Origin of the sequence: Colwellia sp. MB3u-4 (assembly GCF_014077065.1) — a bacterium.
Lineage (GTDB): Bacteria > Pseudomonadota > Gammaproteobacteria > Enterobacterales > Alteromonadaceae > Cognaticolwellia.
This window is the reverse complement of the sequence record NZ_JACGVE010000078.1, coordinates 1-57,671: the sequence shown is the minus strand read 5'-3', so window position 1 is coordinate 57,671 and position 57,671 is coordinate 1. Positions and strand designations below refer to the sequence as shown.

Sequence of the window (57,671 nt, the reverse complement as noted above, 5' to 3'; positions counted from 1 at the left end):
CTTGGTATTTAGCGGGTCTTGTTTTTGACTGGTTATTAGCTAAAGGCGGCGTTAGTGCCATTGCTGAAATTAATCACCATAAAGCGCAGTTACTTTATCAATATATTGATCAAAGTACTTTTTACAAAAACTCAATAGTGCCAGAAAATAGAAGTTTGATGAATATACCTTTTTGGTTAACGGATGACAGCTTATCTGCTGAATTTGTAAAACAAGCTGAAGCTCAGGGTTTAACTGCCCTGAAAGGCCACCGCATGGTTGGTGGAATGCGAGCGAGTATATATAACGCTATGCCAATAGAAGGCGTGCAAGCATTGATTAATTTTATGGACAGCTTTGCTCAACAGCATTAAGTGTCAACATTCAATAATATAATGAATATAGCAGCCTAGTGAAGCAATGGCCTAGGTTAAGCGGGAAGTTTCCGTAAAGGAAAGATTTAACTGGAATCATAATGTCAAACCTAGAAATTAAAAAAAATAGTACCTTAACAATAACGGCTAAACCTGGCCATAAAGTCAGCGGAGATATTTTAGTACCGGGTGATAAGTCCTGTTCTCATCGCTCTATAATGTTTGGCGCGCTTGCTGAAGGTACCACGCATATTAGTGGTTTTTTACCGGGTCAAGATTGCTTGGCAACGATGAATACATTTAAAGCTATGGGCATTGAAATTGAAGGCCCAGATAGCGAACACAATGTTACCGTTCAGGGTAAAGGTTTACATGGTTTAACCAAACCAGATGGACTATTAGATATTGGTAACTCAGGCACATCCATTAGACTACTTTCAGGTATTTTAGCAGGCCAACGGTTTGAAACTCGTATGGCTGGCGATAATTCTTTAAACAAACGTCCAATGGGGCGAGTGATCACACCCTTACAACTTATGGGGGCTAATATTACCGCCGCTAGTGACGGCACGCCCCCAGTTGTGTGTAGTGGTTTAGCCGCAGATGAAAAACTTAATGCGATTGACTATTTATTACCCATGGCCAGTGCACAAGTAAAATCTTGTGTGTTATTGGCTGGTATGTACGCAGATGGCACAACATCTGTGACTGAGCCTGGCATTACGCGCGATCATACAGAACGCATGTTAACGGCATTTGGTTATCCGGTTAAGTCGATAGAAACTGAACAAGGTAAGAAAATATCCATTGAAGGTGGTCACAAGTTAACCGCCTGTGATATTCAAGTGCCGGGCGACATATCTTCCGCTACTTTCTTTATGGTCGCGGGCTTAATTGCCAAAGAAGGACAAATAACTATTCGTAATGTTGGGATGAATCCCACACGCATAGGTGCCATTAATATTTTACAGCAAATGAATGGAGAAATACTTGTTACAAATGAACGGTTAGCGGGAGGTGAACCTGTTGCCGATCTTGTGGTATCATCTTCGCCGCTTAAAGGTATCGATATTGATGAACGTGATGTTCCACTTGCTATAGATGAATTTCCAGCAATATTTATTGCTGCGGCATGTGCAACGGGTATGACACGATTAAGAGGTGCTGAAGAATTACGTGTTAAAGAAAGTGACCGTATTCAAGCAATGGCAGATGGCTTAGTTGAGCTAGGTATTGATTGTACCGTTTACCCTGATGGTATCGATATTACTGGTGGCCAGCTAACTTCAGGTACGGTTGAAAGTCATGACGATCATCGTATCGCTATGTCATTTGCTATTAGCTCTCTAAGAGCTACAGGTGAAATAACAATTTTAGAGTGTGACAATGTGGCGACCTCGTTTCCAAATTTTGTTGCATTAGCAAACCAAGTAGGATTGACGTTAATCCCAAGTAACTAACACCTTATTGTGTTAGAAAAAAGTCAGCTAGGAAGAATTGAATGAACCAACAAATCCCTGTAATTACAATTGATGGACCAAGTGGTGCGGGTAAAGGTACCGTTGCGCGTATTCTCGCTGAGCAACTAGGTTGGCACTTATTAGATAGTGGCGCCATTTATCGTGTATTGGCCGTAGCAGCTCAGCACCATAATATTAGCGTAGAAGACGAGCAGTCCTTATTACCTGTAGCAGCGAATCTTGATGTACAGTTTCAAACCTGTAATGAAGGTGAAGGTAAAGTCATTTTGGAAGGCGAAGATGTATCTAACGCCATTCGTACCGAAGAAATAGGCGCTCTAGCATCGAAAGTTGCTGCGTTTCCTCGCGTACGTGAAGCTTTACTGCGACGCCAGCGTGCTTTTAAAGTTGGACCTGGTTTAGTTGCTGATGGTCGTGACATGGGCACTATAGTGTTTGTTGATGCGCCAGTTAAAGTTTTTTTGACTGCCAGCGCTGAAGAAAGGGCGCAAAGAAGATTTAATCAGTTGAAAGAAAAGGGCTTTGATGTTAAAATAACGCGCCTTTTGGATGACATACGTCTGAGAGACGAGCGAGATCAAAACCGCAAGGTGGCGCCGCTTGTTGCTGCAGAAGGTGCGTTAATTATTGATTCTACTGAACTTTCTATTGAAGAGGTGGTTAGTAAAATCCTCTCATTTAGCAATGAAAGATTAATGCAAACTGAACATTAACCTATCGCCTACTGTAAGGATGCACTGGGCAACTATTTAATTACCCCATGAAACAATGACGTTGACTGGATTAATAACTGAGTTTATATACAAGTTATGACTGAAAATTTTGCACAACTATTTGAAGAAAGCTTAAAAACGATCGAAACACGTCCTGGTTCTATTATCAAAGGGACTGTAGTCGCCATCACAAAAGACAACGTTTTAGTTGACGCTGGCTTAAAATCTGAATCTGTTATTTCAATCGACCAATTCAAAAGCCTTACAGGCGAAGTAGAAGTCTCTGTTGGTGATGAAGTTGATGTATCGCTTAAAGCTACAGATGATGGTTTCGGTGAGACTATTCTTTCTCGTGATGACGCTAAACGTCATGAAGCATGGCAAGTGCTTGAAAAAGCATATGAAGAAAAAGAAACTATTATCGGTGTTATCAACGGTAAAGTTAAAGGTGGCTTCACAGTTGAAGTTAGCAATATCCGTGCTTTCTTACCTGGTTCACTAGTAGACGTACGTCCTATTCGTGACACTACTCATCTTGAAGGTAAAGATTTAGAATTTAAAGTTATTAAGCTTGATCAAAAGCGTAATAACGTAGTTGTATCTCGTCGTGCTGTTATCGAATCAGAAAGCAGTGTTGAACGTGATGAACTATTAGCTTCTCTTGCTGAAGGCATTGAAGTTAAAGGTATTGTTAAGAATCTTACTGACTACGGCGCATTCGTAGACCTAGGCGGCATTGACGGCCTACTTCACATCACAGATATGGCTTGGAAACGTGTTAAGCACCCAAGTGAAATCGTAAATGTTGGTGATGAAATTCAAGTTAAAGTATTGAAATTCGATCGTGAGCGTACTCGTGTATCTCTAGGTATGAAGCAGTTAGGCGAAGATCCATGGGTTGCTATCGCTAAGCGTTACCCTGAAGGCGCTAAGCTTACAGGTCGCGTAACTAACTTAACTGACTACGGTTGTTTTGTTGAGATTCAAGAAGGCGTTGAAGGTCTAGTTCACGTTTCTGAAATGGATTGGACTAACAAAAATATCCACCCATCTAAAGTTGTTAACTTAGGTGATACAGTTGAAGTTATGGTGCTTGAAATTGACGAAGAACGTCGTCGTATTTCTCTTGGCCTTAAACAATGTATCCCGAACCCTTGGGAAGAGTTTGCTAAGAACTTCAACAAAGGCGACAAAGTATCAGGTAAGATCAAGTCAATTACTGACTTTGGTATCTTTATTGGTCTTGACGGCGGCATTGATGGTCTTGTTCACTTATCTGATATTTCATGGGCTGGCGGTGAAGAAGCTGTTCGTGAATACAAGAAAGGTGATGAGATTTCAGCGGTAGTATTACAGGTTGATCCAGAACGTGAACGCATCTCTTTAGGTGTTAAACAAACTGAAGATGACCCGTTTAATCAATATCTTGCAGATAACAAAAAAGGTGCTATTGTTACAGGTAAGGTTATTGAAGTAGACGCTAAAGGCGCTAAAATTGAATTAGCCGAAGGCGTTGAAGGTTACCTTCGTGTTGCTGATATTTCACGTGAACGTATCGAAGATGCGACTACTGAATTATCTGTAGATGACAGCGTTGAAACTAAGTTTGTTGGTGTTGATCGTAAGAACCGCACTATCAGCTTATCAATCAAAGCTAAAGATCAAGCAGACGAGCGTGAAGCTATGGATACATTGAACCAAGCACCAGAAGAAGAATCTGGTCTTAGTGCAATGGCTGAAGCGTTTAAAAACGCTAAGATATAATTCCTAGCTATACCAAGAGAAGAAGAACTACATTAAAGTAGTTCTTCTTTATTGTTTAAATCCGATGGCGCGAAGCTATAGTGAACACTGGAGGTCACATGACCAAGTCAGAACTCATTGAAAGATTAGCAGATAAATTAAATCATTTAGCTGCGAAAGATGTAGAACAAGCTATTAAAGAAATTCTTGAAATGATGGCGCACACTTTGTCAAAAGGTGAGCGTATTGAAATTAGAGGTTTTGGCAGCTTTTCGTTGCATTATCGCGCTCCTCGTGTGGGACGGAACCCAAAAACTGGCGAGTCTGTCGAGCTTGACGGAAAATATGTTCCACATTTTAAACCTGGTAAAGAATTACGTGAAAGAGTAAATCTTTCAATCGCGTAATTGCAGAATTTATGACTAAACGGCATGCTATCAGCATGCCTTTTTTTTGTGTTGTTTTGGACGAACTATTATGCGCCTTTATATTACTGTTATTCTTTTTCTTATCTTACTTGCCATTGCATTTGTTTTTGGTAGTCAAAATGATCAAGTACTGACCTTAAATTATTTGATTGCAAAAACTAATCTTTCAGTTGCTGCAGCCGTCAGTTTATTTACCTCAATAGGTTTTGTGTTAGGATTGTTATTTGCTTTGTTTTGGAAGCTGCTTGGCATGATAAAGAGCAGCAAAAATAATCAACTGAATACGGAGAAGAAGTCTTAGTATGCTAGGATTATTATTCTTATTGTTACCAGTTGCTATGGGCTATGGTTGGTTTATGGGACGCAATAGCGTTAAACAAAACGACCATTCAGCTACACAAGAACTTTCAATTAAATATTCTACTGGATTAAATTATTTATTTTCGAATCAACAAGATAAAGCGATTGATTATCTACTTGAAGCGTTAAAAGTTGAAGATGATACCGTAGAAGCTCACTTTGCCATGGCAAATTTATTTAGACGTCGCGGTGAGCTTGATAGAGCACTGAAAGTGCATGAGCATTTAGTGCGCCAAAAACACTTACCTAATAGTGCTAAACAGCAAGCGGTATTTGAATTAGCAAAAGACTTTCTTAGCGCCGGATTATATGATCGCGCTGAAGCGATGTTTCATAAATTACTAAAATCAAAAATTTATGGTTTGAAATCGCTAAGCTCCTTAATGAAGATTTATCAATCAACAAAAGATTGGCAACAAGGTATTGCGCTTAAAAAAGCCATCGCAAAAACTCGTGACACAAAACTCTTACATACCTTAGCTAATTTCTATTGTGAACTTGCTACTTTGGCATTAGAAAAAGATGAATTTATTGAAGTCATTGAGCTATTAGATAATGCATTAAGTCATGATCCTAATTCATCTCGAGCAAATTGGTTGATGGCACAAATATATGAAAATCATCAGCAATATAATGAAGCCTGCCAATGTTATAAGGCTATTTATGAGCAAGATAAAGAATTTTTTCCCGATGTAATAGATAAAATGTTTATTTGTTATCAAGCACTTGATGCTGAAGAAGAGTTTTTCCAATTTATCAGAAAGGTTTATGAAGAAACGGGTGCCACATCAGCGCTTATCAAATATTTATCACATATAGAGCAAGTTAAGGGTGTTAATCAGGCGAAAAAATTTATCTTAACAGCATTAAATCGCCGACCCACTATCCGTGGTTTCAAGTATTTTGTGAAAATGCAAATGAATGATGGCGAGTCTGAAAATACCTCTGAAAATCTTGAAGTGATCCGTGAGCTTGTTTCAGCCTATCTAAATGTTAAGCACCGCTATAGTTGTAGAAGTTGTGGTTTTAATTCTAGCACCCATTATTGGTCATGTCCTTCATGCCATGATTGGGAGCAACTTAAACCTATACGGGGTTTAGATGGCGAGTAATGCCACACTCTAGTACTCCAATTTTACAGTGTTAGCAGATCAAGCCTAAAATTTTTGACTTGCTGATGCAAATGACAAAACATAATAATTAACAATATTTACTTAGTAAGGAAAACAGCATGAGAAATGCAAAAGTCGTTGTGGCGTTAGATTTTGATAACAAAGATGAGGCATTATCTTTTGTAGATAAAATTCAGCCGAGTGATTGTCGATTAAAAGTAGGCAAAGAAATGTTTACTCATTTTGGCCCTGATTTTGTTAAAGAACTTGTTCAGCGCGATTTTGACGTGTTTCTTGATTTAAAATTTCATGATATCCCTAATACTGTTGCGAAAGCAGTTGTAGCCGCTGCTGATTTAGGGGTTTGGATGGTTAATGTACACGCTTCTGGTGGTCTTAAAATGATGGAAAAAGCCAAAGCGGCTTTATTGCCCTATGGAGATAAGGCACCTTTATTGATTGCGGTTACGGTTTTAACCAGTATGGGGCCAGAAGATCTTGCTGGAATAGGTATTACTAAGTCACCGGCTGAACATGTACTGGATCTAGCGTCGTTAACTAAAAAAGCCGGTTTAGACGGTGTTGTTTGTTCAGCAATGGAAGCCGAATCACTAAAGCAATTATTAGGTAAAGACTTTAAACTAGTCACACCAGGTATACGCCCAGCAGGGAGCAATGCCGATGATCAAAAACGTATTATGACACCTCAACAAGCAATAGATGTTGGCGTAGACTATTTAGTGATTGGTCGACCGATCACTCAAGCTGAAAATCCACAGGCTGTATTACAAGAAATTAACCAATCAATTAGTTAGTTTTAACTATTAACTTGTATTTATCACCCTATCTATTTGACAAATAACGATAAGACTTCTAAACCTAATAAGGTGAATTATTATTTATGATAATTCATTTATATGGAAATTCATTTTATTAGAAGGAAGGTCTTATGAAAAAGCATATCTGTTATTCTCTTGTTATCTTATTTACGGTAATGTCATTGTCACTTCAAGCGGAAGGCTTCAACGAAACGCCAGCCGTTATTTCATCTCAAGAAATACAAGTTATTGATATTAATAAAGCGGATATTGAAACTTTAGCGTTATTAAAAGGTGTGGGAGAAAAACGAGCAAAAGCAATCATCGCTTATCGAGAGTTAAAGGGTGAATTTAAATCTCTTGGTGATTTAAGCCATGTTAAAGGTATAGGTCAGCACACATTAGAGCTTAATAAAGGCAGGATTAAGTTGTAATGATTGATAATTATGCACGAGCAGTGGAATAATTAAGATTAGATAATATAGTGCTAAAGGTGACAGTAAAAAGCCAGTCTATTGACTGGCTTTTTACTGTCTAGCTTAATCTTTACAACAAGCTATCTAGGGTCAATTCCATCATATCTTTGAAAGTTGTTTCACGTTCATCAGCTGTGGTTTGCTCACCAGTTTTAATATGATCGCTCACGGTTAATACCGTCAGTGCTTTTTTACCATACTCAGCAGCAACACCGTATAAACCTGCAGCTTCCATCTCAACAGCTAAAATACCGTACTTTTCCATTAAGGCAAACATTTCTGGGTTCGGTGTGTAAAATAAATCAGAGGTAAAAATATTACCTACACGAATTTTTTTACCAGTTTTTTCCGCTGTTTTTACCACGTTATGTAATAACTCAAAGTCAGCGGTAACGGCGAAATCACAGCCATTTAAACGTGAACGATTAACATTTGAGTCTGTGCTTGCGGCCATACCAACAATGATGTCGCGTAGTTTTATATCATCACGAACTGCGCCACAAGAGCCAATGCGAATAATACTTTCAACGCCATAGTCTTTATACAATTCTGTCGCGTAGATTGAAATAGATGGTATACCCATTCCTGAGCCCATCACTGAAACGGGTTTGCCTTTATAAGTACCCGTGTAGCCAAACATGTTGCGTACACGGGTGACACATTTTGCATCATCAAGAAAATTTTCTGCTATATATTTTGCGCGTAGTGGGTCGCCTGGCATAAGTACCGTTTTAGCGAAATCACCTGCGTTTGCTTCTATATGTGCTGTTGCCATGAGAGTTAACCTTTGTTAGTGGTGTTTCAATCACAGTAAGTTTTTAGCCATTGCTGATATATGGTATCAATTCAGCCGCTATCAAGGATGTTTTACTGATATGTCTTTTAAATATTTAAAGTGGAATTCTAACTGAAAAAGCGTTCGATGATCCAGTGATAACCGATGCCGCCTAAATAAATGCCAAAAATTCCGGCAATACCCGATAAAACAGGGGGTGCAGGTATGGGTAATTTCAGTAATGAAAATATCAAGCCCACAACAATACCTGTTATTGTCGCGATAATAACTTCGTACACGTGTTCTCCTAGTTGATTGTTAATTAATTATTTTAACTTAAGATCAACAATTACAACAATGAATTTGAGTTATTATTCAACACTTTTTGCTTTAACGCTGATTTCTCACTGTCTGATAAAAAGCTCGCTTTCAGCGAGTTTTCTTGCAGCTGCTTGATATCGTTATCATCAAAACCTAGGGTATTACGAGCAAGTTCATATTCATTTTTTAGCTCAATACCTTGTACCGCAGGGTCGTCAGTATTTAAACAAACCAATAATCCACGGGCTAGAAAGTCTTTAATGGGATGTTGACTTAAATCTTTAATGGTACCGGTTTGATAGTTTGAAGTTAAACAAGACTCAATGGCAATATCATGTTTTACCATATAATCCATAAGCTTCTCGTCGCGATGACACGCAACACCATGACCAATGCGCTTAGCATGCAATTGGTTTATTGCTTGCCAAATACTCTCAGGCCCGGCTGCTTCACCCGCATGGATAGTGGCATTTAATTGTGCTTTTTGTACTTGATTAAAATGATCAACAAACATTTCACCTGGAAAGTTGTATTCATCTCCGGCTAAATCAACCGCAATTAAATGTTGCTTATGAGTAAGCAGGGCGTCTAACTCTGCTTGGCACTTTTCTACACCAAAGGTTCGACTTAAAATGCCAATAAGGTTAATTTTTACGTCGTATAACTTACATGCTGCGTTAACGCCATCAATAACCGCTGCAACAACATCAGCAACCACAAGATTATTATTCATGGCCATGTAATAGGGTGAAAAACGCAATTCTGCATAATGAATACCGGCGTTAAAGGCATCTTCAACGTTTTCAAACGCTATGCGCTTACAGCCATCTAAGGTTTTAAGGACAGCAACGCCCCAATCAAGTTTACTGAGAAAAGCTAATAAATCGTTTTCACTGCCTTGTACTTGCACATGTGGAATAAAGGCTTCAAAGTCAGTTTCAGGCAAAACGATGTGATGTTGTTGTGCTAATGCCCAAATAGTTTTAGGGCGAATATTACCGTCTAAATGTCGGTGTAAATCAATTAATGGTAGCTGAGAATGCGTCATAGTTATTGGCAACCTAGATGAATGTGTTTGATGAAAAATACGACCAGAGTTTTCTACAATAAGCGTATTTATCTTGCTCTGATGTAAGATGATTTTATTATACCGTCTTTTTCGTATTTTATGTTGCTATTAGCGTGATAACACTGATAAATTAGCCAAGAGGCTAATCATCTAGGTGTCTAGACGTAAATATTGAGTAGCAATTATTCGCAGTATAAAGAGAAAAAATATGTTTGAGCAAACCGACGACGTTCGTATTAAAAATATCAAAGAACTTTTACCCCCTATCGCATTACTTGAGCGATTTCCTTCATCAGAACAAGCAACAAAGTCGGTTTTTGCTGGCAGAAAAGCCATAAGTGACATTTTTAATAACCAAGATGATCGTTTACTTGTGGTTATCGGGCCATGTTCGATACATGATCCCAAAGCGGCCTTGGAATATGGTGAGCGCTTAGTTAAATTGCGTGAAAAATATCAAGACACGCTAGAAATTGTTATGCGCGTTTACTTTGAAAAGCCAAGAACTACTGTCGGCTGGAAAGGACTTATTAACGACCCTTATATGGACAATAGCTTCCAACTTAACGATGGTTTACGTATTGGCCGTAAGTTGCTACTTGATTTAAATAACTTGGGCTTACCTACCGCCGGTGAGTTTTTAGATATGATCACCCCACAATATATGGCTGATTTTATGTGTTGGGGTGCCATTGGCGCACGCACGACAGAAAGCCAAGTTCATCGTGAATTAGCTTCAGGTTTATCATGTCCAGTTGGCTTTAAAAATGGTACCGATGGTACGATTAAAGTTGCTATTGATGCTATTGGCGCTGCTAGCGCTTCACATCATTTCCTTTCGGTAACAAAATATGGCCATTCTGCCATTGTTGAAACGGCAGGTAATGAAGATTGTCATATCATTTTACGCGGTGGTAGAAGCACAAACTTTGATGCCGATAGTGTTAAGTCGGTTACCGAACAACTTGATAAGTCAGGTTTAAATACCAATATCATGATTGATTTTAGTCATGCTAACAGCAGTAAAAAGTTTGAAAATCAAATGTTAGTTTGTCGTGACGTTTGCCAACAAATGAGTGCGGGTAATAAACAAATTTTTGGTGTGATGGTAGAAAGTCACTTAGTTGAAGGTCGTCAAGACTTAGCGCTTGGTGAAACGGGCACGTATGGCCAAAGCATCACAGATGCATGTATCGGTTGGCAAGATACTGAAACTTTGCTCGCCGAACTTGATCAAGCCGTTATTCAGCGCCGCACACTTTAGTCATGTTAATCAGCAATAGATAACAGAAAAATATAAACATAGGCTATTAATCACGCCAGTCAGTTAATTCCTGACTGGCGTTTTTCATTATAGCCAATTGATGACGTTGATTGCCCATCAGTGATAGTGAATTAACTGAGTTAATTAAAGCCAAAGAATTTAACATGCTGGTGACATATAGCCTTGTCATCAGCATGTTTATCGTTAAACTATAAATGTTCAAGATCTAAAAATTCATAAGTATAAAGAGGGTAAACCATGGCTGATAACAACACAGCAGAAGAAACTATATTTTCAAAAATTATTCGCCAAGAAATTCCAGCACCGTTACTTTTTCAAGATGATCTTGTTTCGGCGTTTCGTGATATTACTCCGCAAGCTAAAAGTCATATTTTAATTGTGCCTAATAAGCTCATTCCAACGGTTAATGATATTGAAGCAGAAGACGAGCTAACTATTGGTCGTATGTTTACTGTTGCGAAGAAACTGGCACAAGCAGAGGGCATAGCAGAAGACGGTTATCGTTTGATCATGAATTGTAATCAACACGCTGGCCAAGAGGTTTATCACATTCATCTACATTTAGTGGGCGGAGAACCGCTAGGTAGAATGCTAAACCCTAAGTAAACTAATTGCTTAAATAAGTATGTTATTAGATAAGGTTGATTACTTATTGCCCATAGCTCAAGTTAAGATAAGGCAATATAAAGTTTTTTTATTTAGGTTTTACGCTGTACTTTTAAACAAATATTGTTAGTATGCATATCGAACCAAGGGGTGCCTGAAGATTGTTTACAATTTTAATGGCTGAGATGCGAAGCGAACCCTTAGAACCTGAACCGGATAGTACCGGCGTAGGAATGGTTAAGCTAATCGCATTACCGTTATGTAACTTTATATTTTTTAGGCATTACTCGCTTGCTAACTATAATGCTACAGATTAATACCGAGTAGCTACCTCACTTCCCCATGCCGGATCCCATAACGTATTCCTAATCGAATTTATGAGATCATAATGACATTTATAAAATCACCCATTACTTTAGCTATTTTAACCAGTATTGTTGCTTCTACAACTTTTGCCGCTGACACTCCTATTAACACTGCAGAGCAAACAATAGAAGTGATTACCATAGACGGTGACTTCCGCTCTATGTCACTACAAAAAACCGCCAGTTCTTTATCTGTTATCGCTAGCGATGAAATTAGCGCGCGTAATGCACAGAACTTAGAAGAAATAATTGCTCGTACACCCAATGTTAATTTCTCTAGTGGCACACAACGCGCTAGGTATTATCAAATTCGTGGTATTGGTGAGCGTAGCCAATTCAAAGAACCGATTAACCCCTCTGTGGGTTTAGTGATCGACGGTATAGACTTTTCCAGTATTGGCAGCATAGCGTCAACTTTCGATGTTGAACAAGTTGAAGTTTATCGTGGTCCTCAAGGTACACGCTTTGGTGCTAATGCTATGGCCGGCATGATCAATATCACTTCAAGTGCGCCTACCGATGTCTTTGAAGGTAAAGTAAGACTATCTGCTGGAAATTATGACAGTTATAGCGCCGGTTTGGTTTTATCCGGTCCAGCCACTGAAAAGGTGAATTATCGTTTAGCGGTTGAACAGTACCGTAGTGATGGTTTTATCGACAATGACTTTTTAAATCGTGATGACACTAACAACCGTGATGAATTAACCATGCGTGGTAAGTTAGCTATTGCGATAAGTAAAGATTTAACCCTTGATATCACTACATTTATTGCTGATTTTGACAATGGCTATGATGCCTTTTCACTGGATAATACACGTAATACCTTATCAGACCAACCCGGTTTTGATCACCAAGATACCAAAGCGTTAGCGACTAAATTTACCTATCAAGGCCTTAGCGATTTTACCCTCGAAACTATCATCAGCTATGCTGACTCAGCATTAGACTACGGCTATGATGAAGATTGGGCCTATGTGGGTATTCGTCCGGCTTGGGAATATAGCTCAGAAGATCATTATTTTCGTGATAAAACATCAGCAACATTTGAGCTAAGAGCGCTTTCAGAGCAAGGAAGTGAAATTTTTAATGGCAGTACCGCTTGGGTAACAGGCATATACTTCAAGCAAGAAAAAGAAGATTTATTACGTCAATATACCTATTTGTCTAGTGATTTTAGCTCGTCTTTTGATAGCGATAATATTGCGGCATTCATACAATTTGATAGCCAACTGACTCAACAGTTAAGTCTAACAACTGGTTTAAGGCTAGAGCGGAGAAACGCAGATTATACCGATTCAGAGCAACTTAGTTTTGATCCAAGCGATACCATGGTAGGTGGTAAAGTGGTGTTGTCGTATCAAGCGGATAAAAATAATTTATTCTATGGCTCAGTGAATCGTGGTTACAAGGCCGGAGGTGCCAACACTGAGGGCAGTTTGCCCACTGAACTTCGTGAGTTCACGGCTGAGTATTTGTGGAATTACGAATTAGGCTATAAAGTCAGTTTATTGGATAATCAAGCCTATGTTCGTAGCGCCGTATTTTACATGGACAGGGATGATATGCAGGTGCGCACGTCATTTTTACAAGAACGTGAAGACGGCAGTACCGACTTTGTTTCATATTTAGGTAATGCGGCAACCGGCACCAATTTAGGCCTTGAACTAGAGGCAGGGTGGCAGATCAGCCCAGAACTTGAAGTTTATGGCGCTGTTGGATTGTTAGATACCCAATACGATGGTTTTATTGATGCTGACGGCAATGATAAATCAGGTGACGAACAAGCACATGCCCCTAGCTACCAATTTAATCTTGGTTTGAATTATCAATTATCAGATCACTTACGGGTGAATATTTCTGTTGACGGTAAAGACGAATTTTTATTCTCTGATAGTCATAACGAAAAATCTGCAGCAATTGAAGTGGTTAATATGTCAATGAGTTATGCAAAAGATGACTGGCAAGTGAAGGTATGGGCGCGTAATTTGTTTGATGAAACTTATGCTACGCGTGGTTTCTATTTTGGCAATGACCCAAGAGACGGATATAGCGCAAAAGCCTATTATCAATTAGCTGAGCCGGCGGTATTTGGTGCAACATTTGATTATAATTTCTAAGGAAATATAGGTCAATACTTGTGCTTAGCAACTTGCCTCTATCCGTTAGGTCTTGGCAAATAGTTTACATATCAATGAATGTTGTAGCATATTAGATAAAGTGTTTAATAGGCTACAACGTGGTACTGGTCAAATAAGAAGAAAGTTATTTATGAAAATATCAATTGAAATTAGTTTATACCCGTTAGCGGAAGAAAAATTTAAAACAGAAATATGGGCGTTTATTAAACGTTTACGCTTAGTCCCAGGGCTCAAGGTAGTGACCAACGGTATGAGTACACAAGTATTTGGCGATTATGACTTAGCCACGGCGCATGTGATGGCAGAAATTAAACATGTACATCAAACGCTAAATGCTGCGGTATTTATTTGCAAGTTTATAGGTGGCGATCGCTCTGTTGTAGAAGCCGAAACATAATGGCGAATGCAATCAGTGCATCCAGTGAAATTGTTACTTACTTCACCACCTTACCCTTATTAGAGTTGATCGCGGTTGTAGCATCATTACTGTATGTGGTGTTAGCGGCAAAAGGTAGTATTTGGTGTTGGCCTGCCGCCATATTAAGTACTGTGTTATATACGGTTATTTTTTATGATGTTTATCTTTGGATGGACAGCGTGCTGCAGTTATATTATTTATTGATGGCTGTGTATGGTTGGTTTTGCTGGCATAAAAATAAGCCCTCAAACACCCAGACTGATTCGAATAGGCTTTTGTATAGCCAATGGACCTTACAACGCCATAGCCGTATTATTGTGCTTTTAACGCTTGTGTCGTTAGTTTTAGGTTGGGTAATGGCGACTTATACCCTAGCACATTTTCCATATCTTGATAGTGCCACCACGGTTTTTGCGGTGTTTGCTACTTATTTAATTACCCAAAAGGTACTAGAGAATTGGTTATATTTTATTGTGATTGATCTAGTATCGATTTATCTCTATGTTGAAAAGGGCTTGATCCCAACAGCAGCACTCTTTGGCAGCTTCGTGATTTTAGCGGCTTATGGTTATTGGCAATGGCGCAAACAATATAAACTGCAATTTACCCAAGAGCACAATAACCTGTGCATCAATAATTCTGTTGCAGGGTAACTTGTTAGATAAAAAGTCGGACACAGGGCTAAAAGAGTGTCTGATAAAACCTAGAGTCGTGGTAACTTGTAGGAAGAATTTTGACATTTGATCAAGCAATAGTAGACCCGCAGCAACAATCGCTAGCACTAAAATTAAGCCATCTACCTTGTTTTAATCTCAAGGTAGATAATATCAGTGTTATTAATACGGGATTAAGCCAGCCTTGTTTTCAAGTTAACTATGACAATAAAACCTATTTTGCCAAGTATTTAATCACGGATAGTATAGAGCCTTTAGCGAGCCAATTCGCGGCCAGAGCTGGCATTGCTCCTAAGCTAATATATGTTGGACAAAACTGGTTAATTACTGAGTTTATAGCAGGTCAGGGGCTAGATAACGGCAAGCAGAGTGAAGAAGAAAAGTTAGCCGTCACAATAGCGCTATTGGCGCGCTGTCATAACATTGCTCTGTCGAGTACGAGTAGTAAGAGGGAAAGTAGTCACAGCAATCCTCAAAACTTAACACAAAAAATATCACTAACCGATGATCAGCTATCAAAACAGTCTTACTTACCAAGTCTGGATATATCTGCCACTATTAAGCAATTATTACAAAATATAGTACTTAGCTCTACTCAACATCAGGCGCTAAAATCCTTAGTCAATGTCTTTCAACAAAACTTGGCCGAAGCTCATAAAATAGTGCAGCACACCAGGCAAGTTTTTTGCCATGGTGACGCTAATTACAGCAATATTATAGCGCTGAAAAATGAGGCTAAAAACCCAGAAAATTTATATAAAATAATTGATTTTGAATGTGCATGCATCGCACCAATAGAATATGACCTTGCGATGCTAATGGCTGTTAATAGCATTGATAGCAGTAAAGTTGAAATGATTACATCGCGCTATCAGCAAGCATTAACTCGCTTAAATCAGCAACGAAAATTAACAAAAATTATCGAAAATTTAACAGAGAGTACACAGGAAAACAGTAATACCTCGCCACTACTAGTTACGTGTTATTTTGATTTTTCAATTTTAATCAATAGCTTATGGTATTTATCTCAATATCAGGGCCGTAAGTTAATAAAATACAAAATATTGTCAATAAAGCAATTAATGTTACTGGCAACTAGGCATCCACAGGTAAATAGGCTCTTAGATGAAATGAGATAAGACGTACAAATCTTAAGATTAGTGGTAGTGCTAGCATCGTGTGCTTAGCGCATAATTGCACTAACCCCACTTATTGGTGTCTTGTGTGAATTGGAAAGAGTTTGTAGAAAATAGAAATCGCTTATTTTGGTTGGTTCATACAGCTGGCTGGTGTGGTTTTGCCTTAGTACATTATTTAGGTTCATTACTGCACGATTTACGCGATATTTTTCTGATTATTATCTTATTGAATGCCTATGCCGGTTGGTTATTTACGGTTCCGCTAAGGTATATTTATCGTCGTGTTTGGAATTTCACACCGTTAAAAATAGCCATCGTGGTGATATTAACCTCTTATTGTACCGGCGTATTATGGCAAGTGGTAAAAAATATTAATTATTGGGAAATATACAAGCACGGCTATCGCCCTGATTTTTGGCTTTATTACACAAAAAACAGTCTATTATCCTTCTTCATTATTTTAAGTTGGAGTGCTTTATATTTTGGTACTAAATATTATCAAATGCTGCAAAAAGAAAAACAGAATGTATTACGTGCCAATGCCGTTGCCCATCAAGCACAGTTAAAAATGCTGCGTTATCAGCTTAACCCTCACTTTTTGTTTAATACCCTAAACGCGATATCAACGCTAATTTTGGTACAAGAAAACAAAACCGCCAATGGTATGGTCACTAAGTTAAGTGAGTTTTTACGTTACTCGCTGGATAAAGACCCGATGAAGCGAGTAACACTCGACAGTGAGTTGCAAGCCCTAAGGCTTTATTTAGACATTGAAAAAGTACGTTTTGAAGAGCGCTTACAAGTCACATTTAATGTGGCTAGCGACTGTAACTTGGCCTTAGTGCCGAGCATGATATTACAACCTTTAGCTGAAAACTCAATAAAACATGCGGTAGCCGTACAAGAGCAAGGCGGCGCAATTAATGTGTCTGTGCATCGTTTTGGTAACGATTTACTGATTGAGTTGGCTGATAATGGCCCAGGTGCAGAAATCAAAAATGGTAACTTATTTCGTGAAAATGGTGTTGGTTTGGTCAATACCCGAGAACGATTGCAAGCTTTATATCAGAATGATTTTTCGTTAGTTGTTGCCAACAATATACCCACTGGTGTTAAAATCAGTATACGAATTCCTTATGAAGTTGGCGGTCGAATATGAGCAAACAGCTCAACACCATAATTGTTGATGATGAACCCCTCGCTAGAAAAGGCTTAGCGGTTCGTCTGCAAGAGCACAAAGACATCAACATTATTGCCCAATGTACTAACGGCAGAGAAGCATTAGAAGCCGTTAGAACCTATCAACCTGACTTAATATTTCTTGATATTCAAATGCCGGGCTTAAATGGTTTTGAAGTCGTTGAAGCAATTATTGCACAGGGTTTGCATTTACCTATGGTGGTATTTGTTACCGCTTTTGACCAATACGCTATGCAGGCTTTTGAAGTACATGCACAGGATTATCTACTTAAACCCGCTGACGAACAGCGCCTTGCTCAAACCTTAGATAAAATACGCCAAAGTATCAGTAGTGAAGTTAATGCCCTTCATAAGTCAAAATTAGTGCGTTTAGTGAGTGACGTTACCGGTAACGATTGTGAAACAATTTTACAAGAACTAGAAAATAACGAACCGGTCAGTGTGTCGAGTTATTCTGATGTATTAGCGATAAAAGATGCCGGTGAAGTTAGTCGAGTGCCGGTAAAAGATATTTTATGGATTGACGCTGCCGGCGATTATATGTGTGTTCATACTGACGATAATACTCATATTCTTCGTAAAACCATGAAACAACTTGAAGCAGTGTTAGACCCTCGACGATTTCTACGCAGCCACCGCTCTACCATAGTGAACAAAAGTTATATTGATAAGTTTTGCAGCCAGCTCAATGGTGAATACTATTTAGTGATGACAAACGGCAAAGAGTTAAAAGTTAGTCGCAGCTATAAAGAAAAGGTTAAAAAAGCCGTGGTTGCCTAGTGAGACTTCGTTTATTAATAAGTCAAGGCTAACGCGTTTGAGCTAATTGAGAGAATTGAGAGAATTAATATAAGCGTTATGGTGTTGCCTGACTCAAACAAAAGATATACTGCAGGTCTTAGTAATAAATAAAAGCACTTTAGGGATCAACCATATGTACATGATAGTTAAGCACACCCATCTGACTATAATTATGCTTACTTTTATCTTTTTCATGATTAATTTTATCTTAACAATGAAAGGCTCTGATAAAGTCAATAATAAGCTGCTGAAGATTGGGCCACATATTTTATATACGCTTTTTGTTTGCACCTTTATTTACCTCGTTGCCGTTAATCCACTTAATTTGTATCCCTTTGTTAATGGTTGGGCATCATCAAAATTAGCTGGTTTTGTCATTTATGTACTTTCTATCACTTTGGCGCTTAAGTGGGCAAAGTCAACCTTATGGCGTGTTGTGGGTTTCATTAGTGCCGTATTTTGGTTGGCCATGACTGCAAGACTAGGTTTTGCTGATCATCTTAAATCCAAAGCTATTAGTGAAGATGCTAGTGCTTATATCGAGTTAGGAAAATCTATGTTAACAGCGATTTGTTAAGCGCTTTAACGGGACAAGCACCAAGCTAAATAATATAAGCCGCTGTGAATGTTTTATTTAAGATATAACAAGTAACAGTTGGCTTTTTCAGCGGCGATGCTAATTATAAACCAAATTATACAGCTGAATAATAGTCGTTACTTCTGGAATTTTTTAAATGCACAGTATTGATCTTTTTGTAAAAAATTGGGCCAGCAAACAATCGATGACCCCAATCGATAACGCTGATATAGCAGAACTTGAACAACGATTAGCGGCTATTCTCCCTAACAGCTATAAATACTTACTATCGAATTATGGCTTGGTGCACACACCGAATGTGTTAAGTCGAATATGTGATTTAGGTGTAGATATATCTGAGGTTCAAGATTTTTTAAGTCTTGAAGACGTATATTCATTATCCAAGTTATATGAAATGAGTGGCATGCCCAAAGGACATATTTTGTTTGCCTCTGACTGTAAGGGCAACATGTTTTGTTTCAAACTGAGTGATTGTGAACGCCAGCAGATAGATATACCCGTTTGGTTTTTTGATCACCAATTTCATACAGTGAAAAAAGTATCACCTAGCTTCAGTGAATGGCTAGAAGAGTTCAATAACCTGTAAGGAAACTCATTTCTCCAATAATTTCATTAGGCGGGTTATTGATTTAAGCTTAATCACCACATTATTGGCATGACCATCCCAGTGAGACTAATTACCAATAGACACATGGCGATACTCAAGAAGCGAATTGTCTTTTATCTACCCGCGCTAATCCGTTTGAATATAAATGACCAGAGTCATTAAAAGGTGACACTATGGCCGGACTAGTAGGTTATCGTTACTTAGGGCTAGATAAGCTGTGCAATCGCGATGACATTAAAGGGGTCAAGGTCGACTTGCAAGCGAACTTGACTTAATTTCAAGGCGTATCAGCTTTGATATTACAAGCTTAACCACCCAGAAACTAATAAAAAGACACGAGCTTTACACCCGTGTCTTTAAATTATGCTGCTTTACTTTCTGTAGCGTTAAGCTGTTAGCTTAATTGCTTGATTAAACGTGTGGCTACTTCGCTTGAACTTGCTGGGTTTTGACCACTGATAATACCGCTATCTTCAACAACGAATGATGCCCAGTCGTCGCCTTTTTGGTAGTTGGCGCCTTGCTTAACTAGCTCGTCTTCTAGTAAAAAAGGTACAATGTCGGTTAATTGTACTGCGTCTTCTTCACTGTTAGTAAAACCTGTTATTTTTTTACCTTGTACGATTGCAGCGCCATTTTTATCTTTAACATTAAGCAATACTGACGTTGAATGACAAACTACAGCTACTGGCTTATTTTGCTCGATAAATGCTGAGATCAAGGCAATTGATTTTTGGTTGGTGGTTAAATCCCACATTGGACCGTGACCACCAGGATAAAAAACAGCGGCGTAATCGTTCGCATCAATCAGCTCTAACTTGGTTGTTGTTGCCAATACTGCTTGGTTTTCTTTGTCTTGCTCAAAACGACGAGTGGCATCAGTTTGAAAGTCAGCTTCGGCACTTTTTGGGTCTAACGGCGGCTGTCCACCTAAGGGTGAGGCTAATGTGACACTGAAGCCTGCGTCAATTAATTGATAATAAGGTGAAGCAAACTCTTCTAACCAGAAACCAGTTTTTTCACCTGTGTTACCTAGCTTGTCATGTGAAGTTATTACCATTAATACGTTAGTTGTATTTGTTACAGTCATTTAAATTTTCCTATGCTAGTTAATAAGGTGTTTATTGTTGAAAGTAGTTAATTTCAAAGTAAACTTTCTGTGAGTGCCTATTGATGCATCTCATTCATGCGTCAAGTATATGCTTAACTGCTTTTAATACAATGCAGATAAATTTGACAACATTGTTTTAATTATTGATACAATGTATTAAGTGTAAGTTGTAGCAAGCCGATTAATTAAGTGACCAGTTAAGTGGTCAGCTTCAAATCTCAGCTTCAAACCTCAACATAGTCAACTTTATGCTGGTGCGCAATGACATAGGTAAGTATTACTTGATAATATTATCCTGCATTGTGCTATTGGCTTATATCCATAGAAGTATCAATAGGGTGGCTTGATTTGCCCCGTTATCTTTATTAACTATTGGTCAATTATTTTATCCATTGGCTACAGTAAAAATATTTGTTGAGTAAAATTTTTAATAAGAGTGACTACTAATAAGGGGACTAATTGGATATTTCTTTTGAGCAATTAAAAAGTATGGTGGTTTTTTCGCATGTGGTCGAGCAAGGCAGTTTTAGCGCGGCAGCAAAACATATTGGGCTTTCTAGGGCGGTAGTGAGCTACCATATTAAAAAACTTGAGACTCAGCTTGGTATTACGCTTTTGAATCGCTCAACGCGTTCTATTGCCTTAACACAAGCAGGTAACGATTATTATCAACGATGTCATATTATTGCTCAGCAGGCTAGCGCTGCTAATCAACAAATTGAAAACGTTAAAAATGAACCTGAGGGCCTACTTAAGATCACCTGCCCGGTCAGTGTTGGCCTGCATACTATTGTGCCGGCATTAGATAAATTTCGTCATATTTACCCGAAAATTGAACTCGACATCATGCTGACAGATGAAGTGGTTAATATTGTCAAAGAAGGGATTGATTTGGCTATTAGAGGAGCGCCTTTAGCCGACTCTGGCTTGCAAGCACGAAAGCTTGCTGTGTTAGCAACCTGCCTCTGTGGCTCACCAGACTACTTTGAGCAATATGGTCGCCCCGAAAAGCCCAGTGAATTAAGCCAACATAATTGGGTTGTTTATAAACTGGCCAGTAATAAGTTAACTCTAGAAAAGTCAGGTCGGTCATATACCGTTGATATAAAAGGCACAATAACCACAAATAATGCCACGGCAAGAACGGCTTTTGTTGAGGGTGGCCATGGTTTAGGGCGGATCCCAACCTATGATGCTTGGCCAAAAATTAAAGCAGGGCGTTTGCAAACGGTATTAGACGATTACCAGCTTAAAGCCATTGACGTTTATGGGGTATTTCCGCCTGGGGCTGCCACGTCAAAAAAATTGCGGCTTTTAATTGATTTTCTCGAACAGTTTTTTGATCAACAACAAGCAAGATTGCTCATCAAAAACCGTTAAGAAAAATCTGAAAGTTTACTCAAAAAACTTTGGTTAAGTAAATAGCTCCAGTAAATAGCTTCAGAAAATACGCTTAAATAATGCAAACTAAGCCAAATTTTAATGACTTAACAAGACCAAATAAATACAAACAAAACGATAGCTTAACAAAGACGTTGCGCGGTTAAAGCTAAAATATTTTCCTGTGCTTGTATTAAACTTTCACTCACCCCTTGTTGGTGCATAATGGCTGTTTGTAAGGCCACCGTAGCCACAGTGTTATTTTGCTCTGCAATCATGACATTTGATTTTCCAGCTATGATGGCTTGTACAGCACCCACGCCTAATTTGGTTGCCAAAATTCGATCTTTGGCAACCGGTGAGCCACCCCGTTGAATATGGCCAAGAATACAGGCAGTGCAATCGATATGTGCTATGGCTTGTAGCTGTTGAGCTAACACAGAGGCACCCCCTCGCCATACATTTTCAGCAATGACAATAATATAGCTGGCATGTCTATTGGCTTGAGCGAGTTTTATTTCTTGCGCTAATGTGAGTAGTTTTTCTTGCTCACCCTTTGTTTGATTATTATTGGCAAAATTTTCAAATGAAATAACTTGTTCAGCGGCACAAGCAATACCAACATTAAAAGTAATATGACCACTATGACGGCCCATTAATTCAACAATAAAAATACGCTCAAATGCTTCTGCCGTATCGCGAATTTTATCTATTGCTTCTATAGCGGTATTGATAGCGGTTGAGAAACCTATAGTAAAATCGCTACCGTCAATATCGTTATCAATGGTGGCAGGAATACCAATAACTTGACCAGACCACTCTTGCTGCAAGGCGATTGAGCCAGCAAATGAGCCATCACCACCAATAACAATTAAGGCGTCAATTTTTTCTTTTAACAGAGTGCTTGCTGCTTGCGCTATACCTAAGGGTGTTTTCATCGCGGGGCAGCGCGCACTTTTTAAAATAGTACCGCCTTTTTGAATAATATTTGCGACGTCTTTAACGCCAAGTGGCACTGACATATCGTCAATCAAGCCGTTAAAACCGGCATAAAAACCCATCACTGCTATTTGGTAATGCTGTGCGGCAATCACAATAGCTCTAATAGCAGCATTCATACCTGGTGCGTCGCCACCGCTGGTTAAAATAGCGATTCTTTTAACCGTTTTGATCTTATTTGTATTACTAGTAGGCATAGTTTTACTCTCGTTTTAAATGTCCGAGGAATGTATTTCAAATTAGCAGTGATTTACCTTAAGGTAAAATAGTTTTTCATTAAGGCGCGCATAGTTTACTCTAGGTCAATAACTGGGCTTAATTCATGGCTATAAGTTGTACGAGAAATATTAAATGAAGAAAATAAAACTAATACTAATTTGGCTATTAATGGCTGTGTTCTTATCCGGCTGTAGTTTCCGTTTTGTCTATAACCATCTAGATTGGTGGACTCATTGGTATCTTGATGACTATGTCACGTTAACTGAGCAACAACAGCAACGCTTCGATGATGAGTTTGAACAATTGCATTTATGGCATCGCACCACACAGTTACCCGCTTATGTGCAGCAGCTTAAAGCCCTTAAAATTTCGATTAACGATCAAATAAATGAGCAGGACATCGCGGCTAATTTTGTACAATTTACTGAGCATTGGCAAAACTTTTTAATTGCCACAGAGCCTAAATTACAGCCGTTGGTTGTTAGTTTGTCAACCGAGCAAACACAGCAATTGTTACAAGCACTACAAGCGGCTCATCAAGAGAGGCTTGATGATGATGAAGCTTTGTCTGAGCAGGAATGGTTAGAAGAACGCACGGACCAGCAAAAGGAGCAACTTAAAGACTGGTTTGGTAAGTTAAGCCCTGAGCAAAAATCGCAAGTCACATTGCTGGGCAAAGGCTTTCAGCGCTCATTTGAACCGCGTATGCTTTACCGACAACGTTGGACCCAGCAGTTTGCTGACTTATTAAATGGCAACTTACCAGACCATCAATTTAAATTGGAGTTTTACAGTTTATTTGTTAATGGTCGTAGTTTACGAGATGAAAAATTTAATGCCATGACTAGCAATAACAATCAGGTGTTCACTAACATTTTTCTTTATATGGTGACAACGGCAACTAATAAGCAGCGTAAACGCCTCAACAAAAAAATTGATAAAATACTGGGTGATTTAGCGTATCTAATTAATGATGATTAATGTGTTGGGTGCTTAAACACTGAAGATAATAGCGCTATAAAAAACAAAAAAATAGGTAGCTTTTAGCTACCTATTTTTAGTTAACTACCGTGCACCACGGTAAGTCATGTTAACCGTTATAAAACGATATTAAGCAAAGTGGCTTTTAGTTAAGGTTAGCACTTTTAAGGTGTTAGTTGCCCCAACAGTTTCCATTACATCGCCGTGCGTTAAGATCACTTTATCGCCAACAACCAGTTCAGAACCTTTAACCACGGTAGACAATACATCTTCTGCCATTTTTTCAGCATTGTCAGCATCTGTAGAGTCAAACGCAACTGGATAAACACCACGGTAAATCGCTGTTTTAGTTAAGGTTTTAGCATGACGAGATAACGAATAAATCGGTAAACCAGAAGAAATTCGTGACATGATTTTTGTGGTATGACCCGATTCAGTTAATGCGATGATGGCTTTAACACCGACTAAATGATTAGCCGCGTACATAGCTGACATAGCAATGGTTTCAGACACTTCAGTAAAGGCTGTTTCTACGCGATGCTTTGAGGTAGTTACCGATCTTTCTTTCTCTGCGCCGATACAAACACTCGCCATTGCTTTTACCGTTTCAATCGGGTATTTACCTGCAGCGGTTTCAGCAGAAAGCATCACTGCATCTGTACCATCAAGCACGGCATTAGCAACATCCATCACTTCAGCACGTGTAGGCATAGGTTGCTCAATCATGGTTTCCATCATTTGCGTTGCCGTGATAACTACGCGGTTTAACTGGCGGCTACGGAGAATAATATGTTTTTGTTTACCCACTAAGGCCGCATCACCAATTTCAACACCTAAATCACCACGGGCAACCATAACAACATCAGACGCTAGAATGATTCCGTCTAACACTTTGTCATCATTTACCGCTTCAGCACGTTCAATTTTTGACACTAAACGAGCGTCACAACCGGCTTCTTGTGCCAATAAACGCGCTTCGCGCATATCAGCGGCGTCACGTGGAAAAGATACCGCAAGAAAATCAACGTTAATTTTAGCTGCTAGCTTAATATCTTCTTTGTCTTTATCAGTAAGAGCAGGAGCAGTAAGACCACCGCCTTGACGATTAATACCTTTGTTGTTTGATAATGGACCACCAACAGTAACTTCAGTGAAAACTGAATCTCCTTTGGTTTCAAGCACGCGGAGTTGTACACGGCCATCGTCGAGTAACAAAATATCACCTGGCACTACATCTTGAGGAAGTTTTTTGTAATCAATACCCACTTTCTCTTGGCAACCTTCGCCTTTGGCTAATGAGGCGTCTAATTCGAATTTTTCACCAATAACTAATTGTATAGGGCCATTTTTAAATGTTGAAACTCGAATTTTAGGTCCCTGTAAGTCGCCTAATATACCGACATAAATGCCTAGCTCTTTCGATAATTCACGTACTGTATTTGCGCGGTCGATATGATCTTGTGCAACACCGTGAGAGAAATTCAATCTAACAACGTTTACACCTGCAGCAAGTACTTCTTTTAATACGGCTCTATCATCAGTTGCTGGACCTAAGGTCGCGACAATTTTGGTTCTTCTAGGCATGGTAATCCTTAAATTTATATAATATTTTGTGTATTTATCAAGGGTTGGCTATGCATCAATAGCCACTAATTAGTCTTTACGTTCAAAGCGTGAGCTACGTAAACTGTCTTTAACTTTCTTCAAGTTGTCTCTAAATTTTGTCCCGCGACGCAGGGTAAAACCGGTCGCCAAACAATCAATTAAGGTTAGCTGGGCAATACGTGATGCCATTGGCATATATAAGTCGGTATCTTCAGCAACCTCAACTGATAGTACAATATTACATTCTTTGGCTAATGGTGAGCCTGCTGTTGTTATTCCTATGACAGTGGCATCATTTTCACGTGCTAAACTTGCCACATCAACCAAAGACTTAGTTCTGCCGGTATGTGATATCACGACGACAACATCACCTTGGCAACTATTTATAGCACTCATACGTTGCATTAATATGTCATCAAAATAGACGACAGGCACATTAAAGCGAAAAAACTTATTTTGTGCGTCGTGTGCGACAACCGCAGAAGCACCTAAGCCAAAAAAAGAAATTTTATTGGCTTGAGTTAATAGGTCAACAGAGCGATTTATGGTGGAACTGTCTAAACTTTTACGCGCTAACTCTAGGTTCGCCATGGTTGATTCAAAAATTTTTGAAGTATATTCTTCAGCCGAATCATTTTCATCAACATGGCGATTGACGTAAGGTGTGCCATTAGCCAAACTTTGTGCTAAATGCAGTTTAAAGTCAGGATAGCCTTTAGTGTCGAGTCGTCGACAAAAGCGATTTACCGTGGGCTCACTTATATTAGCTTGTTTCGCCAAGGCAGCAATACTGGCATGTATAACCGTTTCAGGTGATGATAATATAACGTCTGCCACTTTACGTTCAGATTTACTGAAAGTCTCTAACTCGTTGGCGATTTTTTCTAATATATTCATTACGTTTAAGCCTTCGCGTGTTACTTAACTGGTTAATTACCGAGCAAATAAAGGGTAACTGTAATTTATTTTCTGCCTTAACAACAGAAAATATGAAAATTTATTTCATATTTTCGACTAATATAAAACAAAAGTACTGAATTTTGCAAACATTTAATCCATTTTCATACTAAAGTCGTCTTGAAGTGGTTATTTTTAAATGAAATGGAAAGAATGTAATAATATTACAAAAAAGAGCTTTACTGACGAGGCTATAGCAGATAAATTAGCCTCATATGTAGTTTAGTTACAGTAAAATAAATAATTGAGAATACACACTATGAAAAACATAGATTGCCCTTTAGCAAGCGAGATTGTTATTTTTGGTGCGTTGGGAGACTTATCTCGTCGCAAACTTTTACCTTCTTTATATCAGTTAGAACTTGCCGGCCTGTTGAGTGATAACACCCGCATTATTGCTGTTGCTCGAAATGAACTAACACTTGAGCAATTTACTAAACAAATAGATGAAAGCTTAAATGAGTTTATACCTGAAGCATTAGATGTTGCAGCCTTGACCAAGTTTTTAGCTAGGCTTGTTTATCAACAGCTTGATTTTAAAGACCTTAAATCATACAAGCAATTAGCCGAAAGCTTATCACCCGCATCGGGTGCGAGAGTTTATTATTATTCTACACCACCCGCTATTTATGGTGATATTAGTCAAGGTTTAAAAACGGCTAAGTTAATCAACGATGCAGACAGAGTCGTGATGGAAAAACCTATTGGTCATTGTTTAGAATCGTCTAAAGTGATTAATGATCAGGTTTCTCGTTACTTTAATGAAAATCAAATTTACCGTATTGACCACTATTTAGGTAAAGAAACGGTATTAAATTTATTAGTGCTGCGTTTTGCCAATAGCCTTTTTACTAATAATTGGGATAGAAACAGTATTGACCATGTCCAAATTACCGTTGCCGAGAGTGTTGGTATCGAAGGGCGTTGGGGTTTTTATGATGAAGCAGGGCAAATGCGAGATATGGTGCAAAACCATTTGTTGCAAGTACTGTCGTTAGTTGCCATGGAGCCACCAGCTGAATTAAGTGCTGACTGTGTCCGTGATGAAAAGCTAAAAGTGATCAAAGCGCTTAAACCTATTACTCGACAAAATGTTAAAGATAAAACCGTGCGTGGACAATATGCGGATGGTTATTTAAATGGTGTTGCTGTCCCTGGGTATTTGAACGAAGAGGGTGCAAAAGCCAATAGTAAAACAGAAACTTTTGTTGCCATTAAAGCAGAGATAGACAACTGGCGTTGGGCTGGCGTACCTTTTTACTTGCGAACAGGTAAACGTATGCCGCAAAAACACAGTGAAATTGTGGTCCATTTTAAACAACAAGCTCATAATATTTTCAGTGAGAGTTATGCCGATTTACCGTCAAATAAATTGACCATTCGTTTGCAACCGGACGAAGGTGTTGAACTTGAAATGATGAATAAAATTCCGGGTATCGCATCGCAAATGCAAATTCACGAAAACAAACTTGATTTAAGTTTTTCTAAAGCTTACGACAACCAACGTGTTGTTGATGCTTATGAACGCTTATTGCTTGAAGTTATTAAAGGTGATCAATCTTTATTTGTTCGTCGTGATGAAGTTGAAGCAGCGTGGCAATGGGCTGATAGTATTATCGAAGCATGGCAAGCAACCAATGAAGCACCTAAACCTTATGCAGCCGGTTCATGGGGACCCGTTTCATCAATTTCTTTAATCGCACGCGATGATCGCCAGTGGGTAGAATAATGTATCAAATTAATGAATTCGAACAACGTGAATTATTAGACGAAGCACTAGCAGATAAAATTGCCACGTTATTAACGGCGGCGGTGGACAGTAAAGGCAAAGCGAGTATCGCGGTCTCGGGTGGCTCAACACCAAAAGGTTTTTTTCAAGCCTTATCAAAGAAAAAGCTAGCGTGGGAAGCTATAACTATTACCTTAGCGGATGAACGCTGGGTTGATATTGACTCAAGTGATAGTAATACTAAATTAGTGCATGAATACCTCATGCAAAATGAAGCGGTAAAAGCTAAGTTTTTCTATTTAAAACAAGGTGAAATCCTTAGCGATGAAACCTTAACTGATTTAAACCTAGCAGCAAACCAGCAGTTATTGCCATTAGATGTACTTATTTTAGGTATGGGTGAAGATGGTCATACTGCCTCGTTATTTCCTTGTAGTGATGAAATAACGCAATGCTTGGCCAAGGATAGCCAAGCATTATTGAAAGTAACACCAAAAACGGCGCCACATCAGCGAATTAGTTTTAGTTTTGCTGCCTTAGCACAAAGCAAAAATACTTTTTTACACATTAGCGGTATCAGTAAAAAACAAGTATTGGCTAAAGCTATTGCCGGACAAGTATGTAAAGAAATGCCGATCAGGGCTTTTTTACAAGCACCAAACATTAATACACAAGTTTATTGGGCCAAGTAATTATGAATAAAACAGTTATGAATAAAAATATTGTACAGATCACACAACGTATTATTGATCGAAGTAAAGCAAGCCGTGCGGCTTACCTTGAAAAGATAGCGGGTGAAAAATCAACTACTGTACATCGCGCTAGTTTATCTTGTGGTAACTTAGCTCATGGTTTTGCTGCTTGTGGTAGCGATGACAAAACGACATTACGTGGTGTTAATCATTCAGACGTTGCTATTATATCTGCTTACAACGATATGCTTTCAGCGCATCAACCGTACGAAAACTACCCAGCCATTATTAAAGCCGCTGTTAAAGAAACCGGTGGCGTAGCCCAATTTGCCGGTGGTGTACCTGCGATGTGTGACGGTGTTACACAAGGTCAACCAGGTATGGATTTAAGCTTGATGAGCCGAGACGTTATTGCTATGTCGACTGCTGTTGCACTGTCGCATAATATGTTTGATGGCGCACTGATGATGGGTATTTGCGATAAAATAGTACCTGGATTAATGATTGCCAGTATGACTTTTGGTCATTTACCTACCGTTTTTGTACCCGCTGGCCCAATGCCTTCTGGTTTGCCTAATAAAGATAAAGCCCGTGTTCGTCAGCAATATGCTCAAGGTGAAGTGGGTAAAGAAGAGTTATTAGAAGCAGAATCTGCGTCTTATCACACCGCCGGTACTTGTACATTTTTTGGTACGGCAAACTCTAACCAATTAGTGGTTGAAGTGATGGGTTTACATCTACCAGGCGCTTCTTTTATTGCCCCCAATACGCAATTACGTGAAGAATTGACCAAAGCTGCAGCGCGCCAAGTTACCCGTTTAACTCAGCAATCTGGTAATTATATGCCGATAGGTAAAATGGTTGATGAGCGTTCAATTGTTAATGCTATTGTTGCCTTGTTAGCCACCGGTGGTTCAACGAACTTAACTATGCATATCATCGCCTTTGCCAAAGCAGCCGGTATTATTATTAATTTCCAAGACTTTAATGATTTATCTGACGCTGTGCCGCTATTAACGCGTATTTATCCCAATGGTCATGCTGACATTAATCAATTTCAAGAAGCGGGTGGCATGGCATTGTTATTCAAAGAGCTTATTGATGCTGGTTTGGTACATGAAGACGTTGAGACCATCTGCGGTCGCGGCTTAACTCGTTATACCCAACGACCTGTATTGGAAGATGGCAAATTAGTTTGGATCGACGGCGCAACTAGCTCAGGCGATGACGAAATTATTGCTACCGCTGCAAAACCTTTTAGTAGCCATGGTGGCTTAAAAGTTATGAAAGGTAATTTAGGTATTTCAGTGTTGAAAACGTCATCACTGCGCGAAGGTAGCTTTGTGATTAAAGCACCTGCAGTTGTTTTTGAAGATCAACACGAACTTGATATTGCCTTTGATGCTGGCGAGTTAGAAAAAGACTTTATTGCTGTTGTTCGCTTTCAGGGGCCAAAAGCCCGTGGTATGCCTGAACTACATAAATTAACGCCACCATTAGGGGTTTTACAAGATAAAGGCTTTAAAGTTGCTTTAGTTACCGACGGTAGAATGTCGGGCGCTTCAGGTAAAGTGCCGGCTGCTATTCATTTATGTCCAGAGGCGTTAGATGGTGGCTTAATTTCAAAAATTAAAACCGGTGATATGATCTTACTCGATGGCGAAAGTGGCGAGCTAACTTTGTTAGTTGATGATGCTGAACTAGCAAAACGTAAAAATGCTATTTTTGAAGTTAATGGTCATCATCAAGGTATGGGGCGTGAATTATTTGGCTTTATGCGTCGTAACTTAAGCTCAGCTGAAACCGGTGCATGTTCACTGTTTGATGATGATTTTCAAGGCGAGCGATAACCATGTCCGATAGTGAGATAAATATTATTGCTGATATTGGTGGCACCAATATGCGCGTGGCGTTAGTCGACGCGCAAGGTAATATTGCTAACATCACCATTTATGCTTGTGCCGATTACACGAGTTTAGCCGAGGTATTAACCAACTATATTACACAGCAGCAATTAGTGGGTAAGAACGTTAATGCTTGTTTAGCTATCGCTTGCCCAGTAGATAAAGATCTTATTGTGATGACTAATCTACCTTGGCAGTTTTCACAAACACAACTCAAAGCAGAGTTACAGTTTAACGAATTGGTGCTAATTAACGACTTTACTGCGATAGCTCATGCTATTCCGCATTTAGGTGCTGCGCAAAAGGTGCAAATAGGTGCTGGTGATGTTGTAGCAAACAAGCCCATTTCTATTTGTGGTGCTGGTACGGGTTTAGGCGTAGCTAATTTAATCGCCATCGATTCTGGTTGGCATAGTTTAAGCGGTGAGGGTGGTCATGTAGACTTTGCCCCCGTGGATCAACAAGAAGTTGCCATTTTACAATTTCTTTCAAAAAAATATGCCCGTGTTTCCTACGAGCAAGTATTGTCAGGACTAGGTATTGAACAAATATACCAAGCCTTGAGTTTCGAAAAAAATGGCGAGATAACAAAATTATTAGCAAAAGAAATCACTGAAAAAGCGCTGGCAGGCAGTTGTTCATTGGCCGTGGAAACTTTAGCGCAATTTTGTCGAATTTTAGGAAGTTTTGCCGGTAACCTAGCGTTAACGCTTGGTAGTTATGGCGGTGTTTATATTGCAGGTGGTGTTGTTCCTCGCTTTATCGAATTTTTTGCTAGCAGTGAATTTAGGCAAAGATTTGAACAGAAAGGGCGTTTATCGAGTTTTAATCAACCTATTCCAACATTTGTTGTCACTGAAGAACAACCTGGTTTGCTTGGTGCATCAGCATATCTTAACCAATTTATGTCAGAAAAAGCTAATGACATCATCCAAAAAAATAACACGAAAAGGCATTAAGAATAATTATGACATTATCAAATAATTGGCAAATACAGCCAAAAGATCTATTTGCTATGGGTCCGATAGTTCCGGTTTTAGTGATAAAAGATGTTAAAAATGCACTACCTATTGCAGAAGCATTGTTAGCAGCGGGCATAAAAGTGCTAGAAGTTACCTTGCGTACACCTGCGGCATTAGAAGTGATCAGCATCATAGCTAAAAATTTACCCGAGGCCATTGTTGGTGCGGGCACTGTAACTAATCGAGATTTATTACAAAAGTCTTACGAAGCTGGCGCAAAGTTTGCCATTAGCCCAGGACTAACAAAAGATTTATTAAAAGCAGGTAAAGAAGGTAATATCGCCTTAATTCCGGGTATTTCTTCTATTTCTGAATTAATGGATGGCATTGATTGTGGTTATGATCATCTTAAGTTCTTCCCTGCGGAAGCATCGGGTGGTGTCAAGGCGTTGCAGTCAATTGGTGGACCATTTCCTGACATTAAATTTTGTCCAACCGGTGGTATTAACTTAAATAATGTTCGAGACTACTTAGCCTTACCCAATGTTTCATGTTGTGGTGGTTCTTGGTTAGTGTCTGATGAAATTATTAAACAAGGTAATTGGCAAGAAATTACGCGTTTAGCAAAGCAAGTACTAGCGCATGTAAAATAATAGCCATTGGGCTAACTAAGAACGGATAAAAATTAATTTATCAGTAAAAACCAGGCATTGCCTGGTTTTTTTTGCTTAAAATAATAACAATATCAGGTTTCACTGCGGTAGTTTATTTGTAACTGATAAAACTACAGATCGTTTTTGTTGTTTTATTACATATTTAAAGACAATAATCGCACTACTTAACATTACACTCGCTAGTGCCCAGTGATGAATAGTGATGATTATTGCAAGTAAATGAGGTTAACCAAGAAGTATTGTCTTTGCAATGAAGTGAATTTTTGTAACTTTTAAGTCAGGATCTTAGGAGGGGAGACAGCCAATAAAAAAGCCAGAATTCATCTGGCTTTTTTAGTCGTTTATTAGCGGACAAACAAAGGCTTATTGTGTTGAAACATAGGTCGCTAAATCTAAAATTTTGTTGGAATAACCAATTTCATTATCATACCAAGAAACTACTTTCACAAAAGTATCTGTTAACGCTATACCGGCAGTAGCATCAAATACTGAGGTACATCTTTCGCCAATAAAGTCGTTAGATACTACCGCATCTTCGGTGTAGCCTAAAATGCCTTTTAGCTCACCTTGTGATGCTGCTTTCATTGCGCTACAAATTTCTTGATAACTGGCTGGCTTTTCTAAGTTGACAGTTAAATCAACCACAGAAACATTAGGCGTTGGTACGCGAAATGCCATACCCGTTAATTTACCATTTAATGCAGGGATAACCTTGCCAACGGCTTTAGCGGCACCTGTTGATGATGGAATAATGTTTTGTCCAGCACCACGACCACCGCGCCAGTCTTTAGCTGACGGGCTATCAACTGTTTTTTGTGTTGCTGTGGTGGCATGCACTGTGGTCATTAAACCATCTTTGATACCCCAGTTATCATTTAACACTTTTGCGATAGGCGCTAAACAGTTTGTGGTACAAGACGCATTAGAAACAATGTCTTGTCCGGCATATTCAAGATGGTTAACACCCATAACAAACATTGGTGTATCGTCTTTTGACGGTGCAGAAAGTACTACTTTTTTAGCGCCGGCTACAATGTGCTTACGCGCTGATTCATCCGTTAAAAACAAGCCAGTTGATTCAACAACAACGTCAACCTCAGCTTCATTCCATTTTAGGTTTAGTGGGTCGCGTTCTGCACTAACACGAACATTTTTGCCATTAACGACTAAGTGGCCATCAACAACATCAACAGTGCCGTTAAACCGGCCATGAGTAGAGTCATACTTAAGCATATAAGCGATGTAATCAACGTCAATTAAATCATTAATAGCGACTACTTCAACATCTGCTCTGGCAAATGCTTCTCTAAACACGAACCGACCGATACGACCAAAGCCGTTGATCCCTACTCTAATTGTCATAATAAAACCCTAAAATCAAACTTTAAAAATTAATGTAGTAAAATTACACCATTTCATAAAAATTACAAGTTATAACTCGACATAAAGCAATAAATATTGATTTAAACCTTGTTTTATTGCGTATTGTTACTAAAATGTCGGCTATTAAACATAGCCTAGCTAAAAATATTTATTTATTGGCTTTTCCATAAGGTTATTATTTTTCTATGATGATGATGGCATAATGCCTCTATCTATAATTTTTTTGGACTTTTTATGATACAGAACAACAGTGCATGCGATATCGGCTTTATTGGTTTAGGTGTTATGGGCAAGAATTTAGTGCTTAATTTAGCTGATAACGGCTTTAGTATCGCCGCCTTCGATCTTGATATCAGTAAAGTTGAAGATGCCATTACTCAAGACAAGGCTGAAAGTGGTTTATCAACAGCACGTGTTATTGGTTGTTCGTCTTATACTGAATTACTTTCTCGCTTAAAACCACCACACCTTATCGTACTATCAGTGCCAGCAGGCGCACCGGTTGATCAAGTGTGTGAAAGCTTGATTGGTGCCGGTATTCAACCTGATGATATTGTTATTGATACGGGTAATAGCTTATGGGTTGATACCGTTGCACGCGAGAAAAAATACAAAAATAACTTTATTTTATTTTCCTCAGCTGTTTCAGGTGGTGAAGTGGGGGCGCGTTTTGGTCCGGCACTAATGCCTAGTGGTTCACCCTATGCATGGGCAAGAATAAAACCTATTTGGCAAGCCATTGCTGCAAAGGTTGATGCAAAAACGGGTAAACCCATTGAACGCACTAAACCAGGTGAAGTTGTTACTGAAGGTGAACCCTGTGCTGCCTATATTGGTCCAGCGGGTGCTGGGCATTATGTGAAAATGGTGCATAACGGCATTGAGTACGCTGATATGCAAATTATATGTGAAGCATATCAAATGCTGCGTGACGGTTTAGCATTAAGTAGTGATGAAATTGCTGATATTTTTGAAATGTGGAATGGCGGCCGATTAGAAAGTTATTTAATGGAAATATCGGTCGAGGTTTTACGTCATCGAGTTGGTGAAGAAAAAACACCGTTAGTTGACTTGATCTTAGACAAAGCGGGTCAAAAAGGTACCGGACTTTGGACTGCGGTAAGTAGTTTAGAATTAGGTACACCTGCGCCCACTATTGCTCAAGCGGTTTTTGCTCGCTCTATTTCATCTTTTAAAGATTTACGTGTGAAAGCTTCAGGCATATTATCAGGTCCAGAAGTCGTGATACTTGCAGGTGAAGAAAAACAGGCGTTTATTGAACAGTTACATGATGCTATATATAGCGCAAAAATATGTGCTTATGCACAAGGTTTTCAATTAATGAAACTCGCTGAGCAAGAGCATAATTGGCAGCTTAACTTTGCTAGTATTGCCAAGATTTGGCGTGCGGGCTGTATTATTCGTGCGGCATTTTTACAGTCAATCACGCAAGCATTTGAGCGAAACCCTGACCTAGACAATCTACTTTTAGATGATTTCTTTGCTGAGCAATTAAGTCAACATCAATTGAACTGGCGAAAGGCAGTGTCAAATTCTGCCTTGATGGGGATCCCAACCGGGGCAATTTCATCTGCATTGTCATATTATGACTCTATACGTTGTGCTGTGCTGCCGGCCAATTTATTACAAGCACAGCGTGACTTCTTTGGCGCTCATACTTTTGAGCGTATCGATAAAGCCACAGGCAAAAAGTATCACGTTAATTGGTCAAGTGAATCACGTAATATGCAGGAAATTAATTAAGTATAGCTGTATATCAACCCGAGTAGGCTCTGGCTCTACTTGGGTAATCGTTAATTTGGCTAGCGCTTCATTCAAAAAACTGGCTTGCCAGTAATCGCCAAATTAGGTACGTGGCGCCTTAAACTCACCTTCAATAATGTTGTTTAAGGTTTTTTTCGCTACTCGGTCTAAAAATTCAGTGTTTAAGTTATTGCCTTTAAAGTAACTGACGAAAGTCTCATGGCTGATATTGCTATCTTTTGGACTATATAAATATAATATTTTTGACCAGATATAAGCTTGCTTATGCTCTTTTTTATGGGCAAAAATACTGGCAAGAGACTGAAATATCTCGGTATCTATAGCTGCATCGCTTGGGTAAAGTTCTAGTGCATGATAGAGCAAGTTCAAGGTTTTGGTGATATCATGTTTCGCGTAATAGCTCGCTAAGTTGATTTGTCGGTTGGGCTTTTCTAATAATTCACTGCCTTCTAAGGCAATAAATTTATTTAGTGAGTGCTCATTTAAGTAGCGCGACCAATGAAAGAATAACAGGTCAGGGTGTTCAGAATTTTGCGTAGCAAGTGCTAGTGCTTTAATTTTAACCCGCGCCTTAACCACATTATCAATACGTATGGTTTTCTTAACCTTTAGCTTAATATGCTCAATTTTAGACGCATGCAGCATGCATTTTTCATAGCCTTCGTAGGCAATTAACTGCTGATATTTGTTGCTATCGTTAGCATCATTTTTGTCTGCTAAATTAGCAAAGCCCACCTCGACACGCTCTCGTTTGCACCAAGTGTCTTCTTGAAATTCTTGACAAATTTTTGTATGTTCTTCACATAACTCAGCAAAATTAGGTCTGTTTTCACAGGCCATTAATGTGAAAAAAAATGTGCAAAAAAGCAAAATCAGCACTAATTTATTAAATTTCATCTTTTTCTCTATTTATCCCAGAAAAATATTTGTAACTGGTGGCGAAATAATTCATGTTGGATTACAATATGCGCCGCATTCAGTAATTAGTTATTGCTAATTACCTCTTTACATTAATAATAACCCATCACTCAATTGACTGACATAAAAAGGTTTACGCAATGACTTCTCTTCTTGAAGAACAATATCTAGCTAGTTGGCAGGAACGTCAAACATTCGCTGAAAACATGCAGCCGATTATCGGACAATTATTTAGAAATGACGGTATCGAAATTTCAATTTACGGTCGCACACTAGTCAATGCTTCTGCCATCGACATCATTAAAGCACATAAATCAGTGGCTTTACACGAAGAAAATAAATTGCGTTTACGTGAAAGTTCTCCTTTTATTCAAGTTTTAGCTAGTATGTCATTAGCACCTGCGCGTATCGACGTAGGTAAATTAGCTTACCGTTATTTATTTAAAGGTGAAGCGAATGGTTTGTCAATTGAACAATTTTTAGAAAAAGAATTAGCCACCATCACTAAAGATACCGACGTACAAGAATCTAAAGACGTGGTACTTTACGGTTTTGGTCGTATTGGTCGTTTGTTAGCGCGTTTATTAATTGAACGTGCCGGACCCAACGCTAAGCTTAAGTTACGCGCCATTGTTATTCGCCCTGGTAAAGAAGATGATTTAGAAAAACGTGCGAGCTTACTGCGTCGTGATTCAGTGCACGGTGCCTTTAACGGTAGTATTACCATTGATAAAGAAAATAACGTTATTAAAGCGAACGGTGCTTTTATTCAAATTATTTATGCTAAATCACCCTCAGAAATTGATTACACCGCTTATGGTATCAACAACGCTTTAGTGGTTGATAATACGGGGATTTGGAGTGATGAAGAGGGCTTAGGACAGCATTTACAATCAAAAGGTGTTGCTAAAGTTTTACTCACCGCACCGGCTAAAGGCGATATTAAAAACATCGTATACGGCGTAAACGAAGATATGATTTTAGCAGAAGACACCATGATTTCTGCAGCAAGTTGTACTACCAACGCGATCACGCCGGTACTTAAAGCACTCAATGATGAGTTTGGTATTCGCAATGGCCACGTTGAGACGGTACATTCATATACTAATGATCAAAACTTAATTGATAATTACCATCCTGCGCCGCGTCGTGGCCGCAGTGCACCATTAAATATGGTGATCAGTACCACGGGTGCAGCTAAAGCGGTAGCAAAAGCATTACCTGAATTAAAAGGTTTGTTAACGGGTAATGCGATTCGCGTTCCTACGCCAAACGTTTCAATGGCTATTATGAACTTGAACTTGAAAAAAGAGACAACTAAAGCACAATTAAACGATTATTTACGTAAAATCTCTTTAAACTCTAAATTGCAAAATCAAGTGGATTACACCGCTTCTACTGAAATTGTATCCACTGACTTAGTCGGCTCACGTTACGCCGGTGTTGTTGATTCACAAGCAACGATTGTTGATGGTGATCGCGCTGTACTCTACGTATGGTATGACAATGAGTTTGGTTATAGCTGTCAGGTAGTGCGTGTGATGTTAGCAATGTCAGGTATTGATGTACCCACATTACCCTTTACATAACTAGCGATAGTTAATAAAATCAATAGCGAATAAAATGTAAAATTAGCTTATTCGAATAAACGTTTACCTTGTAGGTAAGCGCTTTTTTTTTGCCAATTAATATGAAAAATCTCTTCGGTTTAATACCCGTTTAATTAAGTATTTTACTTTTTAATAAGGAAGAGTGACTAAATACCAGGCATAAAATTTGATAAAGAGTTACGCGGCTATAAATTTTATAACCTTGTAGTTTTTAAGTTTAAACATTAAAACCAAGCAGATAATTAATTATCTCAGCGATTTAAGCTCATTGGCGAGATAAGACCAGTTAAATACACCTAGCCGGTTTAGGCAAACCTGCATACTTAGTGGCTTGTTTAGCAGGCCCTTCTTTAAACAAGCGATATAAATAACGACTGCTGGCCTTTTCTTCGCCAAACTCTGCTTTCATCGCTTTGGTTAGAGCGCGAATAGCAGGTGACGTATTGTAAGTTAGGTAAAACTGCCTAACAAAGCGAATCACTTCCCAATGGGCTTCTAGCAGCTCAATATCATCATTTTTTGCGAGTAACATGGCAACATCTTCGTTCCACTGCGTAAAATCGAGCAAATAGCCTTGTTTATCGGTGGCTAAGCTTTTGTTGTTATATATTATTGTCATGACCAGGTAATTGAATTGTCGTGTTTAAAAAGTAGCGCTACTACTTTGGCTAAGGTGATGGGTATAAATAATTTATTATTAGGGCATTGTGCGCGAGCATCGGCGTGTTGGCTTATAAAATAAAGCGTTATGTCTTGCTGCTCGGTTAGCTTACTAAGCAATAGGGCATGACTGAAATTATAACAACCGTCATCGATTAATAATATACTGTCTTGTGGCAAAATCATGTCAAGGCATTGTGTTAATGCACTGCTATTAAAGCCTGAGTTTCTAATAAGGTGTAGCATCGCCATGTTAAAACCTGTAAATCACGTTGTGCTGGTGTAAGCGTTGACTAAACACTTCGTTTGATAATACTTGTATATTGTTAATATGAAAATGTGCGCTTAAGTTGCGCTCGGTTAATGACTGCTGGCAAACATAAATATTTTCAATATCGTAAAATTCAAGTGCTGAAAATGTTTTTAGGTAGTCTTTAATATCAATAGCTGAGGCATTTTGATCCCCGATCACCTGAAATACCCCATCACCTAAAAAGAACAGCGACGTGGCTTGCTCGTACGAGCCAAATATCAATGCGGCGTCTAGTGCTTCTTTACCGGCGGCATTCGAAAAAGGCGCCTGGGTATTTATAATGGCGATAGTTTTATCACGTGCTTGATTTTCTGACATTATAGTTGCACCACACGTTCGGCTTTACTGGTTAACTCAACTAATTCACCTAAACCCGACACTGTAAATGCTGAGTCTATATTTGAGCTTTCATGGTTATTTAACTCGTCACTTAAACCACGTTTTTCTGCGGCAGTAATACATAAATATAACGGCACATTGTATTCGCTATTAAGTTGTTGCCATTGTGCTAGTGTTTGAAATTCATCACTGGGTATTGATAAATATTTAGCGGCATTTAATACGCCGTCTTGATAGAAAAATACCCCTATGATGCTTACACCACTATCAAGCGCTGCTCTGACAAGATTAATTGCCGTTGTTGTTAAATTACTGTTGGGCGGGGTAGTCACCACTAAAGCCAATCTATTTTGCATATTCTGCTTTTCGCCTTAATTAACGTTATTTAAACACAGCTAATAAAAAAGCCTCAATATTGAGGCTTTATAATTTATACATAGAGTATAAACAATTATTAATCATAGTTAATGATTTTTAACTGCTAATTAGTCATCGTTACCTAAAACCCCTAATAGGCTTAATAAGTGCACGAAGATATTATAAATATTCAAGTATAGCGAAACAGTTGCACGAATGTAGTTTGTTTCACCACCGTGAATAATGCGGCTTGTATCATATAAGATCAAACCAGACATGATCATAATAATTGCAGCACTAATAGCTAACGACAGCGCAGGAATTTGGAAAAATATATTTGCTACCATGGCAATAACCGCAACGATTAAACCAACCATTAAAAAGCCACCCATAAATGAGAAGTCTTTTTTGCTGGTTAACGCATAGCCAGAAAGTGCAAAGAAAATTAATGCTGTACCGCCTAATGCTTGCATAATTAATGAAGCGCCGTTAGGCATTGCCGCATAATAGTTAAGCATTGGGCCTAATGAGGCACCCATTAAGCCGGTGAAAGCAAAAATCCAAAAAATACCACTCGCTTTATCAGCGTTTTTATTAACAACAAATAATAAACCAAACGAAACTAAGGTCATTATTAGGGCTGCCATATGAGACAAGCCCATTGCCATAGAAATAGCAGCAGTTACGGCACTAAACGCCAAAGTCATCGAAAGTAACATATAGGTGTTTCTTAATACCTTGTTAATTTCAACCGCTGAACTTCGACTAGCATTTACACTAGTATTTGATTGCATAATATTTCCTCTAAGTATGCCAATTCTATTTTTTAGATATGGGCTATTGTTAAATAGTTCAAGGGTAAATCAAATATTTAACCTTCACATCATCACTTGGGTGATAATCAATTATAAACCACATTGACATATTATGGCACGGTGTATTTTGAAATACTATCTTTAACCTTGTTGAAATTTTGCAATAATTTGTGAGCGTTTGTAACAGTCATCGCTATGATCGTTAACCATGCCACAAGCCTGCATATGCGCATAACAAATGGTTGAACCAACAAACTTAAAGCCCCGCTTTTTCAAATCTTTGCTCCAAGCATCAGACTCTTTAGAAGTAGCAGGGTAATCATTTAATGCAGCCCAATGATTGACAATAGTTTTATGGCCAACAAAGCCCCACATATAGTGGCTAAAGCTGCCAAACTCTTTTTGAATGTCGATAAATATTTTAGCGTTATTAATTACCGCATTGATTTTACCTCTGTGGCGAATAATAGCGCGGTTAACTACTAGCTCTTCAACTTTAGCATCGGTAAATAGGGCAACAAGGTTAACGTCAAAGTTAGCGAAGGCGGCACGGTAACCATCGCGACGCTTTAAAATCGTATACCAACTTAAACCTGCCTGTGCTGATTCAAGCATTAAATATTCAAATAATTGTTGATCATCGAAAACAGGAACACCCCATTCATTATCATGATAAGCAACATAATCGGGTTTTGTTGTATCTAACCACGGACATCGACAAAGGTTTTCTTCACTCATAAGTTTTCCTTAAACATGAAAATTTACTGAATTTGCTTAAATAAATGACAAATCGTTGATTTTTTTAGCAAACAAACTGTTTTATAGAATAAATGCTTTACAAGACAATTTCGAGCCTTTACTATGCGTTTCGTTCTCAAGCAGTAATGCTTTTGAACACTGGAGAGATGGCTGAGTGGTCGAAAGCACTGGTCTTGAAAACCAGCAAGGGTTTATAGCCCTTCTAGGGTTCAAATCCCTATCTCTCCGCCACACTATAAAAAACCGCTAATCGAAAGATTAGCGGTTTTTTTTCGTCTAAAATTTAGTGAACTACGACAAGGTAAGGTTTATAGCCCTAATCTCGAGTAGTGTTCAACTCCCAATCTCCAGTTATAAAGTAGGTTGGTCGATGGCTAGTGCATTATATTTAACACTGATTGTCGTCAAAGCCTAAAGTCAGTGTTAAATTGAGATGACTTACAAGTGTGCAGAGCGGAAGGTAACTAATTTTCACATATAAGATTGGATTTTCAGCTTAAAGTCGTTGTTCACTGTAAGTTAGTGACTTACCCAAAGGAGTGCATTTTAAACCTTCGTTATTAAATCTTGTGCATTGAAATAATCTGTTCGGCTATTTCATCCATCGTAGAGCCAATGACATCTGGTTTTAGAAATAAGGGATTATAAGGTGCCCCCGTCCTGTCAATATAAGCCGCTTTTAAACCTGCACTTAATGCTCCATGCGTATCCCAGTCATGAGCTGCCACTAAACGTAATTTATCAGCTGTTGTATCTAATTGTTTGCTTGCAAATGCATAAGCGTTTACTGAAGGTTTAAAGGTACCTGCTGCTTCTACGGAGATTAACTCGTCAAAATAGCTTGTTAAGCCAGCATTAAGTATTTGAGTGGTAAGTAGGGCTTGAGATGAATTAGATAAAGCAACAAGGCGAAATCCAGCTTTACGTAATTTAGTTAATGCAGCTTGTATATCTGCATGTGGTGCCAGGTTTGCAAAAGTAGCGAGTATGTCATTGCCTTCTTTTTCAGATAAAAGAAGTTTTTGTTTTGCGGCTAAAGCATCGAGCGCTATCTTAGCCAGACTAGCAAAATCTGTTTTTACCCCAGTGACTAAACAAACGGTTGACGAGTGCAGTAGCATCGAAAACCAGGTGGCGGTATAACTCTCATCGCCAAATACAGCGTTAAATTTAGGCTTTAAGCTAGCTAAATTTAGTACCGTTTCATTAATATCAAAAAGTATTGTTTGCTCATGCATGTGCTAGTCCTTTTTAAATGGATAATGGCTAAAAAAATCTTCAATCATAGCATCAAGTTTGTTTTTATCATCATCGATTTTAGCAAAGGTACGCAGGCCTGCTATTTGAATTTGTACACGGTTTGAGAGATCGCTTGAATTTTTGTCTTTATCTATTTCGCCCATTGCCTGAGCCTCTTCAATGAGATTGACGAATTGATTCGCTATTTCGCCCAAATAGGCCTTGGTTGTATCAATAAGGTTTTGGTTATCTTCTGTCAGCTCGCCAATGGTTTTCGCTAACATACACATTGCATTTGGAGCATCATTTTTGGTGTCAATTACCTGAATTTTAACAAAGGCTTTTAACGCCTCAATAGGTGAGGAATGTTTACTACGGCATAGTGTTAGATGAGCAAGTGCCATATCGGTATAGTGTCTTAAGGCCTCTGTAAATAAACCATCTTTACTGCCAAAAGCGGCATAGATACTGCCCGGGCGCATATCTATTTCGTCTTGTAAACTACGCATGGAAGTTGCGTGAAAACCTTTTTTCCAATAAAGATTGGTGGCTTTATCAATCACCTTTTGGCGATCAAACTTAGCTGTTTTACTCATGCATAAGCCCATAAAAACATAACTGAACGATAGTTCAATTATGCGTGTAATCTCCCCTTGAGTAAAGCACGATATTTATTTACTGATTGTTTAATTAAAATTTAAAAATAATGATTTAAGTGCTAGATCACCCAATTTGAACGATTGTTCAATACAGCTTGTTGAACAGTCGTTCAATAAGCTGTATAGTCATTTTATAAACAATATAGTTATTTTATTAACAACCTAACGTCACCTAAGTTAAAAGTATTAAGGAAACAATATGAACAACCAATATCAACCACCTAAAGTATGGACCCATGACGCAGAAAGTGGTGGTAAATGGGCGAGTATCAACCGTCCTGTTTCTGGAGCGACACATAAAAAAGCATTACCCGTTGGCAATCATGCGCTACAACTATATTCAATGGGTACGCCTAATGGTCAAAAAATAACGATTATGTTAGAAGAGTTATTAATGCTAGGCAAAGATGCACAATATGATGCTCACATGATCCGAATTGGTGAGGGTGATCAATTTTCATCTGGCTTTGTCGATATAAACCCTAACTCTAAAATACCAGCACTAATTGATGTGGCAAACGAAGATAACGCGCCTATTTTTGAGTCCGCATCTATATTATTTTATCTTGCTGAAAAATTTGGAGTATTACTCCCTAAAGCTGGGAATAAGCGTACACAAGTCATGAATTGGCTATTTTGGTTACATGGTTCGGCGCCATATTTAGGGGGTGGTTTTGGTCATTTTTATAGTTATGCACCAGAAAAATTTGAGTACCCAATTAATCGCTTTACCATGGAAACCAAGCGTCAATTGTCTGTATTAAACAACCAACTGGAAAATAATGAATTTATTGCTGGTGATGAGTTGAGTATTGCTGATATTGCGATTTGGCCTTGGTATGGCAACTTAGTTTTAGGCAACCTTTACGACGCAAAAGAGTTTCTTAACGTAGAAGAGTACCAACACCTCAACCGTTGGGCAAAAGCGATGTTAGCTCGTCCATCATTTCAGCGTGGTCGTATCGTTAATAAGAATTGGGGTCATGAGTGGGAGCAGCTTGAAAATCGTTATAGTGCAGAAGATATTGATAAGGTATTGGCATTAAATCCTAACGAGAATAGCAATTTAGAGGTTAAATAATGACTAAAAAAATTAAGCTAGACATCATTTCTGACGTGGTTTGTCCGTGGTGCATTATTGGCTATAAGCATTTAGAAGCAGCAATCGTTGAATTAAACCTGCAAGAGCAAGTTGAAATTGAGTGGCAACCCTTTGAGCTTAACCCAGACATGCCTGCTGAAGGAGAAGAACTACGAGCACATGTGGCAAGAAAATATGGTTCATCAAAAGCGGATAGTGATAAGGCAAGAGACAATATCGCACAAGCGGGCGCTGAATATGGCTTCAAGTTTAATTATTTTGATGACATGAAAATCGTCAACACATTAGATGCGCATGTGCTACTTGATTATGCACACCAAATCGGCGTGCAAACAGAGCTTAAAATGCGTCTTTTTTCTGCATTTTTTACTGAACATAAAGATGTGTCGAAGCGAGATGTGCTCATTAAAGAAGCAGAAGCTGTGGGTATTACTGCCGAACAGTCGCAAATGGCACTCTCTGATGATGAACTTATAAGTCGAGTCAAAACACTTGAAGCGCAATGGAAAAAAATGGGCGTGAGCGGTGTACCAACAGTTATTTTTAATCGTACAAGTGCTCTCACGGGTGCTCAACCTAAAGAAACATTTAAGCAAGTCTTACAAGAGCTATTAGATCAAGAAGAAAACAGCAACACTGCATAGTTTGTTTATTACAGGTGGTGCGGTTCACTCTTTTTCAAGAGTAAAACTGCACCAAAAAGCTAATGCTTTTGGTTAAATATTTCATGAACTTAACATTTCTTCCCATAAGTTCTTAGCTCCTGCTTACATTTTATCAAAAATAAGATCTCTGAATGCAACAGCGCGTAACGAGATCATTTTTCTATCAGTGAACGCCATATAGGCGTTACCACTGGGGGGCATTGAATATCGGGCAATACAGCATTTAACTTTCCTGTTGGTATTAATGGGATTAATGGAATTTATGCTGCTTTGGGCATTAAACGAATTCCTGCGCCACTAATTTCTTAGAGATTTGGATTGATACTTTATGTCAGCAAAAGCCGGTATTATTTTATTACTGTGGTAAGGCTTTAGCTGGATTACAAAGCACCCACCGATAAGATTTCACCTTACGACATGTGCCTTGACCTAGCTTTGCTAACGATTGTACAAGAGATATAATTGTATAATCGTTTGCTCTTGAACGAGTTAAGTCATTTTGTTGAAATGGCATTTATCATTTGAATATTACTTCCCATTATCGTTGCTTCAGTTGGTTTTACCGCAATTCACCAGATTACTTGAATTTAAATATATTCAAGTGTTAGATATCCCTGATGAATATCAGTATATGGATGAAGCGTTAATCGATATTTTGGAGCAGTCTGTTAGTGCATATCTAGGAATAGCTAGATATTGATTTACTTTAAGTTAATGATATTAGTATGTATTTTATAACAAGTGTGTTTAGATAGTTACTGATGGCGTTTATTATAGAATTAACGGGCTATTAAAGGACAAAACTAGCGAGTAGTTTCAACAAGGAAGTAAGTATTAAATGGATTTATCAATTTACCTCAACATGATGATTAGTGCCGCTTGGTATTTAATACCGATCTTCATATTTGCTATCGTCATAAAATCAGCTTGGTTCAAAGGATTTTTTAAAGGTATGGTTGGTGAGTGGCAAGTTAACTTACTCATTAAATTTTTCTTAGACAAAAATTATTATCACCTCATTAAAAACGTAACGCTACCGACTGATGACGGAACTACCCAGATAGATCACATCATCGTATCAAAATATGGCATCTTCGTAGTTGAAACCAAAAATATGAAAGGTTGGATCTTTGGTGGTGAAAATCAAAAGCAATGGACCCAACAAATCTTTAAGTACAAATCAAAATTTCAAAACCCTCTGCACCAAAACTACAAACACATCAAAACGTTAGAATCTTGTTTGAGAATAAAGAGTGATACTCTATTTTCAGTCATTATCTTTATTGGTGACAGCACGTTTAAAACTCAAATGTCTGAGAATCTTAGGTTTGCACGAGGCGGTATTGAATATATCAAAAGTAAAACTGACATTGTTTTAAGTGGGCAGGAAGTCGCCAATGTTATTGAGCAGATTGAAAGCGGTAGATTAGAGCGTAGTTATAAAACTAACCGACAACACGTTATGCATGTACGAGAAATAATAGAAGAAAAATCTGATATTAAATCTTGTTCAAAGTGCGGTGCTGAGATGGTATTACGTAAAGCTAATAAAGGTAAAAATGCAGGTAATGAGTTTTGGGGATGCAGTGCGTTTCCTAGGTGTAGAATTATTATCGCGAATTAGTGAATTTTTTCTAGGTAAGGAAATTTTCGTAAAAGGTTTATAGTGACTTGATTGTGCGCTTAGGAGACCTTAGCCTCAAAATTTTTGCCCTATATTTTCTAATGAATTTTTTCATGGCGTATTACTGAGAAGTCTTAGTAATAATCATAAAACAACCTTATGTTATTCTAATTTACTGATATTTAAGGTAATAATATTTATTTTAATGTTAGATATTACTGAGAAGTCTCAGTAATATCCATGTTTTAACAAAAATACAAAATTTGTATTTCCTAAAGCTCTGAAATTATGGGATATTAATTTCAATTAAATAATATTTATGGGACGGACATTACTGAGAAGTCTCCATAATAAGCGTTAGTTGGCAACAAGGAGGTCAGGGTGAAGTATCTAGTATTAATTACGTTACTAACTTTTTCATTTAGTAGTTTCGCGTGTGAAAAAATTAAAATAGCACATGACAAATTATTAAAATCTAATTTTTCCGTAAATAAAAACTTTGCTTTCAGTATGGATAATGAAAGTAAAATCAAACTTACAAATTTCATTAAATATAATAACGGTTCATTAACTCATTCAAAGGAATATGTGTCGTTTATCGCTAAAGATTTTAAATATGAAGAAGATAATACAGAACACTTCCTAAGATCTGATTTCACATGCGAGAACATTAAAGTTGAGAATGAAAAGGTTATCATTAACTTTGTTCGAAACGACAAAAGTTACACCTCCTATTTTCTATATCAAAAAGGAAAATTACTCCCTGTAAAAACCATAATAGAAGGTGAAATTGGTATGTTATTTATGAATTGGCATTTAAAAAGCATAGCGAATTATAGTAACTTCAAAGAGTTGTAGTAGTTTGCCAACTAACAAGAAATTCAACAAGGACAAAAAACAGCGGGCTTTTGTCACTTCGTTCCTATTTTAGCCCACTATTTTTTGCCTGTTAATTGGGCGTTATCGATACAAAAACTAATCCGAATCCAGTTTTAGCCCGTTAGTACTAATGTCTCAAATGTGGCAAAAGTGAATATAAAAGGTCAATCCATATTAGACTAATCATTATTTTTATTCTGTTTTTTGTCATTGTTTTATTTGAGCTCATTGGCTTTTCGGTATTTACCTTGATAGTCAAAAAGTCTGTTTTTAATACGCCAGTAGTACTTTTGTTTTCTGGCAATGACAAAATCTGGGCACGGCAATATGTTAGCTAACTTTAAGGCTTGTTCAATATTAGTCACTTCAAACGACTCCGTTGAGCCCAGTTGAACACTGATTTTAGCGCTAAGGCGTTTAGAAAAGATATCATTGAACGCTTTAACTTGATGCGGCTTAGCGAAGTCAAAAGATTCATTGAGTTCAGCGCCTTCCTCATCATGGTAAGTGATTTTTAACTTATCAGCGCCTTTATCACTGAGCTTATCACTAACCTTGCCATTAACTCTGGTTAAATTAAGACCTGCGCAGCGAATAATTTTTGAATCTTTAAGTTGCAGTGCCTTTTTTAACATATCATCGGGGTCGACTAAGACCTCAAGGCACTGTAAACAGTTACGAGCAGCTATGTCATTTTCACCACCGCAGTGAGGGCATTCTTTAAATACAAAGCGATAGTCACATTGGCTCTGGCTTTCTACTAGGCATGCTTGTTCTTCATTTGGAGCATCGACGAGGCCTTGGCATCGTCGGCCGTAGTGTTCCACTAAATAACCATCATCATCACAAATGCCCCAAAATATATTGGGAAATTCACAACTTGGGCAAACAACTTGAACCGGCTGACTTTTACTATTCGGTTTTTTTTCACCGACTTCGGGATGATAGAGGTCAAAATCATTGCCCGTATAGTCAATCACCAAGCAATCTTTTTTGTTATCACTCAAACGCAGACCACGACCGATGATTTGCTGATAGAGACTAACTGATTGTGTTGGACGTAATATCGCAATCATATCGACATGGGGCGCATCAAAGCCAGTGGTTAATACTGAAACATTAACCAGATATTTAATTTCTTTACGTTTGAATGCCTTAATTAATTTATCGCGTTCAGTGTTGTCGGTAGCCCCGGTAATTAACGCACTAAATTTGGCGGGTAAATAACTAAAGACTTCTTTTGCATGCTCAACTGTCGCGGCAAATATCATAATACCTTGACGTTTATCACCTAACTCGATGACCTGTTCAATAATGCCTTGAGTCACCCGGGGATTTTTGTTTAGTAGATGATTAATATCCGTAGGACTATATTCACCAGAGGCGTTTGCTCGCAGGCTACTAAAATCATAGTGTTCTATGGTGGCATCGACTAAATTGGGTTCGGTTAAATACTGGCGTTTAACTAAGTAACGAAGTGGTAGTTCATAAATACAGTGTTCAAAAGGTCGCTTTTCTTCACTTCGCATAAAACCACGATAATGCTTTTTATAAATCCAGCCCATGCCTAAACGATAAGGGGTTGCGGTTAAACCCAATAATTTTACCTCGGGATTAACTTGCATCAATTTTTCAATGATTTGTTGATACTGATTACTATTGGACAGCTTGCTTGCTGTTTCTTGTGATTGCTCTTGGGGTTCACCTTTAGGTTTACTTTTAGCTTTGTCCTTAGCCAACTCAGCGCTGGCTAAATTAACTCTATGACATTCGTCAATAATAATTAAGGAGTAGGGCTCACTAAAGTCATCTAGATTGCGGGCTGCCGATTGTATGCTGGCGAACGTGACTTGGTGTTGAGTTTGTTTAAGTTTTAATCCCGCAGAATAAATGCCGGCGGTAACACCATAGCTTTCATATTTTTGATGATTTTGCTCGACCAACTCTTTAACGTGAGTGAGTACGAGTATTTTTCGCTTTGCCAAGCGAGCAAGCTCGGCAATGACCAGACTTTTACCTGAGCCTGTAGGTAAAACAATCACCGCAGATTCATTGCTTTTTCGAAAGTGTTTGAGCACCGAAGAAACGGCTTCTTGTTGATAATCTCTAAGTTGAAAAACTGCCACGCAGTGCTACTGCCTTATAGGAAAAGGATAGCCGCTATAATAGCAAAAGAGTAGATAATTCTAAAATTTAAAGCCAACTTTAAGCCTTTATTAGTTTGCGCAGGCTAATCTAGAGAGTAGGGTTTAAAAAGAGAGTAATATGCTGCGCATAACTGGGCATATCACTGAGGTAATTGAGCCTTAATAAGGTTTTCTACAAAAAAGTCATACAACAAAATAATACAAAGTAGTAGTGATAGGCAGTTACACAATATTTTTACAGCTTACTCTCAATAATTAGGAAGTTTTTCATAAAAATCAAACCGGCTATTTATCTGTTTGATTTCTTATCTATAGTGACCATGAGTTTACTCTAGTGGTAATTTTATTGAATAAAACCAGTGCCCATACTCGTCCCATTCTGCCCGCCAAAATATAAAAAACCGTTTCTTTGTTAATCAGAGTGGGGTGATATTTTCATTATGTTTATAGGTTAGGGGATAACTTTAATAACTCTCCTTGAGGGCTATCAGTTAGCATATAAATATAGCCGTCAGGGCCAGTTCTAATATCACGGATCCTTTGTTTTCGCTCAGCTAACATGGTTTCTTGTTCTACCACTTTATTGTCTTCTAACTTTAAGCGTCGGACACTTTTTCCTGCTAGAGCAGCAACAAATAAATCACCTTGCCATTGGGGGAAAATATTACCTTGATATTCTGTCATGCCAGCCGGTGCTATAGAAGGCACCCAATAGGTAATGGGTTGCTCCATTCCTTTTGCTTCAGTAAAAGGAGATATTATGGCACCTGAATAATCTACGCCATAAGTAATGGCTGGCCAGCCATAATTAAGACCTGATTTAATTAAATTTAATTCATCACCCCCTTTAGGCCCATGTTCATGCAGCCAAACTTTTTTAGTTTTGCTGACTAATATTGCTTGCGGGTTACGATGGCCATAGCTGTATATTTCAGGTCTTGCATTTTTTTGACCGACAAATGGATTGTCTTTAGGAATAGTACCATCGGTGTTAATTCTAAGTACTTTTCCTAACATGCTATTAAGGGATTGTGCTTCTTCACGAAAATTAAAACCATCACCCGCGGTTATCAGTAGTGTGCCATCAGGAAGAAAGGCCATTCTAGCGCCATGATGATGAGGAGTATTTCTACTAGAGCCCGTAAATATCACTTTAGATTGTTGCAGTGACATGTTTTGTAATGTGGCGCTGATCACTTGTACAAAGTTGTTGCTTGCTGTGCCACCACTGTAAGATATATAAAGTTTTTTGTTTGTCGCAAAGTTAGGATCTAAAACAATATCGAATAGTCCCGCTGGGCCCTCGACATAAATATCAGGCAAGCCAGAGATTTTTTGCTCAAGCAACTTACCATCTCTGATGACTCTTAGGCTTCCTCCGCGCTCTGTCACTAACATATCATTGTTAGGTAAGAAGGCAATTGACCAAGGAAACTTCAAGTTTTCAACGACAGTTGATACTTTATATGCTTGAGTTTGGGTTTCTGCATAAATAATAGTGCTAGCAAGAAGTAAACATAAACTGATGCTAAGTTTTTTAAAGATATGATGATTATTTATCATTTTGATTACCTTGAGTTATTAGCTTAATTTTAGTGCGTGATGTTAGGAAGGCGAAAAGCCATGCAGAAAATATACAACAGCAAGTGGTTAAAAATAGCCCTAATGGAGTGCGTGTAGAAGCAATTATTGTTAAGCCCATAATATATTGAATAAGATACATCGTTAGAGGAAAGGTAGTACACCCAGAGGCAATATACCAAGCAATTCTATTGCCACCGATAAATTGGTGGGCATATTTAGCCAAAATAAAACCAATCAAAAAGCCAATTGCAATCAATAAATACAGCACTGGAGCTAGTCCGAGTATGTCTTTAATCGTGGCATCTAAACGAACCGCCCAAGCTATGCTAAGCCCAAAGGATTGCACGTCGGCTAATACTATTTGTGTCGACACAATACAAACAAGCAGGGTGGCCGTTAAGCTAGTACAAATAAAGAGTACGATGGTTTTTAACATAAATTGACCTTTTTTGAGTTCAGTAAAGGGGTACACAATATTAAGCAACCTGTTAAATATACATTTTTTGTCAGCTTATTATCATATTCTTATAATAAATTTTAGAATGATGACGTTAAGTTACCTAAAATATTATTTTAAGGGCATTTTTGTTGTATGAAATAAGTAGGGCAGCCAGCCATGATTGAATCCCAATGATAGAAAAATTAAAAGGGTCAAAACATAATCTGTATTGATTGTTAAAAAACTCAATGCCGCTAAAGTGTTACTATGAATACATAAAAATACCAACGAGTTGTTCTACAAGCTAGTTATACAACTCAGTGGCGTTATAGGAAAATTATATGCTTCGATGGATTATTTTACTGTTTAGCCTAATCACTTGTTTTAATGCTAAATCGTTTACCAATTTAACCTCATTAAATAATAACGGTATTGCACTGTGGGAAGCTAAAGTATTCTCTGGCAAATCTATTTACACTATAAACCAGCATCAAGGACGCTTGGCACTGCAAGCCCTCAGTCAGAGTTCTGCGTCTGGATTGGTGTTGAAAAATAAAATTGATCTTACTATAACGCCTTACATAAACTGGAGTTGGTTAGTAGAAAAAACCTTACATGGGTTAAACGAACGTAGTAAAAGTGGGGATGACTTCGTCGCTAGAATTTACGTGGTCATCGATGGTGGTTTTATGGTTTGGAAGACTAAATCATTAAACTATGTGTGGTCGAGTAATCAAGATAAAGGTTTGGTTTGGGATAATCCCTTTGCGGGTTCAAGTGTCAAAATGATGTCTATCCAAGGGAAGGAATCTCAAACCGGTAAGTGGTACGAAGAAAAGCGTAATGTATACCAAGATTTGATTGATACATTTGGTGATCAAGGTAGTGAAAAAGCAAACCTAAAAGCTTATAACTACATAGACATTATAGCTCTTATGACAGACACCGATAATAGTGGCAAAAAAGCAGAGTCTTATTATGGTGATATCGTCTTTAGCACTAAGTAATTATAGGCTAATAATTACTTTAAAAATAATTAGTTAACCCTTATTTTACTATGCAGTTTTATGCAGTATTTTTTGTCCACTTAAGTTAACCTCATGTTTTTTATTGATATAAGGAAATACGAGCAGAGCTATACGAACTTAGCTGCAGTAAAGCACCTTTAAACGTCATTGCTGGTGTAAACCTTTTAACCGCTCTAAGAGTATATTAGATGGAGGTTATCAAAAATATAGCTATGTAGATTTCAAGCTATGAAATTTTTGTGACCAACAATTGTTTCCCTTATTGCCGTAATGGAAACAAGCGTAATATAAACGGTCTACCAAAGGAGAATAAGATGAGTAAAATAGTAGATGAAGTAAAATCCGCCAATGCTGATTATGTCGCTACATTTGGAGATAAAGGTGATTTGGCAATGCCTCCTGGTAGGCAGTTTGCCATTTTGACCTGTATGGATGCACGCTTGGATCCAGCTAAATATGCAGGTCTTGCTGAAGGTGATGCACATGTCATTCGTAACGCAGGCGGCAGAGCAAGCGATGATGCTATTCGTTCATTAGTGATTTCTTATAAATTACTAGGCACAAAAGAATGGTTTGTTATCCATCATACTGATTGCGGCATGGAAACATTCTCAACTGAAATAATGGCAGATTTACTCTCGAGTAGCCTTAAAACCTCAAGCGTTGATGCTTCTGGTTGGCATGACAGTAAAGCCGGTGGCGGTACAACTGATGGCAAGTACATTAATTGGCTCACCATCAGTGATCAAGACAAAAGTGTTTTGGAAGACGTTCAAAGGATCAGAAGTAATTCAATGGTGCCCAGCGACATTCCCATTTATGGTTATATTTATGACTGTAAAACGGGCAACCTTAATGAGGTTCTTGAAGCCACAGAAGCTGGAAAGGCAAGTTAAAATAATTAATATCAATCTTATTGATTTTATTGCTATTTTACCAGATTAAAACAACCGACTATGGCGTTATTTATTTAATAAGTAACGCTGCATAGATGCAGTTTATTAGACAATTTAAGAGCCTATTACCCTGAGCAACGCGTTATTAAAATAAATGCCTTACATTCATTTGGTTGTTTTCCTGCGTATAAAGTAGGCCAGATAATTAATGAAACTGGTATAACAAAACGCTGTACTTTAACAGTACAGAAAAAACAGTACAGAAAATTTATCCCCACATGCACAACAACTAAATGTGTTATTAACTACACAGGAGAATTAATGAAGTATTTTGCATACGGTTCAAATATGTCGATTTTAAGACTTCAAGAGCGGGTACCAAGTGCCAAAAGGCTTGAAACAGTAACGCTTAAAAACCACCAATTACGCTTTAACATGAGTGGCACTGATGGCTCTGGAAAGTGTGATTCTTTTCAAACAAATAATACCGAAGACACAGTCATTGGCGCTCTGTTTGAAATAAACAGAGCTGAAAAAACAATTTTAGATCGCGCTGAAAGCTTAGGGCATGGATACGATGAAAAAATAGTTTTTGTACAAAATGACTTAGGTGAAGTCTTTGATGCCTTAATATACTGTGCAATTAATATAGACGATGCATTAAAACCTTATTCTTGGTACCTCAATCACGTCATTATCGGAGCAAAGGAAACCAAACTGCCGGCTGACTACCTTGCTGTAATTGAGTCTATTGTGTGTTTGGAAGACCCTGATAAAACGCGAGACGCAGAGCAACGTGCAATGTACAGTTAACAAAAGATTAAACAAGGGCCTGTAGTAGTTTGCTTAGCGAACTATTACTCAGGCTTTTTTTGTTATAAGGCATGTGAGCTTGTACTAGTTAAATCACTTTAAGATTGCTCTAAAATTAATGTTATTTGAATATTACAGCGAGATTAAGGCGAGTTGTTGCCTAATGATTTTTTAAAACCTAGTTTATGGTATAAATTCAACACTAAAATTTAAGTGTTAGCTGATATATTTTGCAACAAGTTAGCTAATTTGAGCATAATTAATATAAGACCAGACCCCACCACTCTTTGGTAAAATCAAACCTGCCTACTATTATAAAACCACAAGTGATTGTTTTATAGTCTAATAATATTAGATTAAATAAACTATTTTTCTTTCAAAAAATAGTTTTAGTCTGTATCATCTCGTTGCTTTTTTTGTAAGCCCTAATGAATAACAAGGAAGAAAAAATGAAGAATAAAGCTTTAGCCGTATTAACCGCGTCAATTTTTTTAGTGACTGGTTGTGCAAGCATCACTAGTTCTGAAGAACAATCCATCAATGTTACAACAAGCAATAATAAACCTGCTGAAGTAACTGTTGATGACAAAACTATTACCGCTCCAGGTATGGTTGTAGTCTTGCGTGACGGTAAAGATAAAGCTGTTAAAACTACAGCAGAAGGTTGTGACAATACAACGCTTGTAAAGAAAAGTATTACACCTATGTTTTGGGGTAACATTGTAATTGGTGGTTTGCTTGGTTCAACCACTGACGGTGCAACCGGTAAAATGTGGGACTATGAAGAATCAGTAGAAATAAGCTGTGCTGAATAGTTAAATTGATCTTAAAAAGAATAAGCTGGCTATTGCCAGCTTTATATATTTTCCTTAGCGCTAGTGCTAATGGAATGAACTTTCAAGCTGCAGCAAGTAAAGCGGCAGAACTTAGACTTTATGAAAATCCAAAGTGGTTATCCCTTCTTCACATAAAAAACGATTCGCCTCAAATTAAAGACTCTGATTTTATTTTGAGTGCTGGGAGGTTTTCACCAAAAAATGAACTTGATGAAACATTATCGCTTTTTTTTGATGATTATTCTGACGCCAAATGTAGATTTCCAGCTCGATATTTTTTGTTAAATTATTATATTAAATTCGATACTGTCGGGCAGAATAACCAAGCAGAATGCGAGGAATTACAGAAATATAAAAACTACGTCCCTTTTGATGACATCAATTTAATTTATGCTTCGGAAGTGGTTTCTTCCGCTTCAAGTATGATGGGGCACTCATTTTTGAATGCCAAGGGAAAGAACCTAAACCAAACGTCTGTTTCCCATTCCATATCGTTTTTTACCGAACTAGACAGCTTTAATCCGGCTGCTTTGATTTATGACGGGCTTGTATCAGGTATGGACGGATTTTTCATCGTCAGACCTTTTGAAAAAGACTTGAATCATTATTCAAAAGTTGAAGGTCGAAACGTTTGGTCTTACACGCTTGATATTAACGACTTCGATCGAACATTAATTAAATTACACATATGGGAGCTTAAGAATATTGAAATTGAATATTTATTTCAGTCCTATAATTGTGCAACGTTAACGCTTTATATTTTGTCACTGGCCAATCCAAATCTGATAAACGAAGATATTCTTTTTGTCAGCCCATTAGACGTAGTTAAAGCAGCAGAAAAATATGGCATGATAAAAAATATTGGCGTTGAATTGTCTGATGACTGGGCGTTAAAAATGTTAGAGCAAGAGATTCAACCTGAATTAGGTGGTAAAATTGAGTCTCTCGTATTTGAAGACCAAGAATTTTCATTTGAAAAACTTGAACCAAAATCAAAGCGTATTGCAGTAGAATATCTATCTTACCTGATAAAAAATAAAGTGATAAAATCAAATCTAACCGCTAAGCGACTTTCAAAGCTATCAGACATTGTTGATTTTAATATAGATAAATCGCTTGATTTTGACTTGTCACAATTCAAAAATCCAATTAATACAAAGCAAGACTCTATATTAGCATCCTCTCTTGTCTTCGACTCTGAAAATACCGCGATAGACTTGTCATTCCTGCCAGCGTCACATTATTTGTATGGTGACAATAGGCAATATTTCTCCGAATCAGAGCTGATCATTGGTGAGTTTACAGTCCGCTTAACAGAAAAAAGTAACCATCTAAAGGTACAGTCTCTCACGTTTTACTCTTTTAGAACTTTGACTCCTAGCTCTAAAATTGTGCCTAAATATTCAGGCAGTTTTTATATGGGATATCGACAAATACTCGATCGAAAGCTTAATGAAAATGGCTTTTTTGATCTATCGGGTGGCATTGGGAAAAGTACCAAAGTTCACAAAGATATATTGCTTTTTAGTAACCTAGAAGTTGGATTAGCAGTGAACACTTCTGATAGTTTTTTTTATGCTAAGCCATCCGTTGGTGCAATAATCAATGTTATTGCCGATGGAAAAATTGTAGTGGAATACCAGTTAAGTACCGGTCAATATGACACAAAACACATTACCCAAGCGTTATCGACAAAATATGCCTGGTTTGGCATAAAAAATTGGACATTCCACTTAGCCCATAAAATATATAAATCTTCTTTAGCAAAAAAGAATGAATTTCAATTGGCTGTGAGTATGCATTTTTAAGTATTCATTTTTAAGTAATCATCCCAATTAACTTTCTCATCTAGCCAGTCTACATATCTACACAGATAAGTTATAGAAACAAAGGCCTGACAGCGTTATTACTTCTCGTCACCTTCTCATCGCTATAGGCGAATAAACCGCTACTTTAACGAGTCGCGGTTTTTTTGCCTATTATTTGTAAAATACAGCCTTAAGCTTGGCCAAGCTTAAGTGTCTAGTAGCGTTCAACCTGCTTAATAGCTGAAATAATTTTAAGTTAGGTAGCGGTTATCGATAATAAAATGATTATTTAATAATAACTAAATAACTAAATAACTAAA

General features: G+C 38.1%; 57 protein-coding genes, 1 tRNA gene and 1 riboswitch (1 of these 59 running past the window's edge). Of the genes, 38 read left to right on the top strand and 20 right to left on the bottom strand.

What is annotated here, in order from left to right; all coding sequences use genetic code 11:
- From serC to H4J61_RS09320, 9 genes are all read left to right on the top strand, one after another.
- Positions 1-353, top strand: partial view of a 3-phosphoserine/phosphohydroxythreonine transaminase gene (gene serC, locus H4J61_RS09360; protein WP_182184860.1) — the 3' end only. The gene continues 730 nt to the left of window position 1, outside the view; only the last 353 of its 1,083 coding nucleotides appear in the window; its start codon lies off the left edge, out of view; its stop codon occupies positions 351-353.
- A 101-nt stretch (positions 354-454) separates the two neighbouring features.
- Positions 455-1,813 carry a 3-phosphoshikimate 1-carboxyvinyltransferase gene (gene aroA, locus H4J61_RS09355; protein WP_182184859.1) on the top strand — a complete coding sequence of 453 codons (1,359 nt, stop codon included), beginning with the start codon at positions 455-457 and terminating at the stop codon, positions 1,811-1,813.
- Between the two features lie 41 nt (positions 1,814-1,854).
- The gene (gene cmk, locus H4J61_RS09350; RefSeq protein ID WP_182137880.1) at positions 1,855-2,547 is read left to right on the top strand and encodes a (d)CMP kinase; all 693 of its coding nucleotides are present in this window, start codon (positions 1,855-1,857) and stop codon (positions 2,545-2,547) included.
- Between the two features lie 96 nt (positions 2,548-2,643).
- A complete protein-coding gene (rpsA, locus tag H4J61_RS09345; RefSeq protein ID WP_146879902.1) occupies positions 2,644-4,311 on the top strand; it encodes a 30S ribosomal protein S1 in 1,668 nt (555 codons plus the stop codon).
- A 98-nt stretch (positions 4,312-4,409) separates the two neighbouring features.
- Complete coding sequence (ihfB, locus tag H4J61_RS09340; RefSeq protein ID WP_077286743.1) at positions 4,410-4,697, top strand: integration host factor subunit beta; 288 nt, start codon at positions 4,410-4,412, stop codon at positions 4,695-4,697.
- Positions 4,698-4,767: 70 nt separating this feature from the next.
- Complete coding sequence (locus H4J61_RS09335; protein ID WP_182184858.1) at positions 4,768-5,019, top strand: lipopolysaccharide assembly protein LapA domain-containing protein; 252 nt, start codon at positions 4,768-4,770, stop codon at positions 5,017-5,019.
- Position 5,020: 1 nt separating this feature from the next.
- A complete protein-coding gene (gene lapB / locus H4J61_RS09330) occupies positions 5,021-6,190 on the top strand; it encodes a lipopolysaccharide assembly protein LapB (RefSeq protein ID WP_182137882.1) in 1,170 nt (389 codons plus the stop codon).
- 119 nt (positions 6,191-6,309) lie between these two features.
- Positions 6,310-7,005 carry an orotidine-5'-phosphate decarboxylase gene (pyrF, locus tag H4J61_RS09325; protein ID WP_182184857.1) on the top strand — a complete coding sequence of 232 codons (696 nt, stop codon included), beginning with the start codon at positions 6,310-6,312 and terminating at the stop codon, positions 7,003-7,005.
- Positions 7,006-7,139: 134 nt separating this feature from the next.
- A complete protein-coding gene (locus tag H4J61_RS09320) occupies positions 7,140-7,442 on the top strand; it encodes a helix-hairpin-helix domain-containing protein (RefSeq protein WP_182184856.1) in 303 nt (100 codons plus the stop codon).
- Positions 7,443-7,554: 112 nt separating this feature from the next.
- Here the strand turns inward: H4J61_RS09320 and deoD are convergent, their stop codons facing one another.
- The 3 genes from deoD to add all read right to left on the bottom strand — a co-directional run bounded on the left by deoD (position 7,555) and on the right by add (position 9,628).
- Positions 7,555-8,259 carry a purine-nucleoside phosphorylase gene (deoD, locus tag H4J61_RS09315; protein WP_182137885.1) on the bottom strand — a complete coding sequence of 235 codons (705 nt, stop codon included), beginning with the start codon at positions 8,257-8,259 and terminating at the stop codon, positions 7,555-7,557.
- Between the two features lie 128 nt (positions 8,260-8,387).
- The gene (locus H4J61_RS09310) at positions 8,388-8,558 is read right to left on the bottom strand and encodes a XapX domain-containing protein (protein WP_182137886.1); all 171 of its coding nucleotides are present in this window, start codon (positions 8,556-8,558) and stop codon (positions 8,388-8,390) included.
- 50 nt (positions 8,559-8,608) lie between these two features.
- A complete protein-coding gene (gene add, locus H4J61_RS09305; protein WP_182184855.1) occupies positions 8,609-9,628 on the bottom strand; it encodes an adenosine deaminase in 1,020 nt (339 codons plus the stop codon).
- Between the two features lie 229 nt (positions 9,629-9,857).
- Between add and aroG the strand changes: the two genes are divergently transcribed.
- From aroG to H4J61_RS09255, 10 genes are all read left to right on the top strand, one after another.
- A complete protein-coding gene (aroG, locus tag H4J61_RS09300; RefSeq protein WP_182184854.1) occupies positions 9,858-10,913 on the top strand; it encodes a 3-deoxy-7-phosphoheptulonate synthase AroG in 1,056 nt (351 codons plus the stop codon).
- A 258-nt stretch (positions 10,914-11,171) separates the two neighbouring features.
- On the top strand, positions 11,172-11,540 hold the full coding sequence (locus H4J61_RS09295; RefSeq protein ID WP_182137889.1) for an HIT domain-containing protein: 369 nt from the start codon (positions 11,172-11,174) through the stop codon (positions 11,538-11,540).
- 136 nt (positions 11,541-11,676) lie between these two features.
- Positions 11,677-11,791: riboswitch (TPP riboswitch) on the top strand.
- Positions 11,792-11,928: 137 nt separating this feature from the next.
- Positions 11,929-14,022 carry a TonB-dependent receptor gene (locus H4J61_RS09290; protein ID WP_182184853.1) on the top strand — a complete coding sequence of 698 codons (2,094 nt, stop codon included), beginning with the start codon at positions 11,929-11,931 and terminating at the stop codon, positions 14,020-14,022.
- Between the two features lie 151 nt (positions 14,023-14,173).
- The gene (locus tag H4J61_RS09285) at positions 14,174-14,440 is read left to right on the top strand and encodes a hypothetical protein (protein WP_182137891.1); all 267 of its coding nucleotides are present in this window, start codon (positions 14,174-14,176) and stop codon (positions 14,438-14,440) included.
- The gene (pnuC, locus tag H4J61_RS09280; protein ID WP_182184852.1) at positions 14,440-15,114 is read left to right on the top strand and encodes a nicotinamide riboside transporter PnuC; all 675 of its coding nucleotides are present in this window, start codon (positions 14,440-14,442) and stop codon (positions 15,112-15,114) included. Before H4J61_RS09285 ends, pnuC begins: the two co-directional genes overlap by 1 nt.
- Positions 15,115-15,194: 80 nt before the next feature.
- On the top strand, positions 15,195-16,274 hold the full coding sequence (locus tag H4J61_RS09275) for a phosphotransferase (protein WP_182184851.1): 1,080 nt from the start codon (positions 15,195-15,197) through the stop codon (positions 16,272-16,274).
- An 85-nt stretch (positions 16,275-16,359) separates the two neighbouring features.
- The gene (locus tag H4J61_RS09270) at positions 16,360-17,433 is read left to right on the top strand and encodes a sensor histidine kinase (protein WP_182137894.1); all 1,074 of its coding nucleotides are present in this window, start codon (positions 16,360-16,362) and stop codon (positions 17,431-17,433) included.
- Positions 17,430-18,254, top strand: coding sequence for a LytTR family DNA-binding domain-containing protein (locus tag H4J61_RS09265; RefSeq protein ID WP_182137895.1), 825 nt, complete (start codon positions 17,430-17,432; stop codon positions 18,252-18,254). Before H4J61_RS09270 ends, H4J61_RS09265 begins: the two co-directional genes overlap by 4 nt.
- 154 nt (positions 18,255-18,408) lie before the next feature.
- Positions 18,409-18,852 carry a SirB2 family protein gene (locus tag H4J61_RS09260; RefSeq protein ID WP_182184850.1) on the top strand — a complete coding sequence of 148 codons (444 nt, stop codon included), beginning with the start codon at positions 18,409-18,411 and terminating at the stop codon, positions 18,850-18,852.
- Between the two features lie 157 nt (positions 18,853-19,009).
- On the top strand, positions 19,010-19,459 hold the full coding sequence (locus H4J61_RS09255; protein WP_182184849.1) for an SMI1/KNR4 family protein: 450 nt from the start codon (positions 19,010-19,012) through the stop codon (positions 19,457-19,459).
- A 415-nt stretch (positions 19,460-19,874) separates the two neighbouring features.
- Here H4J61_RS09255 and H4J61_RS09250 read toward each other — a convergent pair whose 3' ends face one another.
- The gene (locus H4J61_RS09250) at positions 19,875-20,570 is read right to left on the bottom strand and encodes a type 1 glutamine amidotransferase domain-containing protein (protein ID WP_182137898.1); all 696 of its coding nucleotides are present in this window, start codon (positions 20,568-20,570) and stop codon (positions 19,875-19,877) included.
- A gap of 480 nt (positions 20,571-21,050) precedes the next feature.
- Here H4J61_RS09250 and H4J61_RS09245 point away from each other — a divergent pair, with 480 nt between their 5' ends.
- Positions 21,051-21,971, top strand: coding sequence for a LysR family transcriptional regulator (locus H4J61_RS09245; RefSeq protein WP_182184848.1), 921 nt, complete (start codon positions 21,051-21,053; stop codon positions 21,969-21,971).
- A 143-nt stretch (positions 21,972-22,114) separates the two neighbouring features.
- Here the strand turns inward: H4J61_RS09245 and H4J61_RS09240 are convergent, their stop codons facing one another.
- Entirely contained in the window at positions 22,115-23,167 is a 1,053-nt protein-coding gene (locus tag H4J61_RS09240; protein ID WP_182184847.1) for an ATP-dependent 6-phosphofructokinase, read from the bottom strand.
- 154 nt (positions 23,168-23,321) lie between these two features.
- Here H4J61_RS09240 and H4J61_RS09235 point away from each other — a divergent pair, with 154 nt between their 5' ends.
- Positions 23,322-24,170, top strand: coding sequence for a DUF6279 family lipoprotein (locus H4J61_RS09235; RefSeq protein WP_182184846.1), 849 nt, complete (start codon positions 23,322-23,324; stop codon positions 24,168-24,170).
- 129 nt (positions 24,171-24,299) lie between these two features.
- Here H4J61_RS09235 and pyk read toward each other — a convergent pair whose 3' ends face one another.
- Both pyk and H4J61_RS09225 read right to left on the bottom strand, forming a co-directional pair.
- Positions 24,300-25,754 (bottom strand): pyruvate kinase, encoded by a 1,455-nt coding sequence (gene pyk / locus H4J61_RS09230; protein WP_182137902.1) that lies wholly within the window; start codon positions 25,752-25,754, stop codon positions 24,300-24,302.
- A gap of 69 nt (positions 25,755-25,823) precedes the next feature.
- Entirely contained in the window at positions 25,824-26,672 is an 849-nt protein-coding gene (locus H4J61_RS09225) for a MurR/RpiR family transcriptional regulator (protein WP_146881122.1), read from the bottom strand.
- 319 nt (positions 26,673-26,991) lie between these two features.
- On the opposite strand from H4J61_RS09225, the gene zwf reads away from it, so the two are divergent.
- From zwf to H4J61_RS09200, 5 genes are read left to right on the top strand one after another with little or no spacing between them, the layout of a single operon-like run.
- The gene (gene zwf, locus H4J61_RS09220; RefSeq protein WP_182137903.1) at positions 26,992-28,461 is read left to right on the top strand and encodes a glucose-6-phosphate dehydrogenase; all 1,470 of its coding nucleotides are present in this window, start codon (positions 26,992-26,994) and stop codon (positions 28,459-28,461) included.
- Positions 28,461-29,153 (top strand): 6-phosphogluconolactonase, encoded by a 693-nt coding sequence (gene pgl, locus H4J61_RS09215; RefSeq protein WP_182184845.1) that lies wholly within the window; start codon positions 28,461-28,463, stop codon positions 29,151-29,153. Before zwf ends, pgl begins: the two co-directional genes overlap by 1 nt.
- Positions 29,154-29,170: 17 nt before the next feature.
- The gene (gene edd, locus H4J61_RS09210; protein ID WP_182138012.1) at positions 29,171-31,003 is read left to right on the top strand and encodes a phosphogluconate dehydratase; all 1,833 of its coding nucleotides are present in this window, start codon (positions 29,171-29,173) and stop codon (positions 31,001-31,003) included.
- Positions 31,004-31,005: 2 nt separating this feature from the next.
- Entirely contained in the window at positions 31,006-32,016 is a 1,011-nt protein-coding gene (locus H4J61_RS09205; protein ID WP_182137905.1) for a glucokinase, read from the top strand.
- Positions 32,017-32,024: 8 nt separating this feature from the next.
- Positions 32,025-32,672: a bifunctional 4-hydroxy-2-oxoglutarate aldolase/2-dehydro-3-deoxy-phosphogluconate aldolase gene (locus H4J61_RS09200; RefSeq protein WP_182137906.1), complete on the top strand. Its 648-nt coding sequence runs from the start codon at positions 32,025-32,027 to the stop codon at positions 32,670-32,672.
- Positions 32,673-33,056: 384 nt separating this feature from the next.
- Here the strand turns inward: H4J61_RS09200 and gap are convergent, their stop codons facing one another.
- Complete coding sequence (gap, locus tag H4J61_RS09195; RefSeq protein ID WP_182184844.1) at positions 33,057-34,055, bottom strand: type I glyceraldehyde-3-phosphate dehydrogenase; 999 nt, start codon at positions 34,053-34,055, stop codon at positions 33,057-33,059.
- Positions 34,056-34,310: 255 nt separating this feature from the next.
- Between gap and gndA the strand changes: the two genes are divergently transcribed.
- A complete protein-coding gene (gndA, locus tag H4J61_RS09190; protein WP_182184843.1) occupies positions 34,311-35,840 on the top strand; it encodes an NADP-dependent phosphogluconate dehydrogenase in 1,530 nt (509 codons plus the stop codon).
- A gap of 102 nt (positions 35,841-35,942) precedes the next feature.
- Here the strand turns inward: gndA and H4J61_RS09185 are convergent, their stop codons facing one another.
- A complete protein-coding gene (locus tag H4J61_RS09185) occupies positions 35,943-36,758 on the bottom strand; it encodes a DUF2989 domain-containing protein (RefSeq protein WP_182184842.1) in 816 nt (271 codons plus the stop codon).
- Between the two features lie 161 nt (positions 36,759-36,919).
- Here H4J61_RS09185 and H4J61_RS09180 point away from each other — a divergent pair, with 161 nt between their 5' ends.
- Positions 36,920-38,368: a glyceraldehyde-3-phosphate dehydrogenase gene (locus tag H4J61_RS09180; protein WP_182184841.1), complete on the top strand. Its 1,449-nt coding sequence runs from the start codon at positions 36,920-36,922 to the stop codon at positions 38,366-38,368.
- Positions 38,369-38,675: 307 nt separating this feature from the next.
- On the opposite strand, the gene H4J61_RS09175 is transcribed toward H4J61_RS09180, so the two are convergent.
- The 6 genes from H4J61_RS09175 to H4J61_RS09150 all read right to left on the bottom strand — a co-directional run bounded on the left by H4J61_RS09175 (position 38,676) and on the right by H4J61_RS09150 (position 41,611).
- A complete protein-coding gene (locus H4J61_RS09175) occupies positions 38,676-39,008 on the bottom strand; it encodes a TusE/DsrC/DsvC family sulfur relay protein (RefSeq protein WP_182137911.1) in 333 nt (110 codons plus the stop codon).
- The gene (tusB, locus tag H4J61_RS09170; protein ID WP_182184840.1) at positions 39,005-39,301 is read right to left on the bottom strand and encodes a sulfurtransferase complex subunit TusB; all 297 of its coding nucleotides are present in this window, start codon (positions 39,299-39,301) and stop codon (positions 39,005-39,007) included. Before tusB ends, H4J61_RS09175 begins: the two co-directional genes overlap by 4 nt.
- Before the next feature lies 1 nt (position 39,302).
- On the bottom strand, positions 39,303-39,680 hold the full coding sequence (tusC, locus tag H4J61_RS09165) for a sulfurtransferase complex subunit TusC (protein ID WP_182184839.1): 378 nt from the start codon (positions 39,678-39,680) through the stop codon (positions 39,303-39,305).
- Complete coding sequence (tusD, locus tag H4J61_RS09160) at positions 39,680-40,057, bottom strand: sulfurtransferase complex subunit TusD (RefSeq protein ID WP_182184838.1); 378 nt, start codon at positions 40,055-40,057, stop codon at positions 39,680-39,682. Before tusD ends, tusC begins: the two co-directional genes overlap by 1 nt.
- 129 nt (positions 40,058-40,186) lie before the next feature.
- A complete protein-coding gene (locus H4J61_RS09155) occupies positions 40,187-40,852 on the bottom strand; it encodes a Bax inhibitor-1/YccA family protein (protein ID WP_182137915.1) in 666 nt (221 codons plus the stop codon).
- Between the two features lie 162 nt (positions 40,853-41,014).
- Entirely contained in the window at positions 41,015-41,611 is a 597-nt protein-coding gene (locus H4J61_RS09150; protein ID WP_182137916.1) for a DNA-3-methyladenine glycosylase I, read from the bottom strand.
- A gap of 161 nt (positions 41,612-41,772) precedes the next feature.
- Here H4J61_RS09150 and H4J61_RS09145 point away from each other — a divergent pair.
- Positions 41,773-41,863, top strand: a tRNA-Ser gene (locus tag H4J61_RS09145).
- A 329-nt stretch (positions 41,864-42,192) separates the two neighbouring features.
- On the opposite strand, the gene H4J61_RS09140 is transcribed toward H4J61_RS09145, so the two are convergent.
- Positions 42,193-42,870 (bottom strand): haloacid dehalogenase type II, encoded by a 678-nt coding sequence (locus H4J61_RS09140; RefSeq protein ID WP_182184837.1) that lies wholly within the window; start codon positions 42,868-42,870, stop codon positions 42,193-42,195.
- Between the two features lie 3 nt (positions 42,871-42,873).
- A complete protein-coding gene (locus tag H4J61_RS09135) occupies positions 42,874-43,467 on the bottom strand; it encodes a TetR/AcrR family transcriptional regulator (RefSeq protein WP_182184836.1) in 594 nt (197 codons plus the stop codon).
- Between the two features lie 262 nt (positions 43,468-43,729).
- Between H4J61_RS09135 and yghU the strand changes: the two genes are divergently transcribed.
- From yghU to H4J61_RS09115, 4 genes are all read left to right on the top strand, one after another.
- Positions 43,730-44,611, top strand: coding sequence for a glutathione-dependent disulfide-bond oxidoreductase (yghU, locus tag H4J61_RS09130; RefSeq protein ID WP_182184835.1), 882 nt, complete (start codon positions 43,730-43,732; stop codon positions 44,609-44,611).
- Complete coding sequence (locus tag H4J61_RS09125) at positions 44,611-45,276, top strand: DsbA family oxidoreductase (RefSeq protein WP_182184834.1); 666 nt, start codon at positions 44,611-44,613, stop codon at positions 45,274-45,276. The genes yghU and H4J61_RS09125 overlap by 1 nt, the downstream gene beginning before the upstream one ends.
- An 859-nt stretch (positions 45,277-46,135) precedes the next feature.
- Positions 46,136-46,921, top strand: coding sequence for a nuclease-related domain-containing protein (locus tag H4J61_RS09120; RefSeq protein ID WP_182184833.1), 786 nt, complete (start codon positions 46,136-46,138; stop codon positions 46,919-46,921).
- Between the two features lie 381 nt (positions 46,922-47,302).
- Positions 47,303-47,779 carry a hypothetical protein gene (locus H4J61_RS09115; protein ID WP_182184832.1) on the top strand — a complete coding sequence of 159 codons (477 nt, stop codon included), beginning with the start codon at positions 47,303-47,305 and terminating at the stop codon, positions 47,777-47,779.
- A gap of 236 nt (positions 47,780-48,015) precedes the next feature.
- Here the strand turns inward: H4J61_RS09115 and H4J61_RS09110 are convergent, their stop codons facing one another.
- The 3 genes from H4J61_RS09110 to H4J61_RS09100 all read right to left on the bottom strand — a co-directional run bounded on the left by H4J61_RS09110 (position 48,016) and on the right by H4J61_RS09100 (position 51,967).
- A complete protein-coding gene (locus H4J61_RS09110; RefSeq protein WP_182184831.1) occupies positions 48,016-49,926 on the bottom strand; it encodes a DEAD/DEAH box helicase in 1,911 nt (636 codons plus the stop codon).
- Between the two features lie 465 nt (positions 49,927-50,391).
- A complete protein-coding gene (locus tag H4J61_RS09105) occupies positions 50,392-51,510 on the bottom strand; it encodes a PQQ-dependent sugar dehydrogenase (RefSeq protein WP_182184830.1) in 1,119 nt (372 codons plus the stop codon).
- A complete protein-coding gene (locus tag H4J61_RS09100; protein WP_182184829.1) occupies positions 51,500-51,967 on the bottom strand; it encodes a hypothetical protein in 468 nt (155 codons plus the stop codon). Before H4J61_RS09100 ends, H4J61_RS09105 begins: the two co-directional genes overlap by 11 nt.
- A 344-nt stretch (positions 51,968-52,311) precedes the next feature.
- On the opposite strand from H4J61_RS09100, the gene H4J61_RS09095 reads away from it, so the two are divergent.
- The 5 genes from H4J61_RS09095 (at position 52,312) to H4J61_RS09075 (ending at position 57,351) form a co-directional block, all read left to right on the top strand.
- A complete protein-coding gene (locus H4J61_RS09095; protein ID WP_182184828.1) occupies positions 52,312-52,977 on the top strand; it encodes a DUF3047 domain-containing protein in 666 nt (221 codons plus the stop codon).
- A gap of 335 nt (positions 52,978-53,312) precedes the next feature.
- Positions 53,313-53,894 carry a carbonic anhydrase gene (locus tag H4J61_RS09090; RefSeq protein ID WP_182184827.1) on the top strand — a complete coding sequence of 194 codons (582 nt, stop codon included), beginning with the start codon at positions 53,313-53,315 and terminating at the stop codon, positions 53,892-53,894.
- 321 nt (positions 53,895-54,215) lie between these two features.
- On the top strand, positions 54,216-54,707 hold the full coding sequence (locus tag H4J61_RS09085) for a gamma-glutamylcyclotransferase family protein (RefSeq protein ID WP_182137929.1): 492 nt from the start codon (positions 54,216-54,218) through the stop codon (positions 54,705-54,707).
- 449 nt (positions 54,708-55,156) lie between these two features.
- The gene (locus tag H4J61_RS09080; RefSeq protein ID WP_182137930.1) at positions 55,157-55,522 is read left to right on the top strand and encodes an adenosine deaminase; all 366 of its coding nucleotides are present in this window, start codon (positions 55,157-55,159) and stop codon (positions 55,520-55,522) included.
- A 5-nt stretch (positions 55,523-55,527) separates the two neighbouring features.
- Positions 55,528-57,351, top strand: a complete 1,824-nt coding sequence (locus H4J61_RS09075) for a DUF4105 domain-containing protein (RefSeq protein WP_182184826.1) — start codon at positions 55,528-55,530, stop codon at positions 57,349-57,351.
- Positions 57,352-57,671: the final 320 nt, after the last annotated feature.

Bases quoted from the DNA above. Each gene is read 5' to 3' on its own strand.
- aroA (WP_182184859.1), top strand. From the start codon at position 455: ATGTCAAACCTAGAAATTAAAAAAAATAGTACCTTAACAATAACGGCT.
- cmk (WP_182137880.1), top strand. From the start codon at position 1,855: ATGAACCAACAAATCCCTGTAATTACAATTGATGGACCAAGTGGTGCG.
- rpsA (WP_146879902.1), top strand. From the start codon at position 2,644: ATGACTGAAAATTTTGCACAACTATTTGAAGAAAGCTTAAAAACGATC.
- ihfB (WP_077286743.1), top strand. From the start codon at position 4,410: ATGACCAAGTCAGAACTCATTGAAAGATTAGCAGATAAATTAAATCAT.
- H4J61_RS09335 (WP_182184858.1), top strand. From the start codon at position 4,768: ATGCGCCTTTATATTACTGTTATTCTTTTTCTTATCTTACTTGCCATT.
- lapB (WP_182137882.1), top strand. From the start codon at position 5,021: ATGCTAGGATTATTATTCTTATTGTTACCAGTTGCTATGGGCTATGGT.
- pyrF (WP_182184857.1), top strand. From the start codon at position 6,310: ATGAGAAATGCAAAAGTCGTTGTGGCGTTAGATTTTGATAACAAAGAT.
- H4J61_RS09320 (WP_182184856.1), top strand. From the start codon at position 7,140: ATGAAAAAGCATATCTGTTATTCTCTTGTTATCTTATTTACGGTAATG.
- deoD (WP_182137885.1), bottom strand. From the start codon at position 8,259: ATGGCAACAGCACATATAGAAGCAAACGCAGGTGATTTCGCTAAAACG.
- add (WP_182184855.1), bottom strand. From the start codon at position 9,628: ATGACGCATTCTCAGCTACCATTAATTGATTTACACCGACATTTAGAC.
- aroG (WP_182184854.1), top strand. From the start codon at position 9,858: ATGTTTGAGCAAACCGACGACGTTCGTATTAAAAATATCAAAGAACTT.
- H4J61_RS09295 (WP_182137889.1), top strand. From the start codon at position 11,172: ATGGCTGATAACAACACAGCAGAAGAAACTATATTTTCAAAAATTATT.
- H4J61_RS09290 (WP_182184853.1), top strand. From the start codon at position 11,929: ATGACATTTATAAAATCACCCATTACTTTAGCTATTTTAACCAGTATT.
- H4J61_RS09285 (WP_182137891.1), top strand. From the start codon at position 14,174: ATGAAAATATCAATTGAAATTAGTTTATACCCGTTAGCGGAAGAAAAA.
- pnuC (WP_182184852.1), top strand. From the start codon at position 14,440: ATGGCGAATGCAATCAGTGCATCCAGTGAAATTGTTACTTACTTCACC.
- H4J61_RS09265 (WP_182137895.1), top strand. From the start codon at position 17,430: ATGAGCAAACAGCTCAACACCATAATTGTTGATGATGAACCCCTCGCT.
- H4J61_RS09260 (WP_182184850.1), top strand. From the start codon at position 18,409: ATGTACATGATAGTTAAGCACACCCATCTGACTATAATTATGCTTACT.
- H4J61_RS09255 (WP_182184849.1), top strand. From the start codon at position 19,010: ATGCACAGTATTGATCTTTTTGTAAAAAATTGGGCCAGCAAACAATCG.
- H4J61_RS09250 (WP_182137898.1), bottom strand. From the start codon at position 20,570: ATGACTGTAACAAATACAACTAACGTATTAATGGTAATAACTTCACAT.
- H4J61_RS09240 (WP_182184847.1), bottom strand. From the start codon at position 23,167: ATGCCTACTAGTAATACAAATAAGATCAAAACGGTTAAAAGAATCGCT.
- H4J61_RS09235 (WP_182184846.1), top strand. From the start codon at position 23,322: ATGAAGAAAATAAAACTAATACTAATTTGGCTATTAATGGCTGTGTTC.
- pyk (WP_182137902.1), bottom strand. From the start codon at position 25,754: ATGCCTAGAAGAACCAAAATTGTCGCGACCTTAGGTCCAGCAACTGAT.
- H4J61_RS09225 (WP_146881122.1), bottom strand. From the start codon at position 26,672: ATGAATATATTAGAAAAAATCGCCAACGAGTTAGAGACTTTCAGTAAA.
- zwf (WP_182137903.1), top strand. From the start codon at position 26,992: ATGAAAAACATAGATTGCCCTTTAGCAAGCGAGATTGTTATTTTTGGT.
- pgl (WP_182184845.1), top strand. From the start codon at position 28,461: ATGTATCAAATTAATGAATTCGAACAACGTGAATTATTAGACGAAGCA.
- edd (WP_182138012.1), top strand. From the start codon at position 29,171: ATGAATAAAAATATTGTACAGATCACACAACGTATTATTGATCGAAGT.
- H4J61_RS09205 (WP_182137905.1), top strand. From the start codon at position 31,006: ATGTCCGATAGTGAGATAAATATTATTGCTGATATTGGTGGCACCAAT.
- H4J61_RS09200 (WP_182137906.1), top strand. From the start codon at position 32,025: ATGACATTATCAAATAATTGGCAAATACAGCCAAAAGATCTATTTGCT.
- gap (WP_182184844.1), bottom strand. From the start codon at position 34,055: ATGACAATTAGAGTAGGGATCAACGGCTTTGGTCGTATCGGTCGGTTC.
- gndA (WP_182184843.1), top strand. From the start codon at position 34,311: ATGATACAGAACAACAGTGCATGCGATATCGGCTTTATTGGTTTAGGT.
- H4J61_RS09185 (WP_182184842.1), bottom strand. From the start codon at position 36,758: ATGAAATTTAATAAATTAGTGCTGATTTTGCTTTTTTGCACATTTTTT.
- H4J61_RS09180 (WP_182184841.1), top strand. From the start codon at position 36,920: ATGACTTCTCTTCTTGAAGAACAATATCTAGCTAGTTGGCAGGAACGT.
- H4J61_RS09175 (WP_182137911.1), bottom strand. From the start codon at position 39,008: ATGACAATAATATATAACAACAAAAGCTTAGCCACCGATAAACAAGGC.
- tusB (WP_182184840.1), bottom strand. From the start codon at position 39,301: ATGGCGATGCTACACCTTATTAGAAACTCAGGCTTTAATAGCAGTGCA.
- tusC (WP_182184839.1), bottom strand. From the start codon at position 39,680: ATGTCAGAAAATCAAGCACGTGATAAAACTATCGCCATTATAAATACC.
- tusD (WP_182184838.1), bottom strand. From the start codon at position 40,057: ATGCAAAATAGATTGGCTTTAGTGGTGACTACCCCGCCCAACAGTAAT.
- H4J61_RS09155 (WP_182137915.1), bottom strand. From the start codon at position 40,852: ATGCAATCAAATACTAGTGTAAATGCTAGTCGAAGTTCAGCGGTTGAA.
- H4J61_RS09150 (WP_182137916.1), bottom strand. From the start codon at position 41,611: ATGAGTGAAGAAAACCTTTGTCGATGTCCGTGGTTAGATACAACAAAA.
- H4J61_RS09140 (WP_182184837.1), bottom strand. From the start codon at position 42,870: ATGCATGAGCAAACAATACTTTTTGATATTAATGAAACGGTACTAAAT.
- H4J61_RS09135 (WP_182184836.1), bottom strand. From the start codon at position 43,467: ATGAGTAAAACAGCTAAGTTTGATCGCCAAAAGGTGATTGATAAAGCC.
- yghU (WP_182184835.1), top strand. From the start codon at position 43,730: ATGAACAACCAATATCAACCACCTAAAGTATGGACCCATGACGCAGAA.
- H4J61_RS09125 (WP_182184834.1), top strand. From the start codon at position 44,611: ATGACTAAAAAAATTAAGCTAGACATCATTTCTGACGTGGTTTGTCCG.
- H4J61_RS09120 (WP_182184833.1), top strand. From the start codon at position 46,136: ATGGATTTATCAATTTACCTCAACATGATGATTAGTGCCGCTTGGTAT.
- H4J61_RS09105 (WP_182184830.1), bottom strand. From the start codon at position 51,510: ATGATAAATAATCATCATATCTTTAAAAAACTTAGCATCAGTTTATGT.
- H4J61_RS09100 (WP_182184829.1), bottom strand. From the start codon at position 51,967: ATGTTAAAAACCATCGTACTCTTTATTTGTACTAGCTTAACGGCCACC.
- H4J61_RS09095 (WP_182184828.1), top strand. From the start codon at position 52,312: ATGCTTCGATGGATTATTTTACTGTTTAGCCTAATCACTTGTTTTAAT.
- H4J61_RS09090 (WP_182184827.1), top strand. From the start codon at position 53,313: ATGAGTAAAATAGTAGATGAAGTAAAATCCGCCAATGCTGATTATGTC.
- H4J61_RS09085 (WP_182137929.1), top strand. From the start codon at position 54,216: ATGAAGTATTTTGCATACGGTTCAAATATGTCGATTTTAAGACTTCAA.
- H4J61_RS09080 (WP_182137930.1), top strand. From the start codon at position 55,157: ATGAAGAATAAAGCTTTAGCCGTATTAACCGCGTCAATTTTTTTAGTG.